This is a genomic window from Paenibacillus sp. A3, assembly GCF_001399685.1.
Classification (GTDB): domain Bacteria; phylum Bacillota; class Bacilli; order Paenibacillales; family NBRC-103111; genus Paenibacillus_G.
In genome coordinates this window covers 1-56,216 of sequence record NZ_JTHN01000111.1, presented here as the reverse complement: position 1 = coordinate 56,216, position 56,216 = coordinate 1, and the positions used below count along the sequence as shown (strand labels likewise).

Genomic DNA, 56,216 nt, shown 5'->3' with positions numbered 1-56,216 from the left:
ACGCTCGGTCAAATGCTCGTATACCAGCTTCACCGCATCGGCCAAGGGCATCCGCCGCACTCCTTTTTTAGGCCCGGCCGCGTTCGGGCTCGACCACGGGGCAGGCATGCGCTCGCGCGCCTGGTCCGCCTGCATCAGATCCTTCAAATATTGCCCGGCGTCGAAACGGGTTCTCGGGCGCATCCGCCCTCCCGCTCGATGGGCTGTCGGTAATGACAAGTCCGTCCCTCCTATCCGAACAAGGCGCTCAATCTGGAGATCCACCCCGGCTTGCGCCGCCGGCCCGGGGCAAGCTCCATTCCCTGCACGTCTCCTTCCGCACGCTTCGTCAGCAATGCCGCCAGCCCGTCGATCGCTTCCGTGAACGGCTCCGCCTTCGGCATCAAGTAAAGAGGTACGCCTTCATGCACGGCTTTCATGCCGAGACCGCCGGGCGCATTCGGAATCGAAGCGCCGAAAGGCATGTGCAGCGCGTCCGCGATCCGTTCGGGCTTATCGTCCGCCGATGCGCGATTGAGGATCAACGAGATGTCAGACGGAGTCAGGCCGCAATATTTCCAATAGCAGTCAAACCATTCCCGCCAACTCGTGCGGTAGGAAGCATAATTGTTCTGGGCAACGAGCCAGCGGATGTCGGCTCCGCGGACGGTACACACCGTCGCGGCGTTATCCGGGTAGGCGTTCAGATCGACCAGCGTCACGTCGAATACGGATCTGGCCGTTTGCAGCAAATGCCCCATCATTTCCGGCGTCATATCGAGCGCGGTATCGCGGCGGGGCGAGCCGGTCAAAATGTGCAGACCGGTCATCTTCCGATATGTCATGCATGCATCGAGCAGATCTTCCGGCTGTAGCGTATGGGTCTGCAGCTTCGGCCGCAGCTTGAATTGGCTGCGGTCCGTCTCCGTCAAATTCAGCTGCGAGCGAATTTCCGGATTGCGCAGATTCGCGTCGATCAGCCCGACGCGCAGACGGTTCGCCGAAGCCAGCGCAAGCGCCGTATTGACGGCGACCGTCGTCGCCCCGTCCTTACTGCTCGCAGACCAGACGGCAACCACGATGCCGCTTCGTTTATCGCCGGCCGACATGCGGACGCTGCGTCCTTCGACGGAAGCGGCGAGCGCCTCGAACGTCTCCTGCTCCGTTCCGCCCAGCGGCAGAACGGCGAAGCCCAGCGTCTCCGCCAGCCGCGTCAACGCCTCCAGCATGAACGAATCGTATACGGCCTCATCCGGGGCTACAACGACGCGGGCCTGAGGCTGCTTGCGCCGGATCTCCGGCATCCAATCCCAGGGATACGAATCGTAGAACAGACCGGTATGGACGGCGATGACATCGAACGGTTCTTCCAGCCGGGCAAACAATCGGTCACGATGCTGTACCGTCACGATGCCGTCCGAGTCCGGGCCGGAACGGCTTAATTGCATCCCCAAAAGATCCGCCGCACCGGCCTGCGGGTGTGCGAACAATAGATTCATGACGCCGGTTTCACCTCCGTTGCTTTGAGCCCTTGCGAAGCGCTGCCGTTCCCCTGTGCAGCGGCAGGCTCCTTTTCCTTACCGCTGACTTGGCTTCGATTCAGCTCGCCTTTCACTTGAACCTGGGGCTTGGTTTTACTGAACAAATCCGCTTCCTTAAGCTCCTGAAACAATCCCGTGACCGTTCCCGAGGCGGCGGCGGGCGCGGACAAGTCGGGCAGCGCCAGCTTAATCTTTCCGCCGATGCTGCCGAGCACGTAAGCCTCGTACACCTCGTCGTTCATCATATAAGTATTCAGCTCGGGCTTCCCGTTCGGCTTGGAACGGGCATTCTGCAATTGGATTTGGTTCGGCTGAACGACCGTTTCAATCGTCGCTCCGTCCGTGACCTCCAGCCCTTCGGCCGTTTTGACCGCCGTAACCGGGAGCTGCTCGATAATTTTGACCGCGCCGACGCTCCATAGCGCACCGGAGCCGGTCGTGACGAACTTGGGCGTCTCGAATTCGACCCACACGTCGACGCGGTCGCCCCGCCGAACCATATTGTTGACATTGACGGCCGCATCCGTCTTAAAGCTGAAATAACGCTCCCCGGCACGGGGGACCGTACTGCGGTCGGTCAATTTCCACGAAACCAGTTCCTCGCTGTCCGCAATCGGCACAAGCACCGTCTTGCCGATCAACGCATCAGGGTCCGTTACGGCTTCGGAGCTGTGAGCCGCCAGTGGAATGACCGCCTTGCGGAGCATGGAAGCCTCGACAACTTCCCCGCTTTGCAGCATCCTTACCGGTTTGACCGTCGTCATGGTGCGGACTTGAATTTCGGTATGCTTCATGAACTGCCAATATCCATATATCGATCCCGCCATCAACACGCAGCCGAGCGTGACGACGATCCATGCTTTTTGCAAACCGCTACCTCCTCCTGTTTCTCTGGATAAACGGGTTATTTGTCGGATTGGAACAACCGCAGCAGCTTGGCCGCGGGACCGAAATGATTCCGCTCCCGCTGCGCGGGGATCACTTCGTCCGGCAGCCATCGCCGGAGCCACGGCAGCATCGCCTCGCGAAGCGCGTCCCGGACCGGCGGCGTATCGTGCGGCAGCCGTCCTTGCCAGCCGGCCTCGGCGAGCGCCGCCAGATCCACCGCGGGCAGCAGGCAGGCCGGGCGCTGCGGAAGCAAGCGCAGCCACGCTTCCGTTTGCGGCGTCTTCAGCGCCTTCACCGCGAAGCAGTGCAGCCGCCGTCCCGGCGCCAGCCAAGCTTCAAGCTGCCGCAAGCGGCGGCGCGTCGCGGGAAGCTCCAGCTTATGCGCGAAAGGGTCGACGGCGTAGACGACGTCCGTCGCGGTTTCGAGCAGCTCCCGCACCGCGGGATGCTCCCACTGCGCGCCGACGTCGACGATGCACACCGGGAGTCGGACCGCGTGAAACAGCTTCAGCCAGCCTCCGGCGTCAAGCTGCGGTTCTCCCGCGCCAGCGGCGGCCTCCTCGGCGGGCAGCCACAGCGTGTGGCCGTCCGCCCAGGGCCGCTCGTCCGGGCGGCCGCCTTGTCCCGCCGCGTTGTAGCAGCGATACGCCGGCGGCGCGTTCTTGTCCGCGAACAGCAGCGCGGACAGCTCCGCCTGCGGAGCAGGCGGCTCGATCACGGCGTGCGGGACGCCGAGATCGTGAAGCTGCCGCGCGAGCGCGAGCGCGGCGAAGGTGGCCCCGGCGCCCGGGTACAGGGCGCCGACCGCGACCACGAGCGGCGGAGTCCACGCCGCTCCCGCCTGTGGCGGCGCGCCGGCCTGCGCCGCCGGCCGCTGCGGCTGCTGCGCAGCCAGCCGGCCCGCCAGCGCGGCGCCGGCTTCGCGCGCGTCCGCGAAGCGGCCGTCGGGGCTTGCGCGCAGCAGCCGCAGCACGATCGGCGCGAGCCCGGGCGGGATCGCCGCTTCCGCTTCGCGGTAAGGGCTTTGCGGATTGTAATACGCGCCCCCGCTCAGCAAAAAATAAAGCAGCGCGCCGAGGCCGTACAGATCGGTGTGCGGATCGCTCTGCCGCCCGTCGAACTGCTCCGGCGCGGCAAAGCCGACCGTGCCGAGCAGCACCGTGTCGGCGGCTTGCTCCGCTTTAAAGCTGCGGGCGGTCCCGAAGTCGATCAAGCGCACCCGTCCGTCGGCGTCCAGCATCAGGTTGGACGGCTTCAAATCGCGGTGGATGATCGGCTCCGGACGGAGCGAATGCAAATAATCGAGCAGCCCGCACAGCTGCAGCGCAATTTCCGCCGCTTGTCCTTCGGTCATGCGTCGGCCCAGCCGCTCGAAACGCTGCAGCAGCGTTTCCCCTTCGATATAATCCATGACCAGATACAGAAAACCGTGGGCGTTGGCGGGAACGTAATCGACGATATCCGGCAGATTCGGATGACTCAAGCGGCTCATCGTTTCCGCTTCCTTGAGCAGCACGTGCCTCCGCAGCGCCGCCTCCTGGCCGCTTTCCACCGCGGACGGGTCGTCCCCGACATACGTCTCCTTAACGGCCCACCGCTTCCCCTTCAGCTTCAAGTCTTCCGCCAGAAACCCCCGGCTCATCCCGCCGCTCCCCAGAGGAGCCATGATCCGGTAGCGCCCCGACAGCGTCTGCCCCGGCTGTAAACCGTAATGCAGCATGGCTTCGCTTCCCCGCCTTTCGTTCGCAGACCACGACAAAAAACCGCCTTACGCATGCAAATATTGCATGACATAAGGCGGTTCTTCCGCACAATGTAATGAGATTGCTTATAAATTATCATAGTTTTACCAAAATTTCAACAACCGATTTGCCGCCATTTATTTAGACTTTGTAAATTCCTAACGGTTCTCCACAATATCTTAACGTCCAATTAACCTTTGGATAACAACCCCGCTTTATAATTAGCTCGTTCAGACCAGTCCCTGAAAGGAGCGTCCGCATGACCTTGCTCGACCGTAACGCAGCGGTTCGTCCGGCCCCCGGCTCAGCCAAGAGGCAATCTGCGGCAGCCGCCGGCCGGCGAAGCCTGCGCATGATCCGGTGGAAGGAAGCGTCGCTGGCTTATGCTTTTCTGCTGCCTTCCCTTTTGCTGTTCGGTATTTTTCTGTTCTATCCTCTTGTAAAGTCGGTTTACCTCAGCCTGCATTTGACCGACCCCCGGGGGCGCATCGCCGCTTTTGCCGGCCTCGACAACTTCACCGAGCTGCTGGCCTCCGATAAATTTTATGAAAGCTTGAAGGTCACCTTGTCCTTCACGGTTCTTACCGTCCCTGTCGGCATCGCCCTTGCGCTGCTGCTCGCTGCGCTGTCGCAAGGCAAGCTTCGGGGGATGAAAGCCTTCCAGTTCGTTTTCTCGCTGCCCGTAGCCATTTCCGTCGGGACCGGCTCGGTCATCTGGATGATGCTGTATCACCCGACGCTGGGCACGCTCAATTATTTCTTGACGCTGCTCGGCGTGGAACCGGTCCGATGGCTGACCGATCCGGCTTGGGCGCTCGTTTCGGTTTCCATTATGACGATTTGGATGAATCTTGGCTTCAACTATATCGTCCTGCTTAGCGGCTTGCAGAGCGTGCCCGAGGAAATCTACGACAGCGCCAAAATCGACGGTTCCGGCCCGCTGCGCACCTTTTTCCAGCTGACGGTGCCGCTCGTATCGCCGACGCTCTTTTTCGTCGGGATCGTCTCGGTCATTCAGGCATTCCAGTCGTTCGGACAAATTCACATTCTCACCAAGGGCGGCCCGATGAACAGCACCGACGTCATCGTGTTCAATATTTATCAGGATGCGTTCGTGAATTTCCGGTTCGGCATCGGCAGCGCGCAGGCGCTGATCCTGTTCGCCATCGTGCTGATTCTGACCTTCCTCCAATACCGTTTTCTGGAAAGGAAGGTGCATTACCAATGAGTTCGCGCTTGCAAAACGCGTTCGTCTACGCCGTGCTGATCGTCGCTGCGGCGCTGACATTATATCCGGTTCTGTATACCGTCTCGGCCTCGTTCATGACCAATGCGGAATCGGCTTCGTATCCGCCTAAACTGCTGCCTGGCGGTCTGCATTGGGAGAACTATATTCAAGTGCTCAAACAAATTCCGGTCGGCCAGTTTCTCGCCAACAGTTTCCTCGTCTCCGGTACCATCATGCTGGGGCAGCTCGTGACGGCAAGCCTGGCGGCCTATGCGTTCGCATATATGAGATTTCCGGGCAAAAGCTTCCTGTTTGCGCTGTTTCTGTCCACCATGATGATTCCGTGGGAAGTGACGATCATCCCCAATTACTTGACCGTCAAAAGCTGGGGCTGGCTCGACAGCTACCAGGGACTGATCGTGCCTTTTCTGGCAACCGCCTTCGGCACGTTCCTGCTGCGCCAATTTTTCCTGCAGCTCCCGCGCGAATTGTTCGAGGCCGCCAAAATCGACGGCTGCGGCCATCTGCGCAGCTTTGCCCGGCTCGTGCTGCCGCTGGCCAAGCCCGCGCTCGCCACGCTCGGCGTCTATTCGTTCCTGAGCCACTGGAACATGTACTTGTGGCCGCTGCTCGTCACGAACGGGCAATCGATGCGCACGGTCCAGATCGGCATCAGCATGCTGCAATTCGAAGAGCTGACCTATTGGAACGTTGTGCTGGCGGGCGTCGTGACAGTGCTGCTGCCGTCGCTTGTTTTGCTGCTGCTCGGTCTGAAGCAGCTCGTCCGCGGGATGACCGCCGGAGCGATCAAAGGGTAAGACATAGCGCGAGGACCGGCTCTTGGCTCGCTCCGCATGACGGAGTCGACGGGTTTCCAACGCCTCCTCGCTCTATATATAAATAACCAATTAAAGGGAGAGATCAACCGAAATGAAGCACCTGAACAAAAAAAGCATGCTGCTTCTGCTGCTTGCTTTCGTCATGATGTTTATGGCGGCATGCGGAAACGGCAACGGCACGGCGGGCAACGCCGGCGACAAGCCTGCAGCCGGGGGCGCCGACAACAAGGAAGCGCCGAAAGCCGGGGAGCCGGTCAAGGTCGTCTGGTGGCACTCGATGAGCGGCGAGCTGGGCAAAGCGGTGGACAAGCTGGTCTCCGATTTCAACGCCTCCCAGAAAAACGTCGTCGTCGAAGCCGTATTCCAAGGCACCTACGACGAAAGCTTGAACAAAATGAAAGCGTCCATGGATTCCAAAAGCGGTCCGGCGCTCATTCAGGTGTACGAAATTGGCAGCCGCTTCATGATTGACTCCAAAGCGATCACTCCGATGCAAAAATTTATCGACGCTGACAAATACGATGTCTCCCAGCTTGAAGAAAATATTATGAACTACTATACGGTGGACGGCAAGCTGAATTCGATGCCGTTCAACACGTCCAACCCGATTCTGTATTACAACAAAGACATGTTCAAAGCCGCCGGACTTGATCCGGAAAAGCCGCCCGTCACCTACGAAGAAATCGCCGAAGCAGCCAAAAAGCTGACCAAGGACGGCAAAGCTGGCGCTTCCTTCGCCATCTACGGCTGGTTCATGGAGCAGTTCTTCGCCAACCAAGGCGCCGAGCTGCTGAACAACGGCAACGGCCGCACCAGCCCGGCAACGGAATCTTTGCTTGGCAGCGATGCCGGCGTCAACACGATGACTTGGTGGAAGCAAATGATCGACGACAAAACGATGCTGAACCTTGGCCGCAAAACCGACGATACGAAAAAAGCGTTCGCCGCCGGCCAAATCGCGATGACGCTCGATTCGACCGCTTCCCTGCGCGGGATCGTCAGCGCAGCGGAAGGCAAGTTCCAAGTCGGCACGGCCTTCCTGCCGAAGCCGAAGGACGCGAAGGATGGCGGCGTCATCGTTGGCGGCGCGAGCTTGTACATCTTGAACAACCGTTCCGAAGCGGAGCAGAAGGGCGCATGGGAGTTCATCAAATTCCTCGCCGATCCGAAGCAACAAGCTTACTGGCACGTCAATACGGGATACTTCCCGATCACGAAAAAAGCGTATGACGAGCAGCTCGTGAAGGAAAATCTGACTAAGTATCCGCAGTTTAAAACAGCTGTTGACCAGCTGCACCAAACGAAAGCGAACAAAGCGACGCAGGGCGCGGTTATGGGCGTGTTCCCGGAAGCCCGCCAGCTGACCGAAGGCGCGATCGAAGAAGTGCTGAATGGCAAGAAGTCTCCGAAAGAAGCGCTGGACGGCGCAGCTAAAGAAATATCTTCGAAGCTTGCTCAGTACAACAAGACGGTAGCGAAATAACGTTTCACCCGGCCGACGGTCTCCCTAAGGGCAGACCGTCGGTCTTTTTTGAATCTGAATTCTAAAAATATTGAATTATATATTCTAATATTATAGAATATATAGGAATCATTATTTCGGAGAGGTGATTGGGTTGGACATCATTCAAGCCACGGGACGGAAGCGGGAGACGTATCAAGTGCAATTCGAATACTCGCTGCTGTGGGAATGCGCGATGGGGATTGCAGCCGTGACAAACACGCCGCTGCTCCATACGTTGGGGAAGCCGACGGAACATTGGGAGCGACTCAAAGCCTTATTATCCAAAGAGCTGCTGGGGCACTTGGCTTTTGTAGAAAAGCATAATACTTGGAAAGCTTTGCTCCAGTTGCTCCACCAGCAAGCGTTTGCTTCCCTGCCCGCGTTTCTGGATTATATCGAGCGCTTGGCCCCGGAGGAGTTGAAAACCATCTGTCTTCCCTACTTGGGAAATGAGCACCAGGATTCGCGCAAACAGGCGGCTTCCGGCAGCAGGAAGGCCGTACAAGAGCTGCAGGAACTAACAAGCGGGAACCCGTTTTTCCCGGCCTATATCGATTTTATCTGCACAACCGATCCGGCAAAGCTGAAATGTCATCTCGCGGAGGTGATGGCAGGCTGGTACGAGGCGGTTATCGAGCCGGAAGCGGAGCAGCTCCTTGCCGTTTTGACCAGAGACTGCAATGCCAAGCGCAGCATGCAGCAAAGGATGGCCCCGGAGGAGCTTGTCGAATGGGCCACGGGCGGGGTCGCGTATTCACCGGAACCGAGCGTTCACCGGGTGCTGCTCATCCCGCAAATCATCTATCGGCCCTGGACCATCGAAGCGGATATCGAAGGAACGAAGGTGTTTCATTATCCCGTAGCAAGCGATAGCATCCACCCTGCAGACAAATACCTGCCCGACGCCTCGCTCGTTCTAAAGCATAAGGCGCTCGGCGACGAAATCCGGCTTCGCATCGTCAAGCTGCTGTCCGAAGAGGACCGGAGCCTGCAAGATCTGACGGATCGGCTGAATATCGGAAAATCGACGATTCATCATCATTTGAAGCTGCTCCGTGCGGCAAGGCTGGTCGACATCCGCGATGCCAAGTATCGTGTCAAAACGAATGCCATCGATACGCTGGCCCAGGAGCTGGCCGATTATTTACGACAAGGCGAATAAAGGTGGACGGAATATGGAAGCATCGGCTGCCGGACGAAGCCACGAGCCTTCGCTGCCGGAATTCAAAAAAAATTACCCTGTCTTCCGCTTCGTAGGAAGCAGCTTTATTTCCTACTGCGGAGATCAAATTCAGCTTATCGCGATTCCCCTGCTCGTTCTGGCGATTACGGGGTCACCGGTCAGCATGGGAATCGTTACGGCGCTCGAACGTCTTCCGGTGCTGCTGCAGCCTTTGACCGGCGTCTGGTCCGACCGGTTGAACCGCAAAATGTTACTGCTGCTCTGTGATCTGGGCAGAGGTGTCATTACGGGGCTGTTGGGCCTTCTGTTCATCATGGATTCGCTGGAAATGTGGCACGTGTACATCGGCGCCTTGGCCGCAGGCGTGCTCGGTCAAATCTATACGACGGCGCAAATCGCCTCCGTGCCGAATCTCGTCCGAAAAAGCGATCTGCAGACGGTGAATGCGGTCAATTCGGGTTTTGCGAACTTGGCCGTTCTTGCAGCGCCCGGTCTGGGAGGAATGGTAATCAGCTTATACAATCCCGGATATGCGGTGCTCGTTAACAGCGCCACTTTTTTCATCTCGTTTCTGACGGTTCTCAGCCTTCCCATCCGGCGTACGGCTGCAGGCTCCAGGACGGCAAACGGCATTTTTGCGGATTTAAAAGAAGGCTTTCAATTTGTCGTGCGGACGAAGCCGATTTTATTCACGAACCTGGCGATGCTCGTATCCGTCTTCGGAACGACTCTGTTCCTGACGATGATGGTATTTCATCTCAAAGAAACGATTCAGCTGCCTGTCGGCCGCATCGGCTGGCTCTTGTCCGCGGGAGGACTGGGGGCAGTCGGGGGAGCGCTGGTGACGGCCGTGCTGCGAAAACGGTTCTCTTACCGGACCATTTTATTCGCCGCATCCTGTCTGGGCGGGTTGTCCATCATCGTCTTCAGCCAGTCGCAGACTTACGCTGTGCTGCTGCTGTCGAATGCAGCCGGGACGATCGCCGCCTCCGCCATGAATCCGTGCATCGTGACGATCCGGCAAACGTTGACGCCCGACCGGCTGTTAGGACGCGTTCAGGCGACGAGCCGGTTTATGACGTGGACGCTGATGCCGGTGGCGGCTTTTTTGGCCGGTGTGCTGGCCGAACGGCTCGGGACGCATGGGACCATTTTGCTGGGCGGCTTGCTTTCCACGGCCGGTTCGCTGCTGTACCTGCACCCGTCGTTAAAGGATAAACAAAAGACCTCCGCCCGATGAGGGCGAAGGCCGGAAATCATTAGTGCGGTACGAAGCGTATGCGGTGCTCTTGTTGTCGGGTGTTTTACGGATTCAGACCGTTTTTCACGATCGTTTGCAGCGTTTTGTTGCGGTCCTGCGTTACTTCCCACGTCATGGCGCCGGCAAGGCCTTTGGACTTGATGTAATTGACCTTATGCTGAATCGATTCGGCGTCGTCGTACGAGATGAAGATGCCGCCGTTCGGCTGATACAGGAACGGTGTTTTGGTTACGTTGTTCCAGTAGCGCGTATAGCCGTTCTTGTTGATGTAGTTGGCTTCCAGATCGTAGAAGTCGAACGATCCGTTCTCCCACGTTCCTTTCTGGGATACGCCGGCGCACTGTTGATACTGGCCGTTGTTCGCCGAGGCGCAGCCCTGCCAGCCTTTGCCGTAGTACGGGATACCGAGCACCAGCTTGGAGGCGGGCACGCCGGCGTTCAGATGATTGGCGACCGCCTTGTCGACGTTGAAGTTGACCGGATCTTCGCTGTTATCCGCCGGGTCGAAATAGAGCGGAGCGTTGTGTCCGGACTTGGATTCCCAGCCGCCGTGGAAATCGTACGTCATGATGTTGATCCAGTCGAGCGTTTGCGCGATCTTGGACAGCTCCGTGTTGTTCACGTAGTTCGGGCCTGCCCCGGAAGCAATCGTAAGCAAGTACTGCTTGCCGTCGGCCGCACCGGCGGCATTCAGCTCGCTTCTGACCGCCTGCAGCAGCAGCGTGAAGTTTTGCTTATCCTCCGGACGCTTGCTGTTGCCCGCCAGACCGCCGCTGACCGGGTACTCCCAATCGAGATCGACGCCGTCAAATTGGTATTTGCGGATGAAGTCAACCGCCGACTTGGCAAAATTGGACCGTGTCGCCGGATCGGCCGCCACGTCCGAGAACCGGTTGGACCAGCTCCAGCCGCCGACGGAAATGAGCGTCTTCAGATGCGGATTCGCCTTCTTCAGCTTGATCAATTGATTGAAGCTGCCCTTGAGCGGCTGATCCCACGTATCTCCTGGATACGACATGCCGGTATCGGCCCAAGTATCGCCCTGAACGATGGAGCCGTTCGGTACGTTGATATTGCCCTTTTCATCGGCGCAAGCCCAGGTTTGCGGGTTCGGTCCCGTCGGGTCCGGGTTGCCGTGTCTGCCGTTCCAGCAAATGTCCGCGAAGGCATAGTTAATATGGGTGACCTTCGAAGCGTCGATTTCCGGCACCTTGAAGTTACGTCCATAGACCGCCCAAGCCGGGTAATACGTGACGATCTTCTTACCGCCGCCGCCGTTGCCGGATGTCGTAACCGTGACGGCATTGCTCGCAGCGGATACGTTGCCGGCAGCGTCTTTAGCTTTCACCGTAAACGTATACGACGTCGAAGCCGTCAGACCGGTTACGGTATACGAAGTCGTGGCAACGCTTCCAACAAGCGTTCCGCCTTGGTACACGTCGTATCCCGTTACGCCGACGTTATCGGTCGATGCCGTCCAAGCTAGCGTCACGCTGCTCGATGTTACATTGGAAGCGCTAACACCTGTCGGCGCCGTAGGCGGTGTCGTGTCGTTCGACGTCCCGTTCGTCTTCACGGTGACGGCATTGCTCGCAGCGGATACGTTGCCGGCAGCGTCCTTCGCTTTTACCGTAAACGTGTACGAGGTCGACGGCGTCAGGCCGCTCACGGTATACGAAGTCGTGGCAACGCTTCCAACAAGCGTGCTGCCCTGGTACACGTCATATCCCGTTACGCCGACATTGTCGGTCGATGCCGTCCAAGTTAGCGTCACGCTGGTCGACGTTACGTTGGAAGCGCTAACACTTGTTGGCGCCGTTGGCGGTGTCGTATCGGTAGGAGCTCCATCCGTCGTGACGGTGACGGCATTGCTGGCGCCGGATACGTTGCCGGCGGCGTCCTTCGCTTTTACTGTAAACGTGTACGAGGTCGACGGCGTCAGGCCGCTCACGGTATACGAAGTCGTGGCAGCGTTTCCAACAAGCGCTCCGCCTTGGTACACGTCATAGCCCGTTACGCCGACGTTATCGGTCGATGCGCCCCAGGATAAGCTGACGGTGGTCGATGTTTTGCCGCTAACGCTCAAATTGGCTGGTGCGGTAGGAGGCTGGGTATCCGTCCCGCCGCCGCTATGCAGCTTCCACAGGGCGGGAACGTTCGGCGGTTCCCATCCGACGAGCGAGGTGTGGGGTTGAATACATTGGTAATCCGAGCCTCCGTAGGAGACAATGTCACCGGCTTTGTACGAGGTATTCGGCGCCCAAGCCGCAGCGGCGAAGGCAGCCGCAGGCAGCAGCGAAGCCAGAAGCACGACGATCAGCAGCAGCGCCCAAGCTTTTCGTTTCATCATTAACTACAACAGCTCCTTTGTTAACGTTTTACTTTCCGGCATACAGTCCTTAGCAATCGGGCTGACATCAGCGTCGGTTATCGGCAGGTATCCCTCCTCTCATCATTCTAGCTTCCATTATCAGGGATGGCTCCCATGTTGTAACGGATAATTTCCTCCAGAAAGAGGGGTAAATTTCTACAAGATCCCTGTGAATACCCGGATAACCGGCAGAGCCGTCCTTGGCTTATAAGAACAATCAACAAAAAAAGCTTGGATAAGCCCGCCAAACGGACCATACCCAAGCCTATAAGTCGATCCTTTTTAGTTGTTCGCCAGATCATTTTCCAGCGGTAGCCAATTCAGCACGCTTTGAATTTTACGGTCCCAATAGCCCCAATCATGCGCCCCGGGCTCCTCCTCGTAAGTAAGCTCTAATCCGAGCTCCCGGCAATGCTCGCGGAAACGGACGTTGTCCCCGTACAAGAAATCTTCCGTACCGCAGCATTGATACAGCTTCGGCCGCTTCACGTCCGAACGCGCCAATCCGGACGCCAGTCCAAACAATTCGTTATCGCTACCGCGCAGGCTTTCCGCCGACCCGAAAATCGCCGCCGTTTCTTCCCGGGACAGCCGCTCCCGCGCCATCGCTTCGATATCCGTTACGCCGGACAAACTGGCGGCCGCCCCGAACCGCTCGGGATGACGGAGCACCAGCTTCAGCGCGCCGTATCCGCCCATCGACAGGCCGGCCACAAAGGTGCGTTCCCTCTCCTCTGCCAGCGGGAAGAAAGACCTCGCCAGCGCGGGCAGCTCTTCGCTGACGAACGTCCAGTACTTCGGACCGCTCGCCATGTCCGCGTAAAAGCTGCGATGCACGGCCGGCATGACAACCGCGAGTCCGAGCGGGGCCGCGTAGCGTTCGATCGATGTCCGGCGCAGCCAGATCGTATGATCGTCCGAGAGGCCGTGCAGCAAAAACAGCACCGGATGCTTGCCTGCCGTACTGCGGTTGTTCAAGCCGATCTGTCCCACCGTCGTCTGAGGCAATAAAACGTACATCGACGTGGACAGGCCGAGCGATTCGGAGAAAAAATGACAATCGATAAAAGCCATGTAAAGTTACCCTCCCCGTTGTAGCGGATCGTATCGTATCCCGTCATTTCCCAAATCCAGTATACCGCTTCGGACAAAACCGTGCCAACGAAAACCTTGCTCTTGAAGCGATGGAAGCAGGATAAGCGGCTGCACGTAAAAAAAGCCCGGCTCATCCGAGCCCGGCATCCGATTCGACTTACGGCATCCGTCTCCGCTTGCGGACCGATGCTTTTCTGCGTTGCTTACTTCCGAACGACCTGTTTCTTGCGGCCTTCGCCGCTTCGCTTAGCCTCACTTGCTGCTGCTCCGCCGCCGCGTTCGCCTCGGCAATCAGGTTGGCCGCCTGCTTCAGCATCGGAGACATCTGCTTCGCCGACTGGTAGATCGAATTGATTTTGTCGAAAGCGATCAAAATTTCATCCAGGCTTTCGTTGACGCTGCGGAATACCGTAGGCAGCTTGCTCACCCTGCGTTCTCCCCTCTCGTTTATTCTTCTCTTGCTCTATTGTATGGGAGAGGCGCCCGGAAGGTTCAGGCGGGTGACCCGGGCGCGCCAAGCGCCTTTAAAATAAAATGCAGCGTGTGCTCCACCGTCTCGTCTACAAGCAGGTCATGCAGCGACAGCAGCGTCCGGCCGCAGCCGATTTGCTTGTGAGCCAACGTCGCGCCCATGACGAACAATAACGCTTGGTCCAGCGATTCGTAGTGAAACAAACCTTCCTTCCGGCCTTGTTCCAGCAACATGCGGGCCTTGCTCCAGACGGGAGAGGTAAAGGAGTTTACCACCTCGGCACGCGGCGTATTCAGAACCATTTCTTGTTGAATAATCGTGCTCAGCTCCCGGTCGGTGAGGCTGAAGCGGATGATTTCCCGGATAATGAGACTTAGCCCCTGAACCGGGTGAGCAATATGATCTTCTTGCTCGGAGAGGTGCCGGCCTGGAAAAAAGTGCTCGAAAATGGCATGGAACACCTTTTCCTTGCCGCCGAAATAATACGAGACCAAGGCGACGTTCGCGCCCGCCTCCTCGCAGATTTGCCGGACGCTCGTCCCTTGGAAGCCTTGCCGGGAAAACAGCTTCTTGGCGGCGTATAAAATACGCATTTTCATATCCGTTTCCGTCTGGGTCAACTGATGCGTCCCCTTCCGTTTTGACTCTAGGTTTCATTATTGTACCACAAAACCGGAAGACGAGCGGATCGCGCCCAAGCTTCCGGAAGCTACGCGGTTTCCAAACTAGGCGTTAACGGCCGCCGCCCCCTTCGGCTGCACAACGGCACGTCCTTCCCTGCGAAGCCCGGTGGCCGCCAAGCCGACAACGAGGCAGCCGAGCATGATGGCGACGAGCGCCCCCGCATCGGCCGATACGGACGGACCGCCGAACAGCAGGTTCATGCCGCCTTCCACCGCATAGGTCGCAGGCAAATATTCGCTAAACGTATGATAGAAGCCCCCGAGCAGTTCCCTCGGCACCATGGCCCCCGACGACACCAGTTGAATCGACAGCATCGCAATATTGAAGAGCATGCCGGCCATTCCGAAGACGATAAGAAACATTTGCGAGAAGAACATGAACGTCATCAGGAACAACGCTTGGAACAGCCACAGGGATACGAAACCGGCAGCCGTCTGACCGCCCATCGCCATAACCAATGACGAGCCGATCAGCGCGATGACTACGGCGGATACGATATTGATGATCACCCGGGCGCCGAACTTGGTCCATCGGGAGAAGCTCGGGCCGAGCATAGCGGTCGCCTGCTGTACGTTCATCCCCATAATCATCGCGCCGACGTAGGAAGCGAGCACCATCATCATCGGCACCATTTGATTGTGCATGCCTACAACCGGGTTGATCGACTCGATGTTGGGCTGCACCTTATCGGATATCCCTTGCGCCATGCTTTGCGCTTGAGCCGCGGGCATGTTCGCTTGAACCAGCACAGCCTGCATGCCCATCGCCGCCGCTTCCTTGCCGACCGTAGCGGTTACTCCGTTCGCCGCGCCCTGCATGATGCTTTTGATCAACGCGGGATTGGATTCGTTGATGAAATAATCGATCTGTGCCTTCTGGCCTTGCGCCTGCAGCTGCTTGGAGAAATCGGCCGGAAGATGAAGCACCATCTGTACCTCCCGGTTATTCAGCTTCTCTTGAGCCCGGCTCAGCGACGGCTCGCTTATCATGCGAAACGGAAGAGACGCTACAAGCTGCTCCTCCACCCGCTTGCCGACACCCTGATCCTCGTTAACGACGGCGATTTTGAGCTGCTTGACGTTCTCGTTCACTCCTTGATAACCGGACATCCAAACGAGGCTGAAAATTATTTGGAACATCATCGCCGTAACGATCCCGATCATCGTCGGCGGCTTTTTCAAATACGCGCGCAAAGCTTGAAACATCGTGTACTCTCTCCTCTTGTTATGTATTTTTAATTAAACATTTATTTAAATTAAACGTTTGTTTAAAACAATAACATGTCAAATTTCGTCCTGTCAACACCTTTTTCCACCCTCGCAAGGCTCCCTGCACTCTTTGCGGGATGGGACGGTTTCGCCGATTGCGATCGAACCGTCGTAACGCGCGGCAATCAACGAGCTGTGCTCGGATCGGAGGACGACCGGGCGTTACCGCAGGGAGCCTTGGCATAGCGGCGATGGAGCCGATAGAAAACTACCGAGCATGACCGCCTGCGCTACGCGTCAGCAATGGTGACGGTGCTTGCTGCGCAGGACGATGACCAACAAAATAAACAAGACGAGGATAATGCCTGTCGATGTCCCGCACCCGAACCAAGGATAAAAACGGCGTCTTTTCTTCTTCTTCGGGCAATAAATGTTGACCGTCTCATAGGTGGTATGAACATTTGCCGTTGGATATATCGGCTGCGGCGGTGCTGCGAGAGGGGCGAAGGAAGTCGGCATCGGCGGAATGTTCGACATCGGCGCTATATTCGGCGTCGGTGCCGCAAAAGGGGCAATGTTCGGCGTCGGCGCCGCGAAGGGCGCGATATTCGGCCCTGGCGCCGAAAACGGCGATACACTCGGGGTAGGCGGAAAATTCGACGATAATGGCGACATCATGCTCTGTTTAGGTTGAAACTTTTCCATACAGATGAACACCTCCATGAAATTTACCCAAATTGCAAAGTCGGCAGCGGCGCCGTCTCTGCAACCTGCAGTCGCTTGGACTGGTTACGTGTTCCCATCGAACACACCATCAGTCTATGGTGTAGCACCCATAGGGAACACGGTATTCACCTAGCCGGGCAAAATTAGACGCTTGCCCCGACCGCTGCCATTCGCGCAAATCCCCTATGTTTTGCCGCAACGCAAAACGACCGCCGGAAACCGGCGGCCGATTGACTGGATTAAATATCGTTTAAACGTAAGGGTTATGCTCGCGTTCGTAGCCGATCGTCGTCCGGCTTCCGTGCCCGGGGTAGACGATGGTCTCATCCGGCAGCTTGAACAGCTTGTCATGAATCGAATCCAGCAGATCCTGATAATCGCCGCCGGGCAGATCGGTGCGCCCGACCGACAGCCGGAACAGCACGTCGCCGCCGAACAGATGATTTCCGTACAACAAGCTGACGCTTCCAGGGGAATGGCCCGGCGTATGCAGCACTTTGAAGACGATCCCGAGCAGCTTAAGCTCCTGTCCGTCGTCCAGCGCATACTCCGCCGGGTCGGTCGTGATCGGCCCGCCCAGCTCCGGCCACATCACGGAGCCGTTGCGCTTCGGGTTCGTCAGCCATTCCGCTTCCGCATCGTGCAGGTACACGGGGCAGCCCTTCAGACGGCGCACGGCGTCCACGCCTCCGATATGATCGAAATGAGCGTGAGTCAGGACGATCGCTTCGATCTCCATGCCTGCGATTCGCTTGAGCAGCGGCTGCGGGTCCATCCCCGGGTCGATGACGAAACCACGGTTCTCCTCGGGCAGGGAGACGAGATAAGCGTTTGTTTGCAGCGGCCCGAGCGGGAAGGTTTCGATTTTGATTTGCTTCGTTTCCATACGGTGGACGAGCTCCTTTACATATACGTCGGGTGTCGGATTAGAATGAGGATAGCAGCTCGCGCAGTTCTTTCACGATCACCGTCTGGTAGCCGGTTCCTTCGCCGTACTGCTTGACCATTTCCTGACGGGCGATCTGGATTTTGTCGTTATAATCCGGCGCTTCACGGTCCGGGTTTTCCTGCTTGAACTTCGTCATGACCGCCTGCACGTTCGCCGGGCGCGGCCCCCAATGGCCGAGGACGAAACCGCTGAAGTCGGTAAAAATCACGATCGGAATCGCTTCACCGCCTCCGGTCAAAAACTGGGCCATCACGTCCGGATGCTCTTCCTTGATCAGCACTTCCGTCGGGATGCCGGATATTTCGAGCGCGCGGAACACGGCAGGAACGTTGCGCACCACGTCGCCGCACCAGTCCGCCGCAAGGATCAGGCAGCGAAGATCGTCGCGGTTATTGAGCGATTCGAAAAACTCCTTGTCCTCTTCGCTTTCCCATACGAACAGATCGTACCACTCTTTGAATTTCTCCTGATTTTTCGTCATGCCGTCCGTAAACTGCTGCGGGGACAAGCCTTGGCGCAGCTTGGCGCTCAAGTTTTTGCTCATAACGTTTCTCCTCCTTCGGAATGGTTCACACTATGGTTCATTGTACCAAAAAAAAGAGTCCGCTCCAATCAAAAGGAAACGGACCGGGCACGCTATTTGCTGTTGTCTTTGATCAGTTTTTCGATGGACGCTACCTCGGCGGCGCTTAACGTCCGCTTCGGCTTGTAGGTCTTGATGTGATGGACGAGGCGGTCCAGCTTGAGCGTCGCAAAAGCCGGGCTCGTCCCGACAAGACGGCAGTTCGGGTGGGTGAAGCATACGATGCCGACCAAATCGGCCTGTATCCGGTGCTGCTTGAACAGCTCCTTCAGCACGTACTCATGCCGGTACAGCTGCGCCGTCGGATCCTGGCTGTGCGGCTCGTCCTGCTTTCCGCGGTCGGACCGCGATTTGACACGTTCGACCCCTTGACCCGTAAAATGAATGTCCCCCGACCAATGCTTCGAGTCGATATGAAACACTCCGTTAGGCCCGACCACGATATGGTCGAATTCCTGCGTGCCGCCGCCTGCATGTACGCGGCGTCCGTGCAGGACGCGGTATTCTCCGCCGATATATTTGAGCTGATGGGCCGTGCTTTTCTCGCCTTCCACGCCGTAGCCGTTGTTCGTGTCGGTGAGGTGGCCCTTTTTGCCGGACTTCTTGCGGGTCAGCACCTTCCACAGCACATACAGCACCGTAATGACCGCAACCGCGATCAGAACAGGCTTCGTGTAAGGAGCGGCCACTTCGTCAATCTGTTCCCAGTTATCTCCAAGCGCCCGTCCAAGGTAAACGAACAGAATCGCCCAAGGAATCGTGCCGAGAAGCGTATAGAACAAAAACTTCCACATGGGCATCCGCGCCATGCCCGCCGGGATGGAAATCGCCTGCCGCAGCACGGGGACGAACCGGGCCAGGAACACCATGCCGGGACCGTAACGGTTGAACCAGCCCTCCGCAATATCGAGATGCTTGCTCTTCAGATGGAGAAACTTGCCGAATTTGTTCAAGGCCGGCCGGCCGCCGTAACGCCCGATCCAATACAAGATCACTTGTTGAAACATGCAGCCGATCGTGCCGAACACGATCGCGCCGATCAGGGATACTTCGCCGCGGGAAACCAGGTACCCTCCGTAAGCGAGGACGATTTCGCTCGGAATCACTTCAAGCATCAAGCCCAGCAAAATTCCCCATACGCCCAGCCCTTCGATAAACAGAAGCGCCGATTGAATCAAGTCATGCAGCATTGCTCAGCCCTCTTCCTCTCCGAATACGTATTTGTCCGTTCTCTCTCTCAACCAATCCTATTCTATCATAACCTCTTTCATGCCGCATCCCAGCAAATATCGGTGCAGCAGTTGCGCCGCCCGGCTTGCCTCGCGCGGCTTGTGGCGGATCAAGCCGTGGCAGATCGGCTGCCTGCCGAGCGGCACGCACTCCGCCAGCACGCCGGCCGCAAGCTCAGCCGCGACGGCGGAATGCGGGACGAGCGCAAGCGCCCAACCGCTGCAGGCGGCGCGCTTGATCATGTCCATCGAGGCGAATGCCGCCCGCCCGGCCGGAGCCGTGCGCTGCGCGGCAAGTTGAGCCTCGGCGGCATGCGAGTACATGCAGCGTTCGCCGAAGCCGGCGACGCGCATCCGGCGGATCGCGCTCCAGCCCTCGCGGCCGATGGCCTCCGCCTCGCGCGGCGCAGCAATCCACATCAGCTCGTCTTCGAGCAGCGGATCGAACGCGAGATCCGCGGCGCAGGGGTCGGCGGGAACAAGCCCCATATCGGCCTGCCGCGACCGGACGGCTTCCAGCGTCTCCGCTTGAAAACCGGCTTCGACCTGCACATCGATGTCCGGATAAGCATCCATGAACGACCGAAGCGGTCCCCACAGCGCAGCCGAGGCGAACGATTCCAGCACCCGCAGCCGTACGGTTCCCCGGGGGGCGCCCTCCTCGTTCATTTCTTCCTCCAACTCGCGTCCGAGCTGCATAAACCGACGCGCGTAGCCCTCCAGCCTGCGGCCCGCTCCGGTAAGCTCCACGCCGCGGGGAAGCCGGTCGAACAGCTTCTGCCCGGCCGCTTCTTCCAGCTGACGCATTTGCGAGGTTACCGTGGACTGTACATACCCGAGCCGCTCGGCGGCTTTGCTGAAGCTTTTCTCTTCCAGCACGGCAAGGAACGTCACCAAAAAACGGCCTTCCAATTTCTCGATCATACGTTATACGAACTCCTTTTTCCCAAGGTTTCATGAACGGACGAAAAAATGCGGGAAACGAAATATAGGTATCGATTAATTGAATCGATAATATCGATAACATTCGTTTCACAAATGGATCACTTTCATGCTAGCATAACGTTAATCATTTCGTCCAGAACGATTGGATAAAGGAGAATGCCCCATGAACCCATCCTCGACAACGCAGTCGGCGCTGCGCAAAGGAATCGCCTACGGGCTGCAGGGAGCCGGCGCGTTCCTTGCCGTGCTTGCCGCTCTGCTGCTCGGGCAATGGAGCGAAATCGCGCTCCTGATGGCTCCCTTCGGCGCCTCATGCGTGATCGCTTTCGCGATTCCCGACAGCCCGCTTGCCCAGCCGCGCAGCATCGTCGGCGGCCATCTGCTCAGCACCGCCATCGGGCTTGTACTGCTGCACACGGCAGGCTTTCACGCCTGGTCCGCCGCGCTTGCCCTGGGATTGTCCATCATGGCGATGCAGTGGACGCGTACGCTGCATCCGCCTGCCGGCGCCGATCCGCTCCTCGTCATGATGGCTGGTTCCGCCTGGAGCTTTTTATGGAGCCCTGTGCTGCTCGGCTCCCTGTTGATCGTTGCCGTCGCCTGGGGCTACCACCGGGTATGCCGCCGCACGTATCCGCAGCGCTGGATATAGTAGACCCGTCGCATCGACAAACAAAAACAGATTTCGACACGGACATTTGCGTCCGTTGTCGAAACCTGTTTACTTTTTTACATGTCAGACTTATAATTGTTGTGACAATTAATTCGGAATAAAGGAAGTGCTGCGATTGAATCCTAACCTGCACGAATGGTCGATCGGCTTTATTATCGGCCAAACGCACCGGAAGATGCTGAACGTCTTGACCTCGCGGCTGAAAGAGCACGATATGACGCCGGAGCAGTTTTCGGTGCTGTGCCGCCTGCACGAATCGGATGGCATCAGCCAGAAAGAAATCGCCGACCGTACGGTGAAGGATCAGCCTACGACCGCGCGCATCCTGGACTGTCTCATCCGCAAACAACTGGTGCGCAAGCAAACGAGCGAGACGGACCGGAGATCGTTTCTCGTCTATTTGACGGAGCAAGGCCGGCATAAGCTCCAAGTGCTGATGCCGATCGAACGGCAAACGCTTGAAGACATTTTCTCTTGGATGCCCGAATCGGAGCTGGAAGCCTTCAGACAGACTCATCTGCGGCTGATCGCCCATCTGGATACTCTACCGAAACCTTAAGACTAGGAGAATCGCTTCATGAAGGAACAACAAGACCTACCCGCTTCGAAATTATGGACCCGGGACTTCGTCCTGCTTACGGTCAGCAATTTATTTTTGTATTTGAATCTGCAAATGATCACTCCGGCGCTGCCCGCCTATGTCACCGAACGGTTCGCAGCAAGCCAGTGGACCGTCAGTCTGGTCATCAGCCTGTTCGCTTTAGCGGCCATCGTCACCCGCTTCTTCGCCGGCAACTGGCTTAAACGCGGGCGGACCGCCGTCATCCTGCTGCTCGGCCTTGCCGTCTATATGCTGGCAACGGCGAGCTATTATGCCGCCGGCACGCTGGCTTTATTTCTGCTCGTCCGCATCTTGTACGGCATCGGATTCGGCGTATCCAGCACGGCGTTCGGCACGATGGTGTCCGATATCATTCCGATCCGGCGGATGGGCGAAGGGATGGGGTACTTCGGCCTGTCGACGAGCCTGTCGATGTCGGCCGCGCCGGTGATCGGGCTGTGGCTGCTCGGCAGCTACGGGTTCGGCACGCTGATCCTCGTCTCGACGCTGCTCGCGATCTTGATCATCCCGCTGTCGCTGCTGATCCGCGGCACCTCGTCCGCTCCGAAGCCGGCAACCGCCCCTTCACCGGCCGCTGCTCCGGATACGCGCGGAACGTACAGACAGGTGGCGCTGCCCTGTTTTCTGAACATGCTGCTCTCGATTACGTACGGGGGCTTGATCAGCTACCTCGCCTTGTTCGGCAAGGAGGTGCATATCGGGAACGTCGGTTGGTTCTTTCTCTGCAACGCCGGAGCGGTGCTGCTCGTTCGCCCGGTCGCCGGCAAAATTTTCGATAAAAAAGGCCACATCGCCGTCCTGCCTCCCGGCGCGCTCATGGTGGCCGTCGGACTCGTCTTGCTGTCATATACATCCAGCATGACCGGACTTCTCGCCTCGGCATTGTGCTACGGCATCGGCTACGGCATTTTGCAGCCTTCGCTGCAGGCCTGGACCGTGAAGCAAGTAAGCCCGGAAATGCGCGGTACAGCAAACGGAACGTTCTACAACTCGATCGATCTCGGGATTGCGCTCGGCTCCCTGCTGCTGGGCGGCATCGCTTCGGGGACAAGCTATTCCACGATGTATCTGCTGTCGGCGCTGGCGATGCTTCTGTTTCTGGCCATCTACGTCTCGGGTACGCTGGTCAAAGGCAAGCCCCAAGCGGCCGCGCTGCGTAAATAACGGTGTGTCGCAACCGAGTTGCCTACACCAAAAGGATCGCCTTCTATTCGGCCGACAGCCGGAGGGCGATCCTTCTTTTATTCATGCTTGCCGGATGACTAGGAACGTTCCTCAACGGTCGTCGTCAAGCGAATCGAGCCGTCGTCTTTTCCAAGCTCCGCTTTCCAGCCCGTCGCTTCGACGAGAACGTCAATCGGCACCATGACGCGCCCGTCCTGCATGATGGTCGGCGCCCCACCACCCGATTTCACCCTGCCGTTGACTTCCGCTTGATCCGAGCCGCCCGGGAACGACGCCTGATTGCCGTCCCAAGCTAACCGCGTCGTATTCGCCGCCGCGTCCCACGACACCGTGGCGCCGACGGCTTCGGCGACAACCCGCAGCGGAATATAGACGACGCCCTCTTGAAGCGCGGGAGAGACGTCCATCCGGATCGTCTGGCCGTTCACGGTCAGCTCCGTTTCGCCGATTTGCATCGTCACGGTTTTCCGGACGGATGCCGGAGCGTCCGGAAACCGGTCGGGGTACTGGTTCGAGATTCCCTGCGCCAGCAGGTCAGCCATCGGGAACATTTGGGCATAGGCCGTCTCCATATTGTCATAGGCGGCAGCGTACTCGCCCAGCACATCATGGTCAACGGCCATCGTCATTTGCCCGCTCTGCGTAGTCAGATCGTTCAACAGCTCCGGCTTGCTCCCGTGCTGCGGGTTCGCATCCGTGAAAAATTGCGCCAGCTCCGCCTCAGCCTTCTCCAGCTTGCCCTCTGCGATTGCCCGCGCCGGCTCGTCCTTGGATGCGGCCGCTTTGGCGTAATCCAAAATGCAGCGGGTACGGGAGGTCCATGCCATACGAAACGCCGTCCCGGCCGTCTCCCCGTAAACGGAAGCAATGGCGGCCTCCAGATCCTCCGCATTCTCATTCAGCGCCGCAGCCGCCTGATCGAAGTCGCTTGCGCCGTCGATGCTTTTCTGCATCGCAAAGACGGCTGTCAGCGCATGCTCGTCAAGCAAGCGGCCGAGCGCCGCACGCAGATCGGCCTTGCGGGTCTTCATGCCGGACGCGTCGAATCGGTCCGGCGATTGCGCAGCCATGCCCGCCGCCAACAGATCTGCGCTTGCCACTGCGTGGGCGTAAGCTTCGCGCAGCGATTTATACGCTGCCGCGTAATTTTTGTCCGCGTAAGCCTCGAACGCTTGAAGCACCAGATCGGTATGCCGCTTCGCTCCTGCTTCCAGCCCCGCTGCTCCCAGATCCGGAAGAAGCCGCGCCCAAACCAGCGCCAGCTCCTTGGCGTAGGCATCCAAGCCGTTCGCCGCCTGCAATCGTTCCGTTTCGTCACCTGCCGCAGCGGCCTGCGCATAGTTCAGCAAAGCCTCGATATGCGACGACCAAAGCGGCTCAATGGTCTTGCCAGTCTCTTCCCCGTAGGCCGATCGCAGCGTGGCTGCCAGCCGTTCGGTATTTTTCCCGAGCAGCGCAGCGGCCTGTTCGTGATCGGCGGCGCCGTCGTAACGTTTTTGCATCGCAAAAATAGCCAGCAGCGCATGCTCGCCAAACAAAGCGTCCAGTCGGACCCGCAGCTCTGCCGCGGCCTCCCGCGCCGGTACGGCCCGCGCTCCTGCTATGTACGGCATCAGCAAAACGAGGCACAGCCCCAGCAGGGCCAGCTTCCCTTTTAAGCGCATCATGGATCGTCCTCCCCCGGTGTTCGAGTTAAGAACCTTTACCCGGCGCTTCCCGGTTTGAAACCGATCCGGCATGTTCAGACAAGCACCCGAATATACTCGTACAAACGATCCGAAACCGAAGGGGATGCCGATGACCAAGGTATATGTGATGAGCCAAAAAGGACTGAAGGGATTGAAAATCGGAGCCGCCGCCGTACTGTTGGCCGGTGCCGCGCTGCTCTTCTGGGAACGCGAAACGATTCGGGCCGCGATGAGCCCTGCCGGACCCGAACGGACGATCCAGCTCGTAACCGGCGAGTTCAAATCGACGACATCGGACGGCAAAACGATCGAAGCTTACCGCTGGGACCCGGGAACGATCTATATGAAAAAAGGCGAGCGCATCCGGCTTAGCATCTACGGCGTCAACGGCGCCAGCCATCCTTTTATCATCGAAGGCCTTAACATTAAGGGAGAGGTGAAAAAAGGAAAGGAAACCGTCGTTTCCTTCCGCGCCTCCAAACCGGGCGTCTACCGGATCATCTGCTTGACCCATCCCGACATGGCGCACAACGGGCCGATGGTCGGCTACCTGGTCATCGACGAGTAGACGCCGCCCCTTTTCTAAAAACCGCCGTCGGCAGTACCCGCCCGCCCTTCTTCCGCATAGCATAATGGCAGGAAGGAGATGCCGCTATCGATGAATCCAACAAACCAAATGAAGCACAGCCGGCCTTACCCGTCCGCCCGGCAAATTCGCCGCACTTGCAGCCGGGAGCTGTACCGCGCCCGTAAAAAACTTGGACGTTACGTCCCTCAACAAGCGGTAGAGCAGGCGGAAAAGCTGTATTACAAAAAGGTGCTGCTGAACCTGCCTTATATTGTGGAGCATGCGGACAATCGCAAGGTGCTGGCCGATTGGTTCGACGAGAACGTCTGCGGCGAAGTGGCCGCTTTGTGGGAAGTGGAATCGGACGCTTTGGCCAAAGCGTTCCGGGAGTCGTTCGGGGGCTGACGCTAAGCGGGCCCCTCTTTTTTTATCCGCCCGGCGGCCGGATTGCATAACCGTCCCTCGGAAGACAAACAATACCTTTGTTTACCTGAAAAGGAGGTACGAAGGGAATGGATGTCGTAATTCGCAGCGGACGGGGAATCGGACTGCTGGCTGTCCTCTTGACGCTCCTGATCGCGGGATGCGGCGGGGAAAAACCGGTCAAAGTCGGGATAGAAAGCAATTTCCGCCCGTTCACGTATACCGAGAACGGAGAGAATAAAGGGTTCGAAGTGGAGCTGTGGAGAGCGGTCGCGCAAAAAGCGAACTTGCCATACGAGCTTGTTCCGATGACGCAAGGAGAGCTGAACAAAGCCGTGAAATCCGGCCAAGTGGACATGGCGATCGCGGGGATGACCGTCAACAAAGCCCGCAAGGATAATTTTGCTTTTTCCGATCCGTATTTTCAGACCGGGCTGGTCCTGCTTACCGCTTCGGACAACGAGGAAATCAAGAGCAAGGACGATCTGACCGGGAAAGTCATCGGAACCAAAAGCGGCTCGACCTCTTATATTTATGCCGGCGGAATCCAAGGCACCAAAGAGGTCCGGGGCTATCCCGATATCTCGGATGCTTACACCGACTTGAAAAATAAAAAGCTGGACGCGGTCATTTTCGACGAGCGCAACGTCCACCATTTCCTGCAAAACGACGGGGAAGGCAAAGTGAAGATGGTCGGGGAAGTGCTGAACAAAGAAAGCTACGCCATCGTTGCGAAAAAGAAAAACAAGCATCTCGGTAGAATCAACGGCGCCATCGAAGCCGTCGCCAAAGACGGAACGTACGAAGCGCTATACGTGAAGTGGTTCGGCAGCAAGCCTAAGAAGCTGCCGGGTCAGTAGTCCTTTTCAGGCCGCGGTCCGCGGCCTGAGTTTGTTGCGAAAGTGGTCTAATGGGATAATAGAGATGTACGAGGGGGTGGGGTATCTACTTCCGGTCGCTGTTGTCAGCGGGAAACTTTAATTGAAGCCGCTTAACAGCGGGTATTTCCCGCAGACAAAGGCGAACGATATCGCTCCTCCAGTAGATACCCCACCTCCGTATGTTTCTCTATTTCAATTAAAAACCTCTTTCTCAACAGCCTGAGGCCGCGATCCGCGGCCTTTTTTCATTTTTATTGGGAAGCCAGCGCTTCGATCCGGTCCGACGGGTACACATGAGTGCCCGGGGTACCGCGGAGCGCCGCTTCGAGCATGCCCTTGGCCACCGTCCGCGCGGCGATCGGCTTGTACGGCCGCAACGGCCCGCGCATGGCAAAACCGGCGATCCGGGACAGAAGCGCAGCTGCGCGCTCCCCGAAGCGGACCTCTTCCCGCTCGCCGAGCAGCAGCGAAGGCCGGAAAATATGCAGCGCCGGCAGCCCGAGCGCTCTGAGCCCCTCTTCGGTCTCGCCTTTGACCCGGCTGTAAAAAAAGGCCGACTGCTTGTCCGCTCCGATGGCCGTGACGATAAGAAATTGCGCGGCGCCCGAGACGGACGCCAGCCGGCCGAGCTCCATCGGATAGCCGTAATCGACCTTGCGGAACTGCTCCTGCGTCTTCGCTTTCTTTATCGTCGTCCCGAGGGCGCAGAACACGTCGGCGCCATCGAAACCGCCAGCCGCCTCGTCAGCCAGGCGGTCGAAGGAAATGACGCGCTGTTCGAGCTTCGGATGCCGGATGCTTGAGTCGGTCCGTACTAACGTGACCACCCGGTCGTAAGCGGGATGCTCCAGAAGCAAGCTTACCAGCTCGCGTCCGACAAGCCCTGTGCTCCCTGCGACGATGGCATGCTTGGCCATAGTTTCGCCTCGCCTTCCTAAGGTTATCAAGTTGCTGCAACAAAGCCGGCGTCTCCTCGACAGCGGCGCCGGCGGCCTGAACACCGTTCAACGATAGGCCAGCAAACGACCGGACCGTTCGGATCGAGAATATCCGCGACTTCCGTAAAAGGGATTTCAAACGTCGGAAAACCGTAGGCATACGGCGTATATTCGTATAGTTGAAAATAGATGCCGATGGCGCGGTCCGTCAAATAAAAATCTTGATCGGGGCGGATCGAACGAAATTCCGTGAGCATCGGAATATCCTGCTCCTTGAACCTGCGGCGGATAATGGCCGACAGCCGGCGGACATAATCGCTTCCCGGTTTAAACAAATTCTTTAATTGATATTCCGTACCGTCCCGCAAATTAAACGTCTGCGAGCTCTGGAAGGTGAGGCCGTGCGCCGCTCCCTGAGAGTATCCGTAAACGTCGTACAGCAAGCTGAGCAGGCCGTTTTTATGAAGCTTGACTTTATAGCTGCCCGATACCGTTCTGGTCTGGTCCTGCACGTAGTCCTGCTTGCGGATCAGCTTGTAGATGGCGTCCAATATCGAATGATTGACGATCCGCTGGACGAGCCGGTTTTGAAGTCCCAGCACCTGCGGATATTTCACGTCAAGTCTGGGCTTCGCCAACCGGCGGGTAACGATGCGCTCCCGCCTTGCCCGTTCAAATTCCTCCCATTCCACTGCGTCCCTGCCTCCTTAAGCGCCTCCAAGGCCGATGACCCCAGTATATGCAGGCTTTCGCCCGGAGGTGAAAAGGCCGGTCCCGCTCCTGAACGCAGCGGCGTCCGATCAGCCGTCTCCCGGCGGACCGGATTCCCACTCGACCCGGTTGCGGCCAAGCTGCTTGGCCCGGTATAGCGCTTTGTCCCCTTCTTCGATCATTTGCTCCAGCAGCAGTTTCGCGTCCGCTCCTTCGGCCAAGCCTGTGCACGCCGCGCCTCCGATGCTAACCGTCAGCGCGATACGTACGCCGTCCGCCTCATAAGGCTCCGCGGCTACGGCCCGGCGGACCGTCTCCGCCAAGGCTCTGGCCTGCACGGCGCCCAAGCGCAGCGCAAGCACCATAAATTCCTCTCCGCCGTATCGGGCGGCTAATTCGTCGCCTCCCGTCTGCCTCTGCAGCACTCCCGCCACATGCCGCAGCACCCGGTCGCCGACCAAATGGCCGTGCGTATCGTTGACCTGCTTGAAATAATCGATATCGATTAACAACACCGAGCAGGGATACCCCGCTGCCAAGGCCCGAAGCAGGCGCTGGTTTCCGTTCTGCATCATATACCGGCGGTTGTACAGTTCGGTGAGCGGATCGATCATAGCCGACTCCTCAAGCAGCTTGACTGTCGTTTTTAGCTTACGGCTCATCAGGTTGTACGTATCGCACAGCTCCTGAAGCTCGGCAGGGGCATGCTTGAAGACGGCCGGGTCGATGCGGTATCCGTATTGCCCTTCCTTGATGATACGGGTGCCTTGCAGCAAAAATTCGAGCGGACGTTCGATCCGCCGCGTAAGAATAACGATACCGCTGAAGCTTAACATCAGCGTGGCCAACGTTATGGCGATGAAAACGAGCATCAGCCCGTACAAGTTCACATACAGTTCCTTTTTGCTCACTTCGCCCACCAGCAGCCAGCGGTGGCCGGCTATCCACTGATACGAACCGAATACGATGTCTCCCTTGTAGTTGGCATACGCCTCCTTCGAGACCGCCTGCACCGCTGCGCGGCGCGTAATGTCCGTCGAGATCGGCCGCGAGTTCTGGCGTACGTCGTCGATAAAGCGGGGCTTCGTCACCGGCACACCGACCCGGTCGAGGAGATAAAAGTCCGCCGTCTCCCCGGAATGCAGCGAACCTACCACCCGCTGAATCGTCTCCAGCTTGACCGAGCCGAGCAGCAGTCCGGTCCATCGTCCCCCTTTGTCATAAGTAGGGGCGGAGAAAATAATGACCGGTTCGCCGGTTGCTTTGCCGATGACGACATCCGACATCGACGATTTGCCCTGTTTCGCAGCCCAATAGTAATCGCGCTCGTTGACCTGGAGGCCCGTAGCCGAATAGGTATCCACTTCCGTGATACCGTCTGCGTTCACATAAGATAGCGAAGAGAATTCTCTCTGCAATAGTGTGAAATCGCGGAAGATTTTCTCCATCAAAGGCTTGTTCAGCGTTCTGACGGCCTCATCCTCGGTAAGCAGACGCATATCCAGCTCCCGCTCCTGCACCCACCGGTCGATGAACAACGTCTGCAGACTCAGCTTGTCCGACAAATTGCGCAGCGCCTCTGCCCGAGCTTCCTGCTGATACAATATATAAAAAGCGATGTTGATCGAAAGCCCGAGCATGAGAATGGCCAGCGCAATCCACAGACGAAAACGCTGCTTCACCGTCCGGGGCCGCATGAAGCGAAGCATGGACCCTCTCCTCTCCCAGAGTAATGTCCCCAACAAATTGGCATTGTACAAACCTGTATTTTTTTTTATACTTTAGAATGCATTATTTGTTTCGGTCTGCCAGTATTTAACTTGACGTCGTAAGGAGAAATTGCTCGTGGAACTGCCCTCATTCGATATGATTTTGTTTCTCGTTATTGTCGGGTTCGCCGCCGCCTTCATCGACTCCGTCGTGGGTGGAGGAGGACTCATTGCCGTTCCCGCGCTGATGTTCACCGGACTTCCGACCAATATGGTGCTCGGAACGAACAAGCTTGGGGGAACGCTATCCTCGTTAACCAGCACCGCCTCCTTTTTATTTTCCGGCAAAATTAACGGCAAGCTGGTGCTGCTCCTGTTTCCGTTGTCCTTCATCGGATCGGCTCTCGGCACGTATACGATCCATCTGGTGCCTTCCACCTTCTTAAAGCCGCTGGTGGTCGGTCTTCTGATCGTCATTCTCATCTATACGCTGCTGAAAAAAAACTGGGACGGCTCGGGACAGCAGGTCCGGTTTACGTTCGCACGCGGACTTGCGACGGCGGTATGCGCGTTCGCTTTGGGCTTTTACGACGGATTTTTCGGCCCTGGCGCCGGCTCGTTCCTGCTTTTTCTGTTTCTGATGCTGGGATTTGATTTCGTAGGCGCTTCGGCCAATGCCAAGGTGCTCAACTTCGCCAGCAACATCGCTTCCTTGGCGTCGTTCTTCTGGTTAAAGTCGGTGCATCTCGGCTACGGTCTGCCGATGGGCCTAGCCATGATCGCAGGCTCCCTCGTCGGCTCGCAGGTTGCCATCCGCAAAGGCTCCAAATACGTGAAGCCGCTGTTTATCGGAATTACCGCCATATTGATCGGCAAACAAATCTGGGATATGCTATAAACGCCGCAGAGAGGTCGTTAAGCCTTGGTTAAACAGGCTTTGCGACCTCTCTGCATAGCATTCGACATCTTCCTTCCAATCCCTCTTTTTCTCATCCCCCAATGACCATGCAGGTTGACAGATGATCCGTCGGCCAAATTTGCCTCTTCTGGTTGCTGGCCAGCTCGGCGTACGGATCGCGGACCACGTGCGGATCGCTCACCGGACGAAGGTCCTCCCATACGCATTCGACGCCTTTCCCGCTCGCTTCTCCCGCATACATGCGGCAGCCGCTGCAAAAAGCTTGTTTTTGTTCTTCATCCAGCTTCACGACTCTATTCCGCAGACAGCAGTATACCCGGCCGTCCGGATCGCTCAGATTGATATGTCTCACATCTCTCACGCGCATGCTCCTTTCCGTTGAACACTAAAAAGGTAATACCCATTATATATGCGGACGAACCCGGATATGTGTAATTTTTTTTGAAGATGGTTGATCTGGAACGAAATTTGATCTATAATGAACCCAACCTAATTATCGTTAGTTAGGAAGGTGTTTTTTTTATGACAGTTCACAAAATCAAGGCCTCCGCGCTGCGGCTCTTCTCGCAGAACAGCTACGACGCGGTGCCGCTATCGGAAATCGCCAAGGAGGTCGGGATCAAGACGCCTTCGCTCTACGCGCATTTCAAGAGCAAGGAAGAGCTGTTCTTGGCCGTATACGACGATTGTCTGGCCGAGCACGCCTCCCGTGTCCGGCAATTGACCGAGAAGCTGACCGGGCTCGGCACGGAGCAAAAGCTGCGGACGATTCTGCATGACGTGTGCCGCACCTACTTGCTTAGCGAGGAATACGCGACCTTTCTTAAGCGGACGATGCTGTTCCCGCCGAATGCGCTGCAGGAGGTGCTGCGCGAGCGGTTTACCGCATCGGAGGAGCAGCTTACCGGGCTGCTGCGGATTGTTTTCGAGGAGGGCATGGCTTCGGGTGTACTTCGCCGCGAACGTTCCGAGGATTCGATCGCCTCGTTCTACTGCCTGCTGGACGGTTCGTTCCTCCAGCAGTTCTATTACCGGCCCGACGACTGGGAGCATCGGCTGACAGCCGTTTGGGGAATCTACTGGAAAGGCATTGCGGAAGACAGGACATCCTAGAAGGGAGCGGATTATTATGGCATGGATTTATTTAACGATTGCAGGGATTATGGAGATCGTATGGGCGCTCGGCTTAAAATATACGCAAGGCTGGACTCGGTTTTGGCCGAGCGTCGTGACGATCGTCGGGATGATTGTCAGCTTTTATTTTCTGTCTCAAGCGCTCAAGACGCTGCCGATCGGCACGGCTTACGCGATATGGACCGGCATCGGCGCGTTAGGTACGGTCATTGTGGGGATGTTTTTTCTGGGCGAGCCGCGCGATCTGTTGCGGGTTCTGTTCCTGCTGTGCATCGTCGGCGGTATCGTCGGCTTGAAGGTAACGGCATAATCTCATACGGCGTATGCCAAACGGCAAAGAGCCGCTGCTCCCAACGGAGCGGCGGCTCTTTTGCTGCGGGACGGCATCTGGCGCATGGCACAATGGCCGTGCGGATAGCCGCTCTTTTTCATGCTTCTTCCCTGATTTGGGGACAAGCCGCTTCTTCCGGCGGGAATACGCTGCGGACAGCCGACACGACTTCTCTGGCCATGTTCATGACGCGGAATAAGGAAGTGCTTTGCAGAATCGCGTATTTTTGCCCGGCATCCACATTGACGATCCCGGCAATTGAATAGTCGCCGACGTGCGGAAGCTGCTTGCCGACCGACTTGCCCGGCTCCAGCGGACGGTTGGACACCTGGTACCAGGCTAACGAGGCGGCCTGACCGAGACAAGCGTCGATCGCAATCACGGTTTTCCCTTGTGGAATTTCATTCAGCCGCTCCCGCATGTTGCTTGCATCGAACGGATGGGCAAGCGTACCGACAACATGCGGATACCCCGCTTCCTGCAGCATCGTGCCGGCCAGCGGTCCGAGGGCGTCGCCCGTCGAGCGGTCGGTGCCGATGCACAGAAACACCAGGTCTTCCGCCGTCAGGCCGCGCGTTCGAATCATACGCAAAAAATCGGGCAGTTCGGCAGCCTTCAGCTTCTTGCGGAATAACGGCTGCGCCTGCTCATTCGTCATTGCGTTTCCCCTTTCCGTTGTTTTTTATATAGTAGCATACTGCATAGGAATATCGCTTTCAATATTTGTTCCTACAACGCCAGACATGCTATAATTCGGACAAAGCAAGGTTGAGCACAAGAACAGCTCAGAACCGGCGGAAGGCAGGGATCAACCCGATGGGGGTCATGGACATATGGGCGCTGGCGGCGCTTGCCTACTGGCTGTTCATGCTGTGGGACACGCTGCGGGCGCGGCAATGGATGCTGAAGCTTCCCCGCTCGGAGCAAGGACAAGCGGGATGGAGAACGGGCAGGACTCCTCAGGACGGCAAAGAATCCGAAGCGCCTCTCGTCTCGATTATTATCGCGGCGAAAGAAGAGGAATCTTCCATCGTCGAAACGGTGAAGCATCTGCTCGGGCAAACGTACCCCCGGATCGAAATCATCGCCGTGAACGACCGGTCGCAGGATACGACCGGACGCAAGCTGGACGAACTGCGGCGGTGGTCCGAGGGACGGGCCGGCATCGCGGTGCCGCTGCGGGTCATTCACATTACGTCGCTGCCGTCCGGCTGGCTTGGCAAAAACCATGCGCTGTATCAAGGCTATCTGCAGGCGCGGGGCAAATATTTGCTGTTCACGGACGCCGACGTGCAGTTCGAGCCGGAAACGGTGGAGGATGCGGTCCGCTTCCTGCAGGAGCAGCAGGCGGATCATGTAACGCTGGCCCCCCGGATGCTTGTACGCGGCTTGTGGCTTCGAACGTTCGTGCAGTTTTTCTTTTTTACGCTCAGTCTCTATATCCGCCCTTGGCGGGGGAACGACGATTTCCAGCACCGGCACGGGATGGGGATCGGCGCCTTCAATCTGATCACCAGACAGGCGTACGAGCGGATCGGCACGCACCAAGCCATCGCGCTGCGGCCGGACGACGATCTTCAGCTCGGCCGGAAGGTCAAGGAAACGCGGCTCCGGCAGCGGCTCGCCTCCGGCACGGAGCATATTGCCGTCGAATGGTATACAAGCCTTGGGGAGGCCATTCGCGGTCTGGAGAAAAACTTGTTTTCGGGCTTCGGCTACCGTCTAAGCTTCGCGGCTCTTGGCGTGCTAGGTCAGCTTGCGCTGTTCCTGTTCCCTTGGGCGGGCATGCTGCTTCTGTCCGGCCCGGCGGCCTGGGGCTTCGCTCTGTCGGTCGCGCTGATGCTCGCCGTCTATTTACTGCTGATCCGCTCGATCACCGGAGAAGGCGGACTCGAGGCGCTGCTAATGCCTCTGAGCGTCGTTCTGTTATGCTATATCGTCACCCGCTCGGTCTGGCTGACCTTGAAGCAGGGCGGGATTTACTGGAGGGGCACCTTCTATTCCTTAAAGGAGCTTAGGCGTATGAAAGCCCGCGATGGTTCCGATTGATTGGCGCTTGTTTTTCCGGTCCGCATATTTCCCAATTTATATAAAAGGAGCTTGTCAACATGATCTTGGAAGTCATTGCCACGAGCGTGGCCGATGCTATTATTGCCGAAAAAAACGGAGCGGGACGAATCGAGCTCATTTCCGGCATCTGCGAAGGCGGCGTAACTCCAAGCTATGGACTCATCGAACAGGTTGTCGCTTCGGTCAGCATTCCCGTCAATGTCATGATTCGCCCGCACAGCAATTCGTTCTGTTACGACGAATGGGACCTCGAAACGATGCTGACGGATATTCGGACGGTCCGGCGTCTCGGCGCCGCCGGAATCGTAACCGGCTGCTTGACGCCGGAACGCAAGGTGGATACGGAGCTGCTCGAGAAGCTGCTGGCCGAGGTCGGCGAATTGTCGGTCACCTTTCACCGGGCGATTGACGAGACGGACGATCTGGAAGGCACGCTGCACGTGCTCGCCCAATATCCGCAAATCCACCGCGTGCTGACGTCCGGCGGCAAGCCGAGCGTGCTGGACGCCCGGGACGAGATTCTCCGGCTGCAGGCCGCCGAGCTTTCACGTCCGATCGTCATTCTCGCGGGCAGCGGGCTTAACCTCCAATCGCTGGCCTCGTTTATCCGGGATACCGGCGTACGCGAGGTACATATGGGCACCGGCGTGCGCCGCGGGAACCGCGCGCAGGATACGGTCGATCCCGAGCTCGTACGGGCGGCAGCGGACATCGTCGCAGGATTTTCCAAGTAAAGGCGTTTCATTCTATTCATCACAGCCGTGCGGCATAAACCGTACGGCTGCTCCACGTTGTAACTCTTCAAGGCGGCGAATAACATAGTAAATAATACCCTAACTATTTTAAAACCTCTCAATTAAAAACAAAAGAAAATCATCATACTCTTGGGTACCAACACCCTCACCTTGTTCCCAATCAACAACTGGGCACTCACCGTTTTCTATTCTTGAGGTATCAAGGCAATATACACCAGCACCAAAATTCTCAATGACAACAAATTCTTCAGGTAATCCATAACTACGCCAATCAACGGTTTCTCTAACGCATGTTGGAATATCCCTCAATCCGCCACCAAAAATCTCTACGCCTATAACTCCGCCAGTTCCATATTCCCGCAAGAACCATTTGTAGCTATCTGGTAATTTTACATTTAACCTATCTTCAATGTTAATTATTTTAGCGTCATCCAAAGCTCCAACAAAAAAACTTTTTTTAGCATTTTTAATTAGCTTAACAACTTGGTTTGTGTTCACAGTGTATGCCTCCTCAATTCTTTATCTTTACGAAATTTAGTATACTGCTTATCTAGATTAGGGTCATTTCTAAAGCTTCTTTGCTTGTGCCTAGAGCAATCAAGCCCAGTTTTCCCTCTACTGCCTGTACAGGTTATCATTTCCCTTTTCCTCCTTTGATTTTGGACATGGTTAATGATGGGTTCATTCGTAACTGGGTAGTCGCCCAGAGAAATAGCCTGCAAACTCATTGCTCCCCTTGCCCTGTAGCACGGGAAGCAATGCTTAATCCAATACTGCCAAAACTTCATCACCTGATTTTATCTTAACAAAATCATCTGAATCATAAATAATAATTCCAATATTTAAAATTCCTGTGATAGAAGTCGAAAGATCCATTTTCTTAACTTTAAATTTTATCTCTTCTGTTGTAGTTTTAACCACAATATATTTGTTAACAAGATATGGTACTTTTGTATCGTGTGAGGAGAACTTCGGATCAAATCCTCCTACAATAAGATGACCTAGTTTTTTATCATTAATAGTCATCCCCACCCGCATGATATGTTTATAAACCATTTACATTTCTCCTTATCGTTCAATAATATGTAAATTCCTAACATAGTCTTTGAATACCATCTCTTACAAGCATAATTCTCTCGGCTTGGCTTAATTCTGGTGTAAATCGTGCCTCCCTAATACTAGCTTGTGCTTCATCCAAAGCATAATTTCTCGATTTAAAAACTACCACTAACCCATTCATCTGTCTGCTCTTGGGTAAGCGGTGCATCATTGCTATATCACTGTATCCATTGACCGCATCGTCTGGGTTGAATGATGGGTTCATTCTGCACTGGATAGCCCCACCAAGAAAGAACCTTGAAAGGCATTAAGCCAATCAAGGTATAATCCAAACTATTCAACAGAGTTCTCCCATACATTCCCTTCATATGGCCATTCCCACAAGTCGATAAATAGACCTAGATTCCTTATCTCCATTATTGCATCCTCACATATGATAGAGCTACCAATATCCATGTAATAATCGTAGGAAAAGTTCAAGAAAAATTTGTCTCCATTTCTAAGTTGACAAGCAACGTCCTCTCTCATGCCCAATCTAACGATATGTTCTATTTGTTTGCCTGTAAGGAGAGAACCGTCCTGTAAGGAGTAATAAGAATCTACAATTTCTTGAGAATAGCAATTCGGATACTTTAAAATGTGTTCAGTAAAAAGTTCTTCTCTTAATTTACTTATTAAGTAAATTTCCAATTCATAAACTTGAATACTGTTCAAATAGATTCCCACTGCCTTAACATATTTTTCCTCAATAGATAAATACTCGCTCATTGAGAGGCTTACCCCATTATAAGTCCGCCCTATGTCAATTATCGAAGTCCACGTAGGGATTTTAGGCTTATTCTCTTCCCCTTCTTTTAAAGGAGGGTATTTTCTTACTTGCCAATAATACATACTCTAATCTCCAATTCGATTTAAATTTTTATCATATGTTCCCAATCTAGTTTACCTGCTCATTAATTCCTCTATTGTATTAGCCATTATCCACACACCACCGTTATCTGCACTCCCCGTGCTCTGCCGCGGAATATCTCTTGTTATATAAACTCCTCGTTCTTCTGAATAAAAGACAGCCGCTTTAGCCCTACCTCCATTGGCCTTTTCAAAACCTAGTATATTTGCTGCTTCTTCTGCTTCTCTGTCTGTCCGGTAAGGTCCATTGGGTGGAGATGTCTTCTTAGCAGGTGTCCATTTCCCAGTTTTATTATTGTAATCATCTGTTCTTTGTTGCTTACGTTGGTAATAACCACCGTATGCATCAGTAGAATTTCCCGTCCCCTAAGTTGTAATCTTAAACTTGGGATAAAGAAGGTGGCAATCGGGTTTCCAATCACCACCATTATATCAGCTTGCCTTGCGTTCTGTCAGAGCCGCCGCCGCGATGTACGGCGTTTTGTTCTTCATCATGCTGTAGATGATGTTTACGAGCCTTCTCATAACGCATATCAGGGCTTGCTTCTTCGTCTTTCCTTCTGCTAGCTTCCGTTGATAATACTCGTAGAAGATAAGATTCCGTTGCTTCTTGTTGTCGCCTTTTGCCACTTGGATTTGTTGAACGGTTAGATTATGGAAGATGGCGTTCAATACCCGATTACCTTGACCGCTTGCTTTGTCTTTGCCCTTACCACCCGAACTAAAGCGAACAGGGGCAATCCCGCCAATGGGGCTAGCTTGTCGGCATTCGGGAAGCGGCGAATATCGCCAATCTCTGCTATCAGTTCCGCCGCTGTCACAGTGCTAATGCCATCCATGGACTGTAGCTTGAAATCCGTCTCCGCTAACAGCCGTGCCTGCCGCTCAATTTTTCCGCTCAGTTCCGTGCATAAATCCACTACAATGCTGTGATAATTGACCAATAACAGCATCCCTGTCTCGTTCGTCGCCGCATGACGTATATCTTCCTGTATTCGTCTCATATATGGCAGATACAAGTCCTCATTCTTTATCGTCGGCAGAACTGCTGAAACGACGGCCTCCCGAAACAAATCTTGCTTGTCGCGATAGCTTCCTTGTCTAAGTCGTCCATCTGCTCTAGCACCACGTCATAGTTGGACTTGGTGTAAACGTGGCGGATAAACCCATGAATGGCTTCTGACAGAACGATGTAAGGGTTCAGCTTCGTATTCAAGCGGTAGAAGTTCCTCCGCCCACGCCTTTGTACCTCAATGAACTGCTTCTTCTGCAATTCTTTTAGCTTTGAGCATATGGTATTCTCGCTCAGCCCAAGATGCAGAGCCATCACTTGCTGATTAATGGCAAACCACTCCGTAATCTCACGCCCTCTATCCAACATGCCCCATGACACAAGTTCAAGCATTACATTGACCGCATTGCCGTCCAAGAAGAACCAGCGCGGATTTCTTGCGGAACTTTCGCATAAAACGCCGTGTTGACTTCATGAAGCATTGTCGCTTCCTCTCCATCGGGCTGTTCAGGCGGCGATGAAGCAGAGAAACCGGCTAACCCGAAACGCTTCCTTTCCTGTTTATGTAAACTGGTCGTCACCAGATTGTACTTACACAATAATCATCGCTACAATGGGCAGTCTGTTGCGACAAAATGTCTGTCACTTGCCGACCACAATATAGTAAGTCGGGGTATCGTGGCGGATAGTTGCGACATAGCCTCCCATCGTCTATATCGCGTCGATCGGTGGGGCTGTTGCGAGGAGATTTTACATTACGATTATTTTCAGAAAACTCGTGAGAAAACGAAGATAACAAAAAACAGGTCAATCATGGTGGTATCTGACCATAATCAACCTGTTCAATGTAACGGAATACCATTATTTAAGTGATAAAAATCAAGCATTTATGTGCGTACAATGAAATGAGGAAATCTTTATATTGGTATTACATGGGTTATATGTGTTATTGGTTGAATGATGAGTTCATTCGGCACTGGGTAACCCCACCAAAGAAAAACCTTGAAAGGCACGAAGCCAATCAAGGTCATCATTAAAAAACTATAAAACTGACTTTCTTTCTAAATCGAATATGTCTATTTGTTCCTTCTCAAATAATTCTTCTAGTGAATCAGTACCCTTTTCTTGTGCATACATATATTCATTTTCGGAAATTGGTACTGCAAGTAACCATGCTACTTTTTTATTTGGAAAGTCAAGCGTTTTTAGGTCTTCCCACAGGAACGGCGACAAGAACAGCACGTGCTTCATATCACTTTCAGGATAGTACATCTTAATTATATCCCGAAACGTTTCGCCATGAGCAATTGTATAATTAGAGTTGATAACACAAAAAGCACATGTCGCTATTACATTCGGAAAATCTTCATATCCCGTAGCGCTTGCTCCCACTATCTCTACTCGCAAGGGCGTCTCATCAACTGTGTACTTGATTGAGTGGTCGGACAGTCCTATGGTGGAGTATGAATTTACACCGTCAAAGGGTCTATTTACCACTGAAAGCAAGTCAATGCTACTTTTGTTGTTATTGTCCCAATATTTAGAGACACTTGGTTTACCCCCAAAAGCATTTAGAGCCGATTTAGCAATTACTTTGTTCTCATTTGAAATACTCATAGTAAACCTCCTCGTCTCCAATATCCAATCCTAATCACCAAAATAATCGTCTGTCAAGTCTTCGCCTTTATGGCTTCGATTTGAGGATGGTAATTCAGGTCGATAGGGGTCTGGATTATTGTGCTCATCTAGAAACTGTTTTCTTGAAATACCTCTCTCTTGTGCACTTTGTTGATGCTTCCTAAATTCATTACCTGGCTTATGTCCCATATCCCAAGCTTCATCTTTATTCATTACTTTACCTGAAACTGAGTCTCTAACCTCACCGTCAGGACCTTTTGCTTTTTCCCAAACCTCGTCCTTAACACCTTTCCTAAACTTAGATGGACGGTCATATGTTTTGTTAATCTTTCCCGTCCCCTCAGGCGGCTTCTCCGGCGGCTTTTGATTCGGTTTCGGTTCATTCGGTTTTCCAAAAGTCTCGTCCCACTTCCGCTGGTTCTCTGTCTGTGGGAGTTCTATCACATCATTTTTATTCAAGAATTTAATTGGAAAACCTTCCGCAAATTCTGTAACCCTTCTTGCATATCATCGCGCAGCTTCTTGACTTTCTGTTTGAGCTGTTCTTTCATCTGTGTTGCCTTCTTGATTACAGCGTCTTTTTTGCAGCCATGATGTCAGCATGCATCTGCTCTTTTAATCGCTGGACAGCTCACATAATCTCCAAATCTTTTTCCGAGGAAAAGGCGATGGGATGCATGCTGTGAATCTCGTATGCCGTCTTCTTCTTGCAACTTGATGAAGGGTTGCCTTCCTCGCTCTCCTTAGCCGTGAGAACGAGCTCCTTGCCGCCCATCATTACTCTTTGCTGATGATTTTTGACATGCTAAAAAGACTCATTCCTCCTCATTTTTCGAGCTGGAATAAGCCTTTGATAGTTTATTAAGTTTGGTTTGTTGGTTTTATTGTACGATCTTTTTGTTGGATGGTTTACACAAATTGTTGACAAACCCATTCCTCAAAGTTGGTGCAACCATCTTATCGGAATGTGCAGATATTTTTCTATTTTTTTACTTGTTTATGAATTGGTTTCAAGCACTATGTTTTTTGCACCGTTTCTTTTTTACTCTTTTTCATCCAATATTGCTTTAAATATTCAGCAATCTCTGTTTCTCCTCTTTCAATGGCGAATGCATAAGCATCCATATCTTTCATGTTGTCACCAGAGTATTTTATAGATATGTCTATATTATTCTCAACTAACAATTTAACAATCTCAAAATGACCACCATATATTGCAGCAAACAGAGGATTTCTCTCTGGTTCACTAGTATCAATCTCAATATTATGGTTAATGAGATATTCTGCAATATCTAAATTTCCTTTTGCAGCTGCTCTTTCAAGCGCATTTGTAGAAAAAGTTCCACCCTGTGCATTAATATCTATCCCAGCATTAATAAGATATTCTATTATTTCTAAGTGCCCATGAGCTGATGCTACATGTAACCATGTACCAAAGGGTGTCATCCATTCTAACATTTCTGGATTTTTCTCAAGTAAATCTCTTAACGTATCCAGTTGGACACTTTTTATGGCACCTCTAATGTCTTTTGCAATTTGAGTCTTATTCATTTAGTTTCCCCATAATTTTATCTTCTTGAAGCAGCCAGTTTCCCCAAGTCTTCCAGTATTTCAACAAAATCATCATAGTCCTCACCCGCAGCATCAACTGCTTTCAATTGATTTACAATGTTTAGCAACAAAAACTAATCCTAATCCCATTCATTAAGTGGTAATTTTAGTAACTCATTACTACATTTCGGGCATTTTTGTTTCGAAAAATCCCTTGTCCAAATCCTACAATAGATACACCGTTTGCCGTACAATTCCGGATGTTGTTTATTTTCCTCATCCGCTTCTGGTTCGAGTATAGAAAATGCTCTCCATCTTGTTTTTTCGTATAAATGCATAATTTCTGGGGAAACATCATACGAATTAGTAGTAGAATCCCATTCACACCCTTCTATTATTTGAACTGGTCTTTCCAAATCCTCTTCTAATCTATCAATTGATGTTTCAGGCCATTCATCAGTATGAAATATTTCTTTCTGAATCCTATCCCAATCTTTCCAATTATATAATTTTTTTAAATCGCTTTCTAATTTATGAATATCAATTTTAATATTAAACATAATATTCACCTACCTTGGTCTTAGTGGTTTCAACTGCTCGAAACAATACCTTCTTCACATGAAGCGTAGACATATACTTTATCGGCTCTATCTTCAACATATTCATACATATGGATATCATATCTGCTCGCAACTCACTAAATTTATCTTCGAGTTCTTTCATTCTATTTTCGCCCTTTAATCAATAATTTATAGTAATATTTTCAAAAGTCTTCTTTTTTCTATCTAAATTATTGTTTTTTACATTTATCTCATAACTATGTGGTTTATAATAATCGTATTGTTTATACTGTTTATCGCAGGGAACTTCTTTCTCAATTATTTCAACTTCTATTCCACCAATAAAGCACGTAATAACTTCAGCAAATAAAGTTAACATCTCAGCATGGGTGAGATTGCGTAATGTTCCCTCATATACAACATTCTGAAAAGTATCACTTGTTGTATATGTACCTTTTGTGCTTTCATCAATAAACATTAATTCTTCATCTTTTACAAAAATTGAAGTTTGATTTCCATAGAAACTAATAAACAAATCTTGGTTGTCTCCATCAAAACATATAAATTGAATTGGTATATTTGACGTTATTTCAACCTCTTGCTCATCATCAGATAAAGTCCTTATAATTACATCTAGATTACCATCAAATTTAGTTATAAGATATTTATAAAGCTCTTCATTAGAAAATTGCATGCACCATTCTGAACCATTATTTATTTTTTCTACTTGCATTGATCAAACACCGTTCCTTTTATAAATTGATTTACTGGAAACTTTCCCTAGAATCTAATACATACTGGTATAACGGCTCCTGTCCTTGGTCTAATCGCTGCATTTTAACACTTTAAATTATACCTTTTTTGATGGATTAGACCATTTCTACATAAGATCATTCTTCATCTTCGCCGTTTCATCTGAAATGATAAATTCGTATTATTTACTTCACCGGTTAATTGGCCGTAAAACTTGTATTTATCTTTGTATGCTTGCGCGATAATAAGTGCTTCTTTTTCTGTTAGATTGTTGACGGGGCCACTCGTCTAGATTGAAATGATGGGTTCATTCTGCACTGGATAGCCCCACCAAGAAAGAACCTTGAAAGGCATTAAGCCAATCAAGGTATAATCCAAACTATTCAACAGAGTTCTCCCATACATTCCCTTCATATGGCCATTCCCACAAGTCTATAAATAGACCTAGATTCCTTATCTCCATTATTGCATCCTCGCATAGGATAGAGCTACCAATATCCATGTAATAATCGTAGGAAAAGTTCAAGAAAAATTTGTCTCCATTTCTAAGTTGACAAGCAACGTCCTCTCTCATGCCCAATCTAACGATATGTTCTATTTGTTTGCCTGTAAGGAGAGAGCCGTCCTGTAAGGAGTAATAAGATTCTACAATCTCTTGAGAATAGCACTTCGGATACTTTAAAATGTGTTCAGTAAAAAGTTCTTCTCTTAATTTACTTATTAAGTAAATTTCTAATTCATGAACTTGAATACTGTTCATATAGATTTCTACCGCCTTAACATATTTTTCCTCAATAGATAAATACTCGTTCATTGAGAGGCTTACCCCATTATAAGTCCGCCCTATGTCAATTATCGAAGTCCACGTAGGTACTTTAGGCTTATTCTCTTCCCCTTCTTTTAAAGGAGGGTATTTTCTTACTTGCCAATAATACATACTCTAATCTCCAATTCGATTTAAATTTTTATCATATGTTCCCAATCTAGTTTACCTGCTCATTAATATTGTATTAGCCATTATCCACACACCACCGTTATCTGCACTCCCCGTGCTCTGCCGCGGAATATCTCTTGTTATATAAACTCCTCGTTCTTCTGAATAAAAGACAGCCGCTTTAGCCCTACCTCCATTGGCCTTTTCAAAACCTAGTATATTTGCTGCTTCTTCTGCTTCTCTGTCTGTCCGGTAAGGTCCATTGGGTGGAGATGTCTTCTTAGCAGGTGTCCATTTCCCAGTTTTATTATTGTAATCATCTGTTCTTTGTTGCTTACGTTGGTAATAACCACCGTATGCATCAGTAGAATTTCCCGTCCCCTCACCTTCTGGAGGCTTACTAGGTGGTTTCTCCGTATCTTGACCATTTCCTCCTCCCGACTTCTTATTTGTATCCCCTTTTTTCGAACTTCCCCGGAATAATCTAAATCTCCATTTGCCACTTTCCGTAACTTCTGTTCATTCGCTTGATCCTTGTCGGGTGACCGATCCTTTTGGGTTGCTTGTGGTTCTGATCTACCCGTGCCAGACCCGCTTGCAGAACCGCCAGTCTTCCTCCCCCTACGCGATCCTGCGACTCCAAATGCCAATGAAGCCACGCCACCTGTTGCCTCGTCCAGAAGTTCCATGCCCACTTCCAGAGCAACTTCTTTTCCAATCTCTATCGATTTCTGTACCGCAGGCTTTTGCATCGCCTTGACCAGCATGCCATCCTTCATCTTCTGGACAGCCTCCAGCTCGCTCATGTCCTCTTTTGCATTGCGCGCTGCGGTTCTCACTTTTCCCCTGCCATTTCCCGGAGATTTATTCTTCACGATAGCTTTTGCCTTTTTCGTAGCGCTTGTCGCATTCTCCGTGGCCTTGGCGACTTTCTTGCCTTTCGTGACAACCTTGAGCCTTCATCCCCAGCTTTGCACCCGTAGCTCCCCAGCCTGCAAAAGGGATAAACGCCGCCAAAGATAGCGCCGCTCCTGATAGTCTCCTCGTGCGAGCGAGATTCCTGCATTCGCTAAGTCCGCTATTTCTCCCAGACCCGGAATGAGTCCCACAAGATCCAGTCCAAGCTGCAAGCCATCCAGAAATCCACCCCAGCCAGACTCTTCCTCTTCCTGCTCTTCCTCCTCCTGCGGCAAATCCTCCACAACCACAACAGGTGCCTTCGTCAGCCCGACCATCTCAATCTTCGGCGCTTGAAGATCCACTTCCCCGTCCAAAATCATGCTGCTGGTGCTGCACATGAGGTAGATCGCTTCTTTGGCCTTGATCTCAACCTTGGTGTCTGACGTAATCTCCATATCCTTTTCCGAAGAAAAAACAATGGGATGCATACTGTGAATCTCAATACCATCCTCTTCATGCAGCTTGATAAAAATATTGCCTTCCTTGCTCTCCTTGGCAGTAAGAACGAGCTCCTTGCCGAAGTTCGCCTGTTATTTTGAACATGCAAAAAGGCTTATTCCTCCTCTATAGTTCAAGTGGAATAAGCCTTTGAAAGTTGCTAAGCGTGTTTGTCAGGTTTTTTAGTGTTTGGTTTGTTGGTTGTATTGTACGATTTTGTTGCTGGGATTGAAATCTGATTACACAAAATTTTAGGCAGACCTGACAGACCCAGGTAACCCTAGAAATATTAAATTGAGATTTAGTTTGTCAAATCTATTAAAACGTCATTAATAAACCTCGCTTCGCTTCTGTTGCATCTTTATAGAGGATCACGAGTTCGTCATAAGCCTCTATTAATTCTGAAAAAGATGCATGATATACTAAATCATTTGACGGCAAACCATTACTTATTAGGTTTCGTTTTAATTCGAGTAGTTCGTTATACATACTAGGTACGTCTTCAGCGTATACAAATCCCAGTCCCATTCCTCCTGGATCAAGAATAAACATTTCTGATTCTAATGGACGCCCGAGAATATAATAATTAGGATCAAATTTAGTAGGTAGCTTAACTAGTGCTTCAATCAGTGCATCCCACAAATAAGATAATCCCTGTTCTTCATCTGGAGAATAGTAACATGTCATAGCAAAATCAGCTAGTTCTTGAACCTCACCATTTTCTAATTCTTGTTCCCACTCTTTATCTAGCAGTTCCCCTGTGTATACAGATCTAACAATTCCCAAATGGTTAAAAATAAACTCTTTCAATAATTTAATATTATTCGTAGTACCCGAAGTAATGATAGTCTCACTTAATTCTTTCATAAAACCATTTGTATCAAATAAATAAGCTTTATGTTCCATACCCATTTTCTATTCGATTCCCCTTTCATTTTGGCGGAGAATCTGAATTGATTTTTCTAGTTCCTTTTTGACATCACCCTTTGCGCGTCCATTCATAATAGGTTCTAACATTAAATAGGCATACTCGGGTGACAATGCTTTTGCAAATATTGCAATGATTTCTTTTGCATAAGAATCTATCTTCATTTTCAACACGTGAGTCCCTACTTCAACTAACTTTTCATTGTATTCAGGACCTAAACTCCTTAACAAGGAACTATCTTCGGTTGCTGTCCAAAGTGCCTCTAATCCTTTAATTATCACATCTTCATATTCATCTTTTTTCATTTTTGCCATCCAGAATTCACTCTTATGAACATACGCTTTCAGTGCATTAATGATAAATTGCACATCATTCATAGTTAAAACTAAGTTGCTAGAATAATTATATAACAACCCTGTCTTAACAAGAGGAAGGATATCTCCCTTGAAAAATGCTTCTTCAGTGCCATTTGGCCCTTTTTCAAGACGTATGAGAACGGACTGGAGAATTGCCTTTTCACTTATCGGAGCGTTAAAATCATCCTCTAAGATCGCTTTCTCCTTTTCTGAAAGTATAGAGACACAGCCAATATCATTTAGACTTAGCAAACTATACATTGCCTCAATTCGTATCCGTTGTGTTTGATGAGAGAGAGCTTCAAGTAGTCTCGGAATATACTTTGTATCGTGTGAAGCACCCATAGCAATTATTATCTCAACAGGTAACTCTACCCCGTTTTTATGAAAAGCTTCATTCAATTGTTCATCTGTAACAATGACCTTATAATTGTTTTCGTTATAAACCTGATACTCCATAAGTTCCTCCTATACTTTATGGGATCTTAAAATCACTAGGATCATAGATTTCACGACCAGCTGGAGCTCCTGTTTTTGGATCATATCGTTCTATTATTATCTGTTTAGGTGGTTCACCATACTTGATCTTATACGCATCAATAAACCTTCTTATTTCTTGCTTGTCTTTAGAAATTGGTCTACCCAGTGGCTTATCATCAATGATATTTCCTTTTGGTGGTCCTTGTACAGCATCGGGTATAGCTTTTTGAGTTTTCTTCGAAGGTCTGCCCTGCTTGTCTATTCTTTTTGGTACTTCAATTGTTTTTCCATCTTTATCTTTTAAAGGTTCATTAACCAAATCGTAATCGCCACTAGCACGACGCTCATCTGCCTTTTGCTTATGGACCTTCTTACCGGTTTTAGAGCTACTAGTTTCACCAGTTATGTTTTTCTTCTCTTCACCCGTCCCCTCAGGCGGCTTTTCCGGCGGCTTTTGATTCGGTTTCGGTTCATTCGGTTTTCCAAAAGTCTCGTCCCACTTCCGCTGGTTCTCTGTTTGTGGGGGTTCTATCACATCTTTTTTATTCGAGAATTCAATTGGAAAACCTTCCGCCAAGTGTACCTGAGGGTGTAAAAAAAACGACAAGTAACTAAATCACCTTGTCGCTTTTTCGAATATTTCATAAATGTGTTTACTTTGGTAAATTATTTTATACTACTTTTTTATAGAGATTCTTTTTAATTGGTGTAAAGCATTCTTTTTAATTTCTTTTTCCTTTGATTTACTTAAGAGTTCTAATTTCTCTTTAGACTCTGGCGTATTAATATCACCTAGAGCCCAGATACATTTTACGGCAAGGGCATTTGTGTAATGAAGATACTCAAATTTAGTTATTGCTGCTGTATAAAGACTTTCTACCGACGAATTTGATTTAAAATATTGAAGCAAGCCAGCAATATCCTCATGTACCTTATGCCAAGCTTCAGTGATTAACTGGTTTAACATTTCCAAATGTCTTTCATCAAACAAATCAAATGTAAATCCTATATAAAATATTAATCCTAGGTCATCTTTATTTTTTTCTCTACAAATAACTTCTAACTGTTTGTCAAAGTAGCTAGTTTTTTCTATGCTTCCCTTGAACAAATCCAAAAATTCTAGATCTGTTATTTCACCGCCAATAAGTTTTTTTATTAATATTCTTAGTTCTTGATTCATTTTTCTATCCTTTCAAAACCAGTAATATGCTTTCAATTGATTTACAACGTTTGGAAATAAAAACTAATCCTAATCCCATTCATTAAGTGGTAATTCTAGTAACTCATTACCGCATTTTAGGCATTTTTGTTTCGAAAAATCCCTTGTCCAAATCCTGCAATAGATACACCGTTTGCCGTGCAATTCCGGATGTTGTTTATTTTCCTCATCCGCTTCTGGTTCGAGTATAGAAAATACTTTTTGTCTGGTTTTTTCGTATAAATGCATAATTTCAGGAGAAACATCATACGAAGCAGTAGTTGGTTCCCATTCACACCCTTCTATTATTTGAACTGGTCTTTCCAAATCCTCTTCTAATCTATCAATTGATGTTTCAGGCCATTCATCAGTATGAAATATTTCTTTCTGAATCCTATCCCAATCTTTCCAGCTATATAATTTTTTTAAATCACTTTCTAATTTATGAATATCAATTTTAATAATAAATATAATATTCACCTACCTTGGCCGTTTTATTGTCTACAAGTTGGCCTTTAACATTACAACACTTATTGGTTGGAAATTCTTCATTGGATCTGGTTATATGCTCTTCTGCTCTCCAAATCAATAATCTTTACGAAATTTATTATACTGCCTATCTAATATAGATTAGGGTCATTTCTAAAGCTTCTTTGCTTGTACCTGAGCAATAAAGCCCAGTTTTTTTCCTCTACTTCCTGTACATGTTTTACCATTTTCCTTTTCCTCCTTTGATCTTGGGCATACAAAAAAGGCTCATTCCTCCTCATCGTTCAAGTTGGAATAAGCCATTGGAAGTTTATCAAACGTGTTTTCAAGTTTTTAAGTGTTTGGTTTGTTGGTTGTATTATACAATCCTGCTTCTAAAATGTAAATCCGGGATTTTTTAAGGATTCTTTAATCCTTCAATAAATATTTTAAAACTCTCTGAAATCTCAAAAGTATTCTCATCTTCACTTGACTGCTCAAAATTAAATACATGATCCCAATAATAAACTCCTTTAAACTCTGGATCGGTTATTAGCACAATTTTCCCCGAACCTGGATCATCACCTATTACAATGCTATTTGAAAATAAATCGTCCTTGTATTCATCATACCACTTTATTAAATCAAAAGGTCTTTCTACATCTAACCCATACATCACATCAAGTGGTATATTATCGTTTAGCTCTTCAACATAAAAAGTACTGTATCTAACAATTGAAGTACCACCATTATACTCTCGCAAAAATTGTTTATAATCTTCGGGTAACGAAAAACCAATATGTTTCTCAAAATTACCAATCATTTCATCTGTTGCTTTACCAAAACCTTTAATATTCACTTAAATCAATTCCTTTCTTGCATAGTCTTGCGAGCTTGGCGATGATGCCCAAGTATTCTTGTCCGATTTAGGCCCATTTGGAGCCACCTCACCCGCTTTTGCAAAGTCTGTAGGATAACTTTCAAACTCATCCTGCTGTTCCTCTTCTTCTTCCTGTGGCAATTCCTCCACAACCACAGGCGCCTTCGTCAGTCCAACCATCTCAATCTTCGGGCTACAGAATAAAAAAACATCCCGTTTCCAGGATGTGGCTGAAAGCCATGAATGTTTTTTATATAGTCTAGTGTATCTTATGCCCGTAAAAATACTTACATCCTTTTTCCCATTTCATTGACGCTATTTGTTTTACATATTCAATGATCTGACCAGCTATCTTATCATCTACTTTAGTATAGTAATCTGCAGGACATTTAATTCCGCTCCAAATAGATAATAAGGATGGGATAGTATCATTTTTCAATTCACTATTACTGGACCTAGCAATCATGGTTTCTTCAATAAGCATTTTAGTCAAATGTCCGGGAAAAGCTAACTCGCCATCATAATAATATTTTTCTAAATCTTTATCTTTACAAAAAGCAATAAATTCGTTACCTAATTCATCTACTGAACATAGTTCATAGGTAGCTTTATCATACCCTATCATACTGCCTATTTTAAATGAAATATCTTCACCTAATTCAGTATCTTCCCATATAGACAACAACCCTAATAAAGATGGTATAATTTGATATGATAATGATTCTTCCGCAAAAGAAACGAATACAGATACTATTTCTTGTTCTGCTTTAATTAAGAAGTTGTCAATTTTTGTAAAATCATCTGGCGTAGCTACTGAAAAGAACAGCCTGATAGCCACATTTAACAAATCCCTGTTTTCACTTGTATGTATCAAATCAAGTAGTTTAGTTTTTTGCGAAAAATGACCTTGTTTAAAAGCATTGATAAGTTCAAGCAACACTACCGATTCTGTGTCACCTAACCCAATACACTCCTTTATTTCATTGGCCATCCCATCATTTTTATCGCTATACCAAATATCACCAATCAATTTATCCAAGATCTCCAAAGCCGCTCCTCCGTTTAATCCAAATCTATAGCAAAACAAAGAGAACTATTTCATAATCTACTTTTTAATATTTTCAACTTTTTCAGCCATCTAGACCAAGAAGAGAAACATAACCAAAGCATTCAGCAAAAGCAGGTGTTTCATATTTTTTTATTACATCTGAATAAGGAGACCAAATTTCAATAACATTTATAGGAGATTACGAGCATTGTTTACTCGTTTGAGGTATATCAACGTGCCTTACTAATATTAAAATCGTCTTCTTAAACTTTCTACGATATTAGATCCAATTTCCCGTCACGATTTCTAACTAAGTTTAAAGCCTCAATACCAAAGTTCAACTCATATTCTTCCGGAACATCCTCAAATATTGTTCCAATATATTCGTAGTCACAATCAATAAATTCTTCCGGAACAGCACCGCCTATTTTGGACGAATAATACTTTAGTTCTTCTTCCTCAGGATATATTCCAATACCAACTTCTAAAACGTCTGGCTCCATTCCTTCTTCATAATATATGATTCGCTCTTCCAATCGATTCATAGGAGTACCCTCGTTATTACTATTCAATTCTGCACCAATCGGTACTTCTATAATGATTGGACTATCTTGTTCACGAACATGTTGATAGATTTGCCAGCATAAAACTCCTTCAATATTTGGAAACTTCTCTTTATCACAATAGACCTGCATTAGGAATCCATATTTCACATCATCAATATAAATAGGAAATTCATTTGGTTTATGAGTAGGCAGCCCTCCAATTTTGTCAAGATAACTATTTTTTTCATCTCCCGGGACACGCTTTCTTGTTTTCATATAAAATGCACGCTTCATCTGTCACCTCGTGAAATTTAATCACAAACCAAGGTTACTTGATTTGAAATTAATAATTCTTGGAGTTTTCGTAATTTTTCTCTCTCGGATTCTTTTATTTTATCCCGATGCATTAGCTCGTCAAAATTTCCATTACAAAGGTGAAGAACAAATGGCGGCGTTGCTCCAAAACCCCCGCAAAAACAGTCATCAAGACTGTCCAAAGAAAAACCATAATAACCACCTGGCCCATTCATTGCTTCCCCCAAGGCACAATAAAAGGATACTGAATCTCTTACATGCGTCATATCCAAGAAATAGTTATTATTAGTAGGAATATTACGGTAGGTGGCATGATTCATACGAACAACTTCCAACCAACCTAATCTTCGTCTCTGTGATAGGCTTGACCATGTATTTTTTATTGTTGGTTTTGAGATCATCCATTTTCTCCAAATTTCCATCGCTTCATAAGAGGGTTCAACCCAGAACCCACCGGATAATTCCAGGTTAAATATTTCCTGAGGAATTGGATTCTTATGAAAATAATAAGGTTTAGCTAGTGCAAAGTATAATGAGCCTATCACCTTCTCATCTTGACTCAACATATTAATACAAATTCTTGCCATATTGGCTTTGGTAGCCAAGCAATGTTTTATATAGATCTCATTTAACCTCAAACCCACTAAAATTAATTCATAGAAATTGCGTGCTCTATATTGTCGACTACCTGAAAGTCCAACTATATTCATACAATTTCCAATAATTAAATCACTTTCAACATCTACAAGTGAATATATAGACATGATACTCCTCTACAAAGCTTAAAATTTATTCTATACATTGTATAGCATTTACCTATTTCTGATTCTAAAACATGATCATATCATATTCAATTTTGAACCTGTCTGTAGTCTAACCACTACCCGTCCCCTCGACAAACTGCGACGACAAGAGCTATCTTTTTTCGAATCAGGCTAGTTCGAAGTTACCATTTTATTCGAAGCTATTGAAAATAGGAGTCTCATCCTGTAGCCTTGATATAAATAAGGAAAATATAGTTATTTATTCTATTATTTAGATCTCACAATCTTTTTCTGCGATTGAACGGGTGGCCACCTTTCAATACATCACAACATGACATGATGAAACGAACTTTTTTGTCGGAGGTGTTGTGTACCATGGAAAAAAAGATCGTAAAAGTTTTGTCGTTTGCTTTATTGTTAGGCGCCATTACGACATCGTCGACGTTTGCGGGAAAGGAGCAGTCGGGAGTTATTATCCATAAGGATGCGATTGGCGGGTCCGTCCTGTCCAACATGCCCGGAGCCGTATACGCGACGCCGGAGGAGCAAGCGCTCCAAAGTCAACAAGCTTCTTTTGAAGCGCTGCTGCCGAACCTGAAGAACAACAGGTTGAACGCGGCTGCCGCAGAACGTCACTACGATACGGAAAATAACCCTATCCTGATCGGCTACTGGAATCCGAACGAATGCGGCGCAAAGAAAAAAGATACTTATGCCCGGCATACGATCGGCGAGCTGCATAATTCCTCCGGCGGCAAATATTTGCTCAGCTACGGCAGCGCCACCTGGTACAATACGTCGGGAAAAAATGCGCTGCCTTACCGAAACGGTTCCAGCACAACGGGGCAAAATACAGTCGATGTCAAAATGAACATCAACTTCACCATCCGGGATGTGGATAAGGACAAGTCGTCGACCATCAAACGCAACGATTTCGGTCCGAACCAATGCCCGGGCAGCCGCTACGTGAAGGTCATCGCCGACCTGGACAAGACCGTATTTAAAGATCTCCACGGGAACACGAGCGACGGCGTGTTTTACTCAAGAACTTTGGTGCCCGTGGAAAACTGGAATCCGTAATATTTGACGGGTCGTCCGCATTTATTCAAACATAAGCTGTTTCACGGCCAATTGCAGCTTTACCGGTGCTCCTTTCTTGAGGAATGATGGAACAGGGGCACCTTTTTTCCGAATGGTTTACGATTATTTTCAGGCTGGGGTGGAATTATGGGGTCTGCGCAAACGGTAAACCGCTTCCATATTATCGCGTTAATTTTAATCCTTATTGTCGGTCTTTCGTGGATCGTGCACCTGTTGATCACAAGCTACCAGGGTCTGAAAGGCGCTCAAAACTACAAAGGCTGGCTTGCGGGCATTACGGCTGACGGAACAGGCAGCCAGCTTGTCGCTTATTATCCGGAGCAGGCAGAGAGCAAGACGATTTTAAAGCTGCCGAACGTGACTCCGGACAATTTCGGGGTGATCTGCTCAAACGGGACAAAAGCCGCTTACACCCAATGGAACGAGCAGCAGACGGTCAGGTATCTGGTTGTTCAATCGCTGACGAGCGCCAAGCAGCACGTTTTTTTCGACAACCTCCCTCCGATGAACGAAATCAAGACGATTTCGTGGTTCCCCGACCACCGGAGGATCTTGTTTGTGAAAAGCGACCAAACCACTCATGTCGATCAGGAGATCGGCGTGTTGGATACGGGCAGCGGAAAAGTCGAGACCTTGGTCAAGGGCGGAATTCGGCTGGTCAAGCGAGCGGAAGAAGAGAACGGGGAAGAACGGATGAAGTTTTATATGACCCAAGACGAATTGGATCGAATCGTTCAATCGTACGGAGGGAAGCCGGTTCCGCTCGACGACGCCGGAGGGTATTTGATGGTCGAGTTTGCCGCGCCGGTCCTTTCCCCTGACGGGAATCGGATCGTGTACAGCGCCACGTTGAACCGCAATTATGCCAAAGGAGAAAATGTTCCGCTATGGCTGGCCTCAAGCCTGTGGGTTTACGACCTGACGAGCGGTCAAAATAAAATGATCTACTCCCCTTCCGACCGTTCGGCCATCGGTAAAGCCATCTGGACGTCGGACGGCGGCCATGTTGCTTTCATCAGTTACACCGGGGCCAACGGGGAAGGCGGAGCGATTGAATATATGGACCTGACGAGCGCGAAGGTCAAAACAATTTTCCCGCCGACTGCCGAGCATCACAATAACGTGAACCTGATCGCGCTGGAACGTAACGAAATTTCCTTTATTTCCGCGCCGAAGTCGGGAACCTTCAAAGATGCGAAAAGGTGGATTTTGAACCCGGAAACGGGAGAAAAGCGGTTGATGCCGGTCCAAATCAGGGGGCAAAACGCGCTGCTGCGAAATTTTTCAAACGTACAGTAGAGGAATATAAAAACACAAAGCGCTGAAAGCCCCTCTGCCGGGCTTTCAGCCGATCATGCCGGAGCCCTCCCAAGAAGGCCGGCCTTTCCGTTACTCCTTCACGGCTCCCGCGCTCAGGCCGGACTCCACCTTTTCCTGAAACAGCAAATAGATGACAATGGTCGGAATGATCGTGAGAATGATGCCCGCGAACGTCGGGCCCATCTGCGAGCTGCCCCGTTCCCCTACGAAGGACATGAGCGCCATCGAAATGTTGAACATGCTCCGGTCATTGACCATAATGACGTTCCAAATCAAATCGTTGTAAATATCGAAAAAGGCCAGGATTCCCGCCGTCGAGATGGCCGGCATGGACAGCGGCGTCAAAATCCGAAACAGCAGTGTCGCCGGACCACAGCCGTCCATGACCGCCGATTCGTCGATTTCCTTGTTGATTCCTTTCATAAAGCCGGTAATCAAAAAAATCGTAAGCGGCAGTTGAAATGTCGCGTACAGCACGATCATAACGAAATAGTTGTTAAAGCCGTTGAACGAGCCGATCATCCGGGAAATCGGGATGACGAGAGAATAGACGGGGATCATCAGCCCCATGATGAAATAAATATATAAAGCGCCGTTCCACCTCAGCGAGATCCGGGTCAGGATAAACGACGCCATGACTCCCAAGAGCAAGGTCAGAAGCGTGCCTGCGATCGCATAAATGAAGGAATTCCATACGGCTTTATCAATATGTGCGGTGACAAAAGCGAGCTTGTAGTTGCTCCAGCGCCATACCTCGGGCAGCGAAAAGACGTTATTGTATATTTCCAAATTGTCCTTGAGCGAAGATATCACCGAAAAAAACAACGGATACATAAAAATTACCGCGCAAAGCGTAGAAAACAAATATGCCGGAATTTTATACGAGCGAAGCGTCATGTTCCATTTCACCTGCCTTTATTTCATCGTCTTCGTGTTCATCAGCTTGTTGAGTACGACCGTGGATAAAAGCGCCGCTACGATAATGAAGGTGCCGATGGCGTTGCCCATCCCGAAGTTGTTATATTTAAAGGACTCGTAATAGAGCAGCGTGGTTGGCACATCCGTGGCGCCGTTCGGTCCTCCGCCGGTCATAACGAAAATTTGTCCGAACACGCGAAGCGATTGCGTCACGGCAAGAATCGAGAAAATTTTCAGCGTCTCCTGCATCATCGGCACGGTAATGTACCAAAGCCGTTTGAAGCCGACCGCTCCGTCCATGGCCGCCGCCTCGTACAATTGCTCCGGAATCGCCACCATGCCGCTGGCGAAAATGATCATGTTCAGCCCGCAATAAATCCAAGCGTTGACCACCACAACAACGTAGATGGCAATGGCCGGTTCGCCGAGCCAATCGTGGGTCAGCGAACTTGCGCCGATCGCCGAGAGCACCATATTGACGAGGCCGCCCTCTCCCTTGAGCAAAAACTGCCACATCAAGCCAACTGCCGTGAGCGGGAGCACGGAAGGCATAAAGAAGGCAATCTTGAAAAATCGTCTTCCCTTCATCTTGCTGGTGACGATATGCGCCAGCGCGAAAGCGACCGGCAAAATCAGCAAGAACGAAGCCAGAATAAACACGCCGATATTTTTGAGCGAACGGTAAAATTCAGGCTTTTGAAACATGGCGCTGTAGTTTTGCAGCCCGACATATTCCAAGGCGACATTCTTGATGCCGTTCCAGCTAAAAAAGGACATGTAAGCCGTCTGAAAGATCGGCACGATAAACGCCAGCGTATATAACAAAAGCGCCGGCAGCAAAAAAACGGCTGCGATAAAATAAGGCTTTCGGCCGACCATGTTGTTCCCCTCCTCCAAGTTTTCCGTAGGAAGCTCTGCGAAGCTTTTTGCAAAAACTGTAGATTAATGAGGGGCGGAGTATCCACTTCCGGTCGCTCTTGTCCACAGGAAATTTTTATTGAACTCCGCTTTCAGTGGATATTTCCCGTGGACAAAGGCGAACGCTAT

The 56,216-nt window shown here is 51.2% G+C and carries 62 protein-coding genes and 4 pseudogenes (1 of these 66 running past the window's edge); 18 read left to right on the top strand and 48 right to left on the bottom strand.

Annotated elements, in window-relative coordinates:
- The 4 genes in view from QJ48_RS17595 to QJ48_RS35355 are tightly spaced (at most 35 nt apart) and all read right to left on the bottom strand, a layout consistent with a single transcriptional unit that may run on beyond the window.
- Positions 1-219: the beginning of an ATPase, T2SS/T4P/T4SS family gene (locus QJ48_RS17595; RefSeq protein ID WP_237762954.1), read on the bottom strand. Its footprint begins 1,230 nt before the window's first position; 219 of the gene's 1,449 nt are visible here — the first part of the coding sequence; its start codon is at positions 217-219; the stop codon falls past the left edge of the window.
- A gap of 11 nt (positions 220-230) precedes the next feature.
- A complete protein-coding gene (locus QJ48_RS17590) occupies positions 231-1,478 on the bottom strand; it encodes a tyrosine-protein kinase family protein (RefSeq protein WP_054974855.1) in 1,248 nt (415 codons plus the stop codon).
- Positions 1,475-2,389, bottom strand: coding sequence for an SAF domain-containing protein (locus tag QJ48_RS17585; RefSeq protein WP_054974854.1), 915 nt, complete (start codon positions 2,387-2,389; stop codon positions 1,475-1,477). Before QJ48_RS17585 ends, QJ48_RS17590 begins: the two co-directional genes overlap by 4 nt.
- A 35-nt stretch (positions 2,390-2,424) precedes the next feature.
- Positions 2,425-4,128, bottom strand: coding sequence for a serine/threonine-protein kinase (locus QJ48_RS35355; RefSeq protein ID WP_063858115.1), 1,704 nt, complete (start codon positions 4,126-4,128; stop codon positions 2,425-2,427).
- Positions 4,129-4,502: 374 nt separating this feature from the next.
- Between QJ48_RS35355 and QJ48_RS17575 the strand changes: the two genes are divergently transcribed.
- The 5 genes from QJ48_RS17575 (at position 4,503) to QJ48_RS17555 (ending at position 10,144) form a co-directional block, all read left to right on the top strand.
- Positions 4,503-5,378 carry a carbohydrate ABC transporter permease gene (locus tag QJ48_RS17575; protein WP_157261669.1) on the top strand — a complete coding sequence of 292 codons (876 nt, stop codon included), beginning with the start codon at positions 4,503-4,505 and terminating at the stop codon, positions 5,376-5,378.
- Positions 5,375-6,196, top strand: a complete 822-nt coding sequence (locus tag QJ48_RS17570; RefSeq protein WP_054974852.1) for a carbohydrate ABC transporter permease — start codon at positions 5,375-5,377, stop codon at positions 6,194-6,196. Before QJ48_RS17575 ends, QJ48_RS17570 begins: the two co-directional genes overlap by 4 nt.
- Before the next feature lie 112 nt (positions 6,197-6,308).
- On the top strand, positions 6,309-7,700 hold the full coding sequence (locus QJ48_RS17565; RefSeq protein WP_054974851.1) for an ABC transporter substrate-binding protein: 1,392 nt from the start codon (positions 6,309-6,311) through the stop codon (positions 7,698-7,700).
- Between the two features lie 133 nt (positions 7,701-7,833).
- Positions 7,834-8,883: a helix-turn-helix transcriptional regulator gene (locus QJ48_RS17560; protein ID WP_054974850.1), complete on the top strand. Its 1,050-nt coding sequence runs from the start codon at positions 7,834-7,836 to the stop codon at positions 8,881-8,883.
- A gap of 13 nt (positions 8,884-8,896) precedes the next feature.
- Entirely contained in the window at positions 8,897-10,144 is a 1,248-nt protein-coding gene (locus QJ48_RS17555) for an MFS transporter (protein ID WP_054974849.1), read from the top strand.
- A gap of 64 nt (positions 10,145-10,208) precedes the next feature.
- Here the strand turns inward: QJ48_RS17555 and QJ48_RS17550 are convergent, their stop codons facing one another.
- From QJ48_RS17550 to QJ48_RS17505, 11 genes and pseudogenes are all read right to left on the bottom strand, one after another.
- Positions 10,209-12,515 (bottom strand): glycosyl hydrolase family 18 protein, encoded by a 2,307-nt coding sequence (locus tag QJ48_RS17550; RefSeq protein ID WP_082420557.1) that lies wholly within the window; start codon positions 12,513-12,515, stop codon positions 10,209-10,211.
- 303 nt (positions 12,516-12,818) lie between these two features.
- Entirely contained in the window at positions 12,819-13,610 is a 792-nt protein-coding gene (locus tag QJ48_RS17545; protein WP_054974848.1) for an alpha/beta hydrolase family protein, read from the bottom strand.
- 178 nt (positions 13,611-13,788) lie between these two features.
- Positions 13,789-14,058, bottom strand: coding sequence for a hypothetical protein (locus QJ48_RS17540; RefSeq protein WP_054974847.1), 270 nt, complete (start codon positions 14,056-14,058; stop codon positions 13,789-13,791).
- Positions 14,059-14,123: 65 nt separating this feature from the next.
- On the bottom strand, positions 14,124-14,723 hold the full coding sequence (locus QJ48_RS17535; RefSeq protein ID WP_054974846.1) for a TetR family transcriptional regulator: 600 nt from the start codon (positions 14,721-14,723) through the stop codon (positions 14,124-14,126).
- Positions 14,724-14,828: 105 nt separating this feature from the next.
- A complete protein-coding gene (locus tag QJ48_RS17530) occupies positions 14,829-15,992 on the bottom strand; it encodes a YhgE/Pip domain-containing protein (RefSeq protein WP_054974845.1) in 1,164 nt (387 codons plus the stop codon).
- A gap of 300 nt (positions 15,993-16,292) precedes the next feature.
- Complete coding sequence (locus tag QJ48_RS38790; RefSeq protein WP_054974844.1) at positions 16,293-16,700, bottom strand: hypothetical protein; 408 nt, start codon at positions 16,698-16,700, stop codon at positions 16,293-16,295.
- A 271-nt stretch (positions 16,701-16,971) separates the two neighbouring features.
- On the bottom strand, positions 16,972-17,607 hold the full coding sequence (locus QJ48_RS17520) for an MBL fold metallo-hydrolase (RefSeq protein ID WP_054974843.1): 636 nt from the start codon (positions 17,605-17,607) through the stop codon (positions 16,972-16,974).
- 40 nt (positions 17,608-17,647) lie between these two features.
- Entirely contained in the window at positions 17,648-18,214 is a 567-nt protein-coding gene (locus tag QJ48_RS17515; RefSeq protein ID WP_054974842.1) for a thioredoxin family protein, read from the bottom strand.
- Positions 18,215-18,306: 92 nt separating this feature from the next.
- Positions 18,307-18,807, bottom strand: a complete 501-nt coding sequence (locus tag QJ48_RS38785) for a nuclease-related domain-containing protein (protein WP_237762957.1) — start codon at positions 18,805-18,807, stop codon at positions 18,307-18,309.
- Positions 18,808-18,846: 39 nt separating this feature from the next.
- Positions 18,847-19,443: pseudogene (locus tag QJ48_RS38780) on the bottom strand (DedA family protein); the annotation flags it as partial.
- 57 nt (positions 19,444-19,500) lie between these two features.
- Positions 19,501-20,406, bottom strand: a complete 906-nt coding sequence (locus QJ48_RS17505) for a LysR family transcriptional regulator (RefSeq protein WP_054974841.1) — start codon at positions 20,404-20,406, stop codon at positions 19,501-19,503.
- A 184-nt stretch (positions 20,407-20,590) separates the two neighbouring features.
- Between QJ48_RS17505 and QJ48_RS17500 the strand changes: the two genes are divergently transcribed.
- The 3 genes from QJ48_RS17500 (at position 20,591) to QJ48_RS17490 (ending at position 22,886) form a co-directional block, all read left to right on the top strand.
- Positions 20,591-21,079, top strand: coding sequence for an HPP family protein (locus QJ48_RS17500; protein WP_054974840.1), 489 nt, complete (start codon positions 20,591-20,593; stop codon positions 21,077-21,079).
- A 136-nt stretch (positions 21,080-21,215) separates the two neighbouring features.
- Positions 21,216-21,659: a MarR family winged helix-turn-helix transcriptional regulator gene (locus QJ48_RS17495; RefSeq protein WP_054974839.1), complete on the top strand. Its 444-nt coding sequence runs from the start codon at positions 21,216-21,218 to the stop codon at positions 21,657-21,659.
- 18 nt (positions 21,660-21,677) lie between these two features.
- A complete protein-coding gene (locus QJ48_RS17490; RefSeq protein ID WP_054974838.1) occupies positions 21,678-22,886 on the top strand; it encodes an MFS transporter in 1,209 nt (402 codons plus the stop codon).
- Positions 22,887-22,984: 98 nt separating this feature from the next.
- Here QJ48_RS17490 and QJ48_RS17485 read toward each other — a convergent pair whose 3' ends face one another.
- Entirely contained in the window at positions 22,985-24,574 is a 1,590-nt protein-coding gene (locus QJ48_RS17485) for a copper amine oxidase N-terminal domain-containing protein (protein ID WP_054974837.1), read from the bottom strand.
- Positions 24,575-24,704: 130 nt separating this feature from the next.
- On the opposite strand from QJ48_RS17485, the gene QJ48_RS17480 reads away from it, so the two are divergent.
- The 3 genes from QJ48_RS17480 (at position 24,705) to QJ48_RS17470 (ending at position 26,446) form a co-directional block, all read left to right on the top strand.
- The gene (locus tag QJ48_RS17480) at positions 24,705-25,163 is read left to right on the top strand and encodes a cupredoxin domain-containing protein (RefSeq protein WP_054974836.1); all 459 of its coding nucleotides are present in this window, start codon (positions 24,705-24,707) and stop codon (positions 25,161-25,163) included.
- A 90-nt stretch (positions 25,164-25,253) separates the two neighbouring features.
- Complete coding sequence (locus tag QJ48_RS17475; RefSeq protein ID WP_054974835.1) at positions 25,254-25,568, top strand: hypothetical protein; 315 nt, start codon at positions 25,254-25,256, stop codon at positions 25,566-25,568.
- A gap of 107 nt (positions 25,569-25,675) precedes the next feature.
- Positions 25,676-26,446 carry an ABC transporter substrate-binding protein gene (locus QJ48_RS17470; protein ID WP_054974834.1) on the top strand — a complete coding sequence of 257 codons (771 nt, stop codon included), beginning with the start codon at positions 25,676-25,678 and terminating at the stop codon, positions 26,444-26,446.
- 272 nt (positions 26,447-26,718) lie between these two features.
- Here the strand turns inward: QJ48_RS17470 and QJ48_RS17465 are convergent, their stop codons facing one another.
- From QJ48_RS17465 to QJ48_RS17455, 3 genes are all read right to left on the bottom strand, one after another.
- Positions 26,719-27,384, bottom strand: a complete 666-nt coding sequence (locus QJ48_RS17465; protein WP_054974833.1) for an oxidoreductase — start codon at positions 27,382-27,384, stop codon at positions 26,719-26,721.
- A 26-nt stretch (positions 27,385-27,410) separates the two neighbouring features.
- Positions 27,411-28,097 carry a DUF3298 and DUF4163 domain-containing protein gene (locus tag QJ48_RS17460; RefSeq protein WP_063858114.1) on the bottom strand — a complete coding sequence of 229 codons (687 nt, stop codon included), beginning with the start codon at positions 28,095-28,097 and terminating at the stop codon, positions 27,411-27,413.
- 108 nt (positions 28,098-28,205) lie between these two features.
- Positions 28,206-29,825, bottom strand: a complete 1,620-nt coding sequence (locus tag QJ48_RS17455; RefSeq protein ID WP_054974832.1) for a diguanylate cyclase — start codon at positions 29,823-29,825, stop codon at positions 28,206-28,208.
- Positions 29,826-29,961: 136 nt separating this feature from the next.
- Between QJ48_RS17455 and QJ48_RS17450 the strand changes: the two genes are divergently transcribed.
- The gene (locus tag QJ48_RS17450; RefSeq protein ID WP_054974831.1) at positions 29,962-30,723 is read left to right on the top strand and encodes a TSUP family transporter; all 762 of its coding nucleotides are present in this window, start codon (positions 29,962-29,964) and stop codon (positions 30,721-30,723) included.
- A gap of 91 nt (positions 30,724-30,814) precedes the next feature.
- On the opposite strand, the gene QJ48_RS17445 is transcribed toward QJ48_RS17450, so the two are convergent.
- Complete coding sequence (locus QJ48_RS17445) at positions 30,815-31,111, bottom strand: hypothetical protein (RefSeq protein WP_157261666.1); 297 nt, start codon at positions 31,109-31,111, stop codon at positions 30,815-30,817.
- A gap of 155 nt (positions 31,112-31,266) precedes the next feature.
- Here QJ48_RS17445 and QJ48_RS17440 point away from each other — a divergent pair, with 155 nt between their 5' ends.
- Together QJ48_RS17440 and sugE are read left to right on the top strand one after the other, a co-directional pair.
- On the top strand, positions 31,267-31,857 hold the full coding sequence (locus QJ48_RS17440; protein ID WP_054974829.1) for a TetR/AcrR family transcriptional regulator: 591 nt from the start codon (positions 31,267-31,269) through the stop codon (positions 31,855-31,857).
- A 16-nt stretch (positions 31,858-31,873) separates the two neighbouring features.
- On the top strand, positions 31,874-32,188 hold the full coding sequence (sugE, locus tag QJ48_RS17435) for a quaternary ammonium compound efflux SMR transporter SugE (protein WP_054974828.1): 315 nt from the start codon (positions 31,874-31,876) through the stop codon (positions 32,186-32,188).
- A 118-nt stretch (positions 32,189-32,306) separates the two neighbouring features.
- On the opposite strand, the gene yyaC is transcribed toward sugE, so the two are convergent.
- Positions 32,307-32,867 carry a spore protease YyaC gene (gene yyaC, locus QJ48_RS17430; RefSeq protein WP_054974827.1) on the bottom strand — a complete coding sequence of 187 codons (561 nt, stop codon included), beginning with the start codon at positions 32,865-32,867 and terminating at the stop codon, positions 32,307-32,309.
- 110 nt (positions 32,868-32,977) lie between these two features.
- Here yyaC and QJ48_RS17425 point away from each other — a divergent pair, with 110 nt between their 5' ends.
- A complete protein-coding gene (locus tag QJ48_RS17425) occupies positions 32,978-34,258 on the top strand; it encodes a glycosyltransferase family 2 protein (RefSeq protein WP_237762953.1) in 1,281 nt (426 codons plus the stop codon).
- 59 nt (positions 34,259-34,317) lie between these two features.
- Positions 34,318-35,013, top strand: coding sequence for a copper homeostasis protein CutC (locus QJ48_RS17420; RefSeq protein WP_054974825.1), 696 nt, complete (start codon positions 34,318-34,320; stop codon positions 35,011-35,013).
- Positions 35,014-35,121: 108 nt separating this feature from the next.
- Here QJ48_RS17420 and QJ48_RS17415 read toward each other — a convergent pair whose 3' ends face one another.
- The 25 genes and pseudogenes from QJ48_RS17415 to QJ48_RS38750 form a co-directional block, all read right to left on the bottom strand.
- Positions 35,122-35,532 carry an SMI1/KNR4 family protein gene (locus QJ48_RS17415; protein WP_054974824.1) on the bottom strand — a complete coding sequence of 137 codons (411 nt, stop codon included), beginning with the start codon at positions 35,530-35,532 and terminating at the stop codon, positions 35,122-35,124.
- A gap of 264 nt (positions 35,533-35,796) precedes the next feature.
- Positions 35,797-36,090 (bottom strand): hypothetical protein, encoded by a 294-nt coding sequence (locus QJ48_RS17410; RefSeq protein ID WP_054974823.1) that lies wholly within the window; start codon positions 36,088-36,090, stop codon positions 35,797-35,799.
- A 336-nt stretch (positions 36,091-36,426) separates the two neighbouring features.
- The gene (locus QJ48_RS17405; protein ID WP_054974822.1) at positions 36,427-36,984 is read right to left on the bottom strand and encodes a hypothetical protein; all 558 of its coding nucleotides are present in this window, start codon (positions 36,982-36,984) and stop codon (positions 36,427-36,429) included.
- A 51-nt stretch (positions 36,985-37,035) separates the two neighbouring features.
- Positions 37,036-37,206, bottom strand: a complete 171-nt coding sequence (locus tag QJ48_RS39505) for a toxin C-terminal domain-containing protein (RefSeq protein ID WP_157261668.1) — start codon at positions 37,204-37,206, stop codon at positions 37,036-37,038.
- A 228-nt stretch (positions 37,207-37,434) separates the two neighbouring features.
- Positions 37,435-37,850 (bottom strand): annotated as a pseudogene (locus QJ48_RS38775) (transposase); the annotation flags it as partial.
- A 182-nt stretch (positions 37,851-38,032) separates the two neighbouring features.
- Positions 38,033-38,431, bottom strand: coding sequence for a BlaI/MecI/CopY family transcriptional regulator (locus tag QJ48_RS17390; protein ID WP_157261665.1), 399 nt, complete (start codon positions 38,429-38,431; stop codon positions 38,033-38,035).
- Between the two features lie 624 nt (positions 38,432-39,055).
- Positions 39,056-39,631, bottom strand: coding sequence for a suppressor of fused domain protein (locus QJ48_RS17385; RefSeq protein ID WP_054974819.1), 576 nt, complete (start codon positions 39,629-39,631; stop codon positions 39,056-39,058).
- Positions 39,632-39,661: 30 nt separating this feature from the next.
- A pseudogene (locus QJ48_RS38770) lies at positions 39,662-39,982 on the bottom strand (HNH/ENDO VII family nuclease); the annotation flags it as partial.
- Positions 39,983-40,669: 687 nt separating this feature from the next.
- On the bottom strand, positions 40,670-41,203 hold the full coding sequence (locus QJ48_RS17375) for an ankyrin repeat domain-containing protein (RefSeq protein ID WP_054974818.1): 534 nt from the start codon (positions 41,201-41,203) through the stop codon (positions 40,670-40,672).
- Between the two features lie 140 nt (positions 41,204-41,343).
- Positions 41,344-41,763, bottom strand: a complete 420-nt coding sequence (locus tag QJ48_RS35990) for a hypothetical protein (protein ID WP_082420551.1) — start codon at positions 41,761-41,763, stop codon at positions 41,344-41,346.
- A 181-nt stretch (positions 41,764-41,944) separates the two neighbouring features.
- On the bottom strand, positions 41,945-42,496 hold the full coding sequence (locus QJ48_RS17370) for a hypothetical protein (protein WP_054974817.1): 552 nt from the start codon (positions 42,494-42,496) through the stop codon (positions 41,945-41,947).
- 399 nt (positions 42,497-42,895) lie between these two features.
- Positions 42,896-43,453, bottom strand: a complete 558-nt coding sequence (locus tag QJ48_RS17365) for a hypothetical protein (protein ID WP_054974816.1) — start codon at positions 43,451-43,453, stop codon at positions 42,896-42,898.
- A 209-nt stretch (positions 43,454-43,662) separates the two neighbouring features.
- Positions 43,663-44,256: a hypothetical protein gene (locus QJ48_RS38765; protein ID WP_054974815.1), complete on the bottom strand. Its 594-nt coding sequence runs from the start codon at positions 44,254-44,256 to the stop codon at positions 43,663-43,665.
- Positions 44,257-44,409: 153 nt separating this feature from the next.
- Positions 44,410-44,805, bottom strand: a complete 396-nt coding sequence (locus QJ48_RS38760) for a hypothetical protein (RefSeq protein WP_237762952.1) — start codon at positions 44,803-44,805, stop codon at positions 44,410-44,412.
- Between the two features lie 361 nt (positions 44,806-45,166).
- Positions 45,167-45,760 (bottom strand): hypothetical protein, encoded by a 594-nt coding sequence (locus tag QJ48_RS17350; RefSeq protein WP_054974813.1) that lies wholly within the window; start codon positions 45,758-45,760, stop codon positions 45,167-45,169.
- 3 nt (positions 45,761-45,763) lie between these two features.
- A complete protein-coding gene (locus tag QJ48_RS17345) occupies positions 45,764-46,591 on the bottom strand; it encodes a hypothetical protein (RefSeq protein ID WP_054974812.1) in 828 nt (275 codons plus the stop codon).
- A 16-nt stretch (positions 46,592-46,607) separates the two neighbouring features.
- On the bottom strand, positions 46,608-47,219 hold the full coding sequence (locus tag QJ48_RS38110) for a hypothetical protein (protein ID WP_054974811.1): 612 nt from the start codon (positions 47,217-47,219) through the stop codon (positions 46,608-46,610).
- Between the two features lie 69 nt (positions 47,220-47,288).
- Positions 47,289-47,792, bottom strand: coding sequence for a hypothetical protein (locus QJ48_RS17335; protein WP_054974810.1), 504 nt, complete (start codon positions 47,790-47,792; stop codon positions 47,289-47,291).
- A 69-nt stretch (positions 47,793-47,861) separates the two neighbouring features.
- Positions 47,862-48,290 carry a hypothetical protein gene (locus tag QJ48_RS35980; RefSeq protein WP_237762951.1) on the bottom strand — a complete coding sequence of 143 codons (429 nt, stop codon included), beginning with the start codon at positions 48,288-48,290 and terminating at the stop codon, positions 47,862-47,864.
- Between the two features lie 406 nt (positions 48,291-48,696).
- The gene (locus QJ48_RS17330) at positions 48,697-49,137 is read right to left on the bottom strand and encodes an SMI1/KNR4 family protein (RefSeq protein ID WP_054974809.1); all 441 of its coding nucleotides are present in this window, start codon (positions 49,135-49,137) and stop codon (positions 48,697-48,699) included.
- Positions 49,138-49,308 (bottom strand): hypothetical protein, encoded by a 171-nt coding sequence (locus QJ48_RS37500; RefSeq protein WP_237762950.1) that lies wholly within the window; start codon positions 49,306-49,308, stop codon positions 49,138-49,140.
- 109 nt (positions 49,309-49,417) lie between these two features.
- Positions 49,418-50,197: an Imm47 family immunity protein gene (imm47, locus tag QJ48_RS17320; protein WP_157261663.1), complete on the bottom strand. Its 780-nt coding sequence runs from the start codon at positions 50,195-50,197 to the stop codon at positions 49,418-49,420.
- A gap of 66 nt (positions 50,198-50,263) precedes the next feature.
- Positions 50,264-50,381: pseudogene (locus QJ48_RS38755) on the bottom strand (T6SS immunity protein Tdi1 domain-containing protein); the annotation flags it as partial.
- Between the two features lie 97 nt (positions 50,382-50,478).
- The gene (locus QJ48_RS17315; RefSeq protein WP_054974806.1) at positions 50,479-51,045 is read right to left on the bottom strand and encodes a hypothetical protein; all 567 of its coding nucleotides are present in this window, start codon (positions 51,043-51,045) and stop codon (positions 50,479-50,481) included.
- Positions 51,046-51,062: 17 nt separating this feature from the next.
- Complete coding sequence (locus tag QJ48_RS38750) at positions 51,063-51,830, bottom strand: barstar family protein (protein WP_082420550.1); 768 nt, start codon at positions 51,828-51,830, stop codon at positions 51,063-51,065.
- Between the two features lie 375 nt (positions 51,831-52,205).
- Between QJ48_RS38750 and QJ48_RS17310 the strand changes: the two genes are divergently transcribed.
- Positions 52,206-52,910, top strand: a complete 705-nt coding sequence (locus tag QJ48_RS17310; RefSeq protein ID WP_054974805.1) for a hypothetical protein — start codon at positions 52,206-52,208, stop codon at positions 52,908-52,910.
- Between the two features lie 147 nt (positions 52,911-53,057).
- Positions 53,058-54,230 (top strand): PD40 domain-containing protein, encoded by a 1,173-nt coding sequence (locus QJ48_RS17305; protein ID WP_054974804.1) that lies wholly within the window; start codon positions 53,058-53,060, stop codon positions 54,228-54,230.
- Positions 54,231-54,320: 90 nt separating this feature from the next.
- Here QJ48_RS17305 and QJ48_RS17300 read toward each other — a convergent pair whose 3' ends face one another.
- Positions 54,321-55,148, bottom strand: coding sequence for a carbohydrate ABC transporter permease (locus QJ48_RS17300; protein ID WP_054974803.1), 828 nt, complete (start codon positions 55,146-55,148; stop codon positions 54,321-54,323).
- An 18-nt stretch (positions 55,149-55,166) separates the two neighbouring features.
- Positions 55,167-56,048 (bottom strand): carbohydrate ABC transporter permease, encoded by an 882-nt coding sequence (locus tag QJ48_RS17295; RefSeq protein WP_054974802.1) that lies wholly within the window; start codon positions 56,046-56,048, stop codon positions 55,167-55,169.
- Positions 56,049-56,216 lie beyond the last annotated feature (168 nt).

Excerpts from the sequence above, each read along its gene's own strand:
- QJ48_RS17590 (WP_054974855.1), bottom strand. The coding sequence starts at position 1,478 with ATGAATCTATTGTTCGCACACCCGCAGGCCGGTGCGGCGGATCTTTTG.
- QJ48_RS35355 (WP_063858115.1), bottom strand. The coding sequence starts at position 4,128 with ATGCTGCATTACGGTTTACAGCCGGGGCAGACGCTGTCGGGGCGCTAC.
- QJ48_RS17575 (WP_157261669.1), top strand. The coding sequence starts at position 4,503 with ATGATCCGGTGGAAGGAAGCGTCGCTGGCTTATGCTTTTCTGCTGCCT.
- QJ48_RS17570 (WP_054974852.1), top strand. The coding sequence starts at position 5,375 with ATGAGTTCGCGCTTGCAAAACGCGTTCGTCTACGCCGTGCTGATCGTC.
- QJ48_RS17565 (WP_054974851.1), top strand. The coding sequence starts at position 6,309 with ATGAAGCACCTGAACAAAAAAAGCATGCTGCTTCTGCTGCTTGCTTTC.
- QJ48_RS17555 (WP_054974849.1), top strand. The coding sequence starts at position 8,897 with ATGGAAGCATCGGCTGCCGGACGAAGCCACGAGCCTTCGCTGCCGGAA.
- QJ48_RS17550 (WP_082420557.1), bottom strand. The coding sequence starts at position 12,515 with ATGATGAAACGAAAAGCTTGGGCGCTGCTGCTGATCGTCGTGCTTCTG.
- QJ48_RS17545 (WP_054974848.1), bottom strand. The coding sequence starts at position 13,610 with ATGGCTTTTATCGATTGTCATTTTTTCTCCGAATCGCTCGGCCTGTCC.
- QJ48_RS17530 (WP_054974845.1), bottom strand. The coding sequence starts at position 15,992 with ATGTTTCAAGCTTTGCGCGCGTATTTGAAAAAGCCGCCGACGATGATC.
- QJ48_RS38790 (WP_054974844.1), bottom strand. The coding sequence starts at position 16,700 with ATGGAAAAGTTTCAACCTAAACAGAGCATGATGTCGCCATTATCGTCG.
- QJ48_RS17520 (WP_054974843.1), bottom strand. The coding sequence starts at position 17,607 with ATGGAAACGAAGCAAATCAAAATCGAAACCTTCCCGCTCGGGCCGCTG.
- QJ48_RS17515 (WP_054974842.1), bottom strand. The coding sequence starts at position 18,214 with ATGAGCAAAAACTTGAGCGCCAAGCTGCGCCAAGGCTTGTCCCCGCAG.
- QJ48_RS17505 (WP_054974841.1), bottom strand. The coding sequence starts at position 20,406 with ATGATCGAGAAATTGGAAGGCCGTTTTTTGGTGACGTTCCTTGCCGTG.
- QJ48_RS17500 (WP_054974840.1), top strand. The coding sequence starts at position 20,591 with ATGAACCCATCCTCGACAACGCAGTCGGCGCTGCGCAAAGGAATCGCC.
- QJ48_RS17490 (WP_054974838.1), top strand. The coding sequence starts at position 21,678 with ATGAAGGAACAACAAGACCTACCCGCTTCGAAATTATGGACCCGGGAC.
- QJ48_RS17485 (WP_054974837.1), bottom strand. The coding sequence starts at position 24,574 with ATGATGCGCTTAAAAGGGAAGCTGGCCCTGCTGGGGCTGTGCCTCGTT.
- QJ48_RS17480 (WP_054974836.1), top strand. The coding sequence starts at position 24,705 with ATGACCAAGGTATATGTGATGAGCCAAAAAGGACTGAAGGGATTGAAA.
- QJ48_RS17475 (WP_054974835.1), top strand. The coding sequence starts at position 25,254 with ATGAATCCAACAAACCAAATGAAGCACAGCCGGCCTTACCCGTCCGCC.
- QJ48_RS17470 (WP_054974834.1), top strand. The coding sequence starts at position 25,676 with ATGGATGTCGTAATTCGCAGCGGACGGGGAATCGGACTGCTGGCTGTC.
- QJ48_RS17465 (WP_054974833.1), bottom strand. The coding sequence starts at position 27,384 with ATGGCCAAGCATGCCATCGTCGCAGGGAGCACAGGGCTTGTCGGACGC.
- QJ48_RS17455 (WP_054974832.1), bottom strand. The coding sequence starts at position 29,825 with ATGCTTCGCTTCATGCGGCCCCGGACGGTGAAGCAGCGTTTTCGTCTG.
- QJ48_RS17445 (WP_157261666.1), bottom strand. The coding sequence starts at position 31,111 with ATGCGCGTGAGAGATGTGAGACATATCAATCTGAGCGATCCGGACGGC.
- QJ48_RS17440 (WP_054974829.1), top strand. The coding sequence starts at position 31,267 with ATGACAGTTCACAAAATCAAGGCCTCCGCGCTGCGGCTCTTCTCGCAG.
- sugE (WP_054974828.1), top strand. The coding sequence starts at position 31,874 with ATGGCATGGATTTATTTAACGATTGCAGGGATTATGGAGATCGTATGG.
- yyaC (WP_054974827.1), bottom strand. The coding sequence starts at position 32,867 with ATGACGAATGAGCAGGCGCAGCCGTTATTCCGCAAGAAGCTGAAGGCT.
- QJ48_RS17420 (WP_054974825.1), top strand. The coding sequence starts at position 34,318 with ATGATCTTGGAAGTCATTGCCACGAGCGTGGCCGATGCTATTATTGCC.
- QJ48_RS17410 (WP_054974823.1), bottom strand. The coding sequence starts at position 36,090 with ATGGTTTATAAACATATCATGCGGGTGGGGATGACTATTAATGATAAA.
- QJ48_RS17405 (WP_054974822.1), bottom strand. The coding sequence starts at position 36,984 with ATGTATTATTGGCAAGTAAGAAAATACCCTCCTTTAAAAGAAGGGGAA.
- QJ48_RS17385 (WP_054974819.1), bottom strand. The coding sequence starts at position 39,631 with ATGAGTATTTCAAATGAGAACAAAGTAATTGCTAAATCGGCTCTAAAT.
- QJ48_RS17375 (WP_054974818.1), bottom strand. The coding sequence starts at position 41,203 with ATGAATAAGACTCAAATTGCAAAAGACATTAGAGGTGCCATAAAAAGT.
- QJ48_RS35990 (WP_082420551.1), bottom strand. The coding sequence starts at position 41,763 with ATGTTTAATATTAAAATTGATATTCATAAATTAGAAAGCGATTTAAAA.
- QJ48_RS17370 (WP_054974817.1), bottom strand. The coding sequence starts at position 42,496 with ATGCAAGTAGAAAAAATAAATAATGGTTCAGAATGGTGCATGCAATTT.
- QJ48_RS17365 (WP_054974816.1), bottom strand. The coding sequence starts at position 43,453 with ATGTATTATTGGCAAGTAAGAAAATACCCTCCTTTAAAAGAAGGGGAA.
- QJ48_RS38765 (WP_054974815.1), bottom strand. The coding sequence starts at position 44,256 with ATGAGCGAGCTGGAGGCTGTCCAGAAGATGAAGGATGGCATGCTGGTC.
- QJ48_RS38760 (WP_237762952.1), bottom strand. The coding sequence starts at position 44,805 with ATGGAGATTACGTCAGACACCAAGGTTGAGATCAAGGCCAAAGAAGCG.
- QJ48_RS17350 (WP_054974813.1), bottom strand. The coding sequence starts at position 45,760 with ATGGGTATGGAACATAAAGCTTATTTATTTGATACAAATGGTTTTATG.
- QJ48_RS17345 (WP_054974812.1), bottom strand. The coding sequence starts at position 46,591 with ATGGAGTATCAGGTTTATAACGAAAACAATTATAAGGTCATTGTTACA.
- QJ48_RS17335 (WP_054974810.1), bottom strand. The coding sequence starts at position 47,792 with ATGAATCAAGAACTAAGAATATTAATAAAAAAACTTATTGGCGGTGAA.
- QJ48_RS17315 (WP_054974806.1), bottom strand. The coding sequence starts at position 51,045 with ATGAAGCGTGCATTTTATATGAAAACAAGAAAGCGTGTCCCGGGAGAT.
- QJ48_RS38750 (WP_082420550.1), bottom strand. The coding sequence starts at position 51,830 with ATGTCTATATATTCACTTGTAGATGTTGAAAGTGATTTAATTATTGGA.
- QJ48_RS17310 (WP_054974805.1), top strand. The coding sequence starts at position 52,206 with ATGGAAAAAAAGATCGTAAAAGTTTTGTCGTTTGCTTTATTGTTAGGC.
- QJ48_RS17305 (WP_054974804.1), top strand. The coding sequence starts at position 53,058 with ATGGGGTCTGCGCAAACGGTAAACCGCTTCCATATTATCGCGTTAATT.
- QJ48_RS17300 (WP_054974803.1), bottom strand. The coding sequence starts at position 55,148 with ATGACGCTTCGCTCGTATAAAATTCCGGCATATTTGTTTTCTACGCTT.
- QJ48_RS17295 (WP_054974802.1), bottom strand. The coding sequence starts at position 56,048 with ATGGTCGGCCGAAAGCCTTATTTTATCGCAGCCGTTTTTTTGCTGCCG.